This is a genomic window from Spartinivicinus poritis, from assembly GCF_028858535.1.
GTDB classification, from domain to species: domain Bacteria; phylum Pseudomonadota; class Gammaproteobacteria; order Pseudomonadales; family Zooshikellaceae; genus Spartinivicinus; species Spartinivicinus poritis.
Window position 1 is genome coordinate 115,344 of record NZ_JAPMOU010000007.1, and the last position, 57,671, is coordinate 173,014.

General features: G+C 40.9%; 44 protein-coding genes (2 of these 44 cut by a window edge). 13 read left to right on the forward strand and 31 right to left on the reverse strand.

The features are described 5' to 3' along the window. From ORQ98_RS07975 to ORQ98_RS07985, 3 genes are all read left to right on the forward strand, one after another. Positions 1-267, forward strand: partial view of a response regulator gene (locus tag ORQ98_RS07975; RefSeq protein WP_274688267.1) — the 3' portion only. Its footprint begins 168 nt before the window's first position; only the last 267 of its 435 coding nucleotides appear in the window; the start codon falls outside the window, past its left edge; the stop codon is at positions 265-267. A 42-nt stretch (positions 268-309) separates the two neighbouring features. Then, on the forward strand, positions 310-1,008 hold the full coding sequence (locus ORQ98_RS07980) for a sensor histidine kinase (RefSeq protein WP_274688268.1): 699 nt from the start codon (positions 310-312) through the stop codon (positions 1,006-1,008). An 895-nt stretch (positions 1,009-1,903) separates the two neighbouring features. Beyond that, positions 1,904-2,665 (forward strand): PEP-CTERM sorting domain-containing protein, encoded by a 762-nt coding sequence (locus ORQ98_RS07985; protein ID WP_274688269.1) that lies wholly within the window; start codon positions 1,904-1,906, stop codon positions 2,663-2,665. A 654-nt stretch (positions 2,666-3,319) separates the two neighbouring features. On the opposite strand, the gene ORQ98_RS07990 is transcribed toward ORQ98_RS07985, so the two are convergent. The 5 genes from ORQ98_RS07990 to ORQ98_RS08010 all read right to left on the reverse strand — a co-directional run bounded on the left by ORQ98_RS07990 (position 3,320) and on the right by ORQ98_RS08010 (position 8,188). After that, the gene (locus ORQ98_RS07990) at positions 3,320-3,778 is read right to left on the reverse strand and encodes a hypothetical protein (RefSeq protein ID WP_274688270.1); all 459 of its coding nucleotides are present in this window, start codon (positions 3,776-3,778) and stop codon (positions 3,320-3,322) included. A gap of 172 nt (positions 3,779-3,950) precedes the next feature. Continuing rightward, the gene (parE, locus tag ORQ98_RS07995) at positions 3,951-5,834 is read right to left on the reverse strand and encodes a DNA topoisomerase IV subunit B (RefSeq protein ID WP_274688271.1); all 1,884 of its coding nucleotides are present in this window, start codon (positions 5,832-5,834) and stop codon (positions 3,951-3,953) included. A gap of 17 nt (positions 5,835-5,851) precedes the next feature. Then, positions 5,852-6,487, reverse strand: coding sequence for a YqiA/YcfP family alpha/beta fold hydrolase (locus tag ORQ98_RS08000; RefSeq protein WP_274688272.1), 636 nt, complete (start codon positions 6,485-6,487; stop codon positions 5,852-5,854). 172 nt (positions 6,488-6,659) lie between these two features. Continuing rightward, positions 6,660-7,469 (reverse strand): 3',5'-cyclic-AMP phosphodiesterase, encoded by an 810-nt coding sequence (cpdA, locus tag ORQ98_RS08005; RefSeq protein ID WP_274688273.1) that lies wholly within the window; start codon positions 7,467-7,469, stop codon positions 6,660-6,662. Positions 7,470-7,744: 275 nt separating this feature from the next. Next, positions 7,745-8,188, reverse strand: a complete 444-nt coding sequence (locus tag ORQ98_RS08010) for a DUF1249 domain-containing protein (RefSeq protein ID WP_274688274.1) — start codon at positions 8,186-8,188, stop codon at positions 7,745-7,747. 719 nt (positions 8,189-8,907) lie between these two features. On the opposite strand from ORQ98_RS08010, the gene ORQ98_RS08015 reads away from it, so the two are divergent. Further along, positions 8,908-10,293, forward strand: coding sequence for a TolC family outer membrane protein (locus ORQ98_RS08015; RefSeq protein ID WP_274688275.1), 1,386 nt, complete (start codon positions 8,908-8,910; stop codon positions 10,291-10,293). Positions 10,294-10,327: 34 nt separating this feature from the next. On the opposite strand, the gene waaA is transcribed toward ORQ98_RS08015, so the two are convergent. After that, on the reverse strand, positions 10,328-11,608 hold the full coding sequence (waaA, locus tag ORQ98_RS08020; RefSeq protein WP_274688276.1) for a lipid IV(A) 3-deoxy-D-manno-octulosonic acid transferase: 1,281 nt from the start codon (positions 11,606-11,608) through the stop codon (positions 10,328-10,330). Between the two features lie 304 nt (positions 11,609-11,912). On the opposite strand from waaA, the gene ORQ98_RS08025 reads away from it, so the two are divergent. Genes ORQ98_RS08025 through ORQ98_RS08035 form a run of 3 tightly spaced genes read left to right on the forward strand, consistent with a single transcriptional unit; the run spans position 11,913 to position 14,803 of the window. Next, positions 11,913-13,124 carry an FAD-dependent oxidoreductase gene (locus tag ORQ98_RS08025; RefSeq protein ID WP_274688277.1) on the forward strand — a complete coding sequence of 404 codons (1,212 nt, stop codon included), beginning with the start codon at positions 11,913-11,915 and terminating at the stop codon, positions 13,122-13,124. Continuing rightward, complete coding sequence (locus tag ORQ98_RS08030; RefSeq protein ID WP_274688278.1) at positions 13,111-13,929, forward strand: aldo/keto reductase; 819 nt, start codon at positions 13,111-13,113, stop codon at positions 13,927-13,929. Before ORQ98_RS08025 ends, ORQ98_RS08030 begins: the two co-directional genes overlap by 14 nt. Next, positions 13,922-14,803: a hypothetical protein gene (locus ORQ98_RS08035; RefSeq protein WP_274688279.1), complete on the forward strand. Its 882-nt coding sequence runs from the start codon at positions 13,922-13,924 to the stop codon at positions 14,801-14,803. Before ORQ98_RS08030 ends, ORQ98_RS08035 begins: the two co-directional genes overlap by 8 nt. 167 nt (positions 14,804-14,970) lie before the next feature. Here ORQ98_RS08035 and hldE read toward each other — a convergent pair whose 3' ends face one another. After that, entirely contained in the window at positions 14,971-16,398 is a 1,428-nt protein-coding gene (gene hldE / locus ORQ98_RS08040) for a bifunctional D-glycero-beta-D-manno-heptose-7-phosphate kinase/D-glycero-beta-D-manno-heptose 1-phosphate adenylyltransferase HldE (protein WP_274688280.1), read from the reverse strand. 22 nt (positions 16,399-16,420) lie between these two features. Continuing rightward, positions 16,421-18,181: a lipid A export permease/ATP-binding protein MsbA gene (gene msbA, locus ORQ98_RS08045; protein ID WP_274688281.1), complete on the reverse strand. Its 1,761-nt coding sequence runs from the start codon at positions 18,179-18,181 to the stop codon at positions 16,421-16,423. Between the two features lie 236 nt (positions 18,182-18,417). Between msbA and ORQ98_RS08050 the strand changes: the two genes are divergently transcribed. The 4 genes from ORQ98_RS08050 to ORQ98_RS08065 are packed head-to-tail and all read left to right on the forward strand — an operon-like array spanning position 18,418 to position 21,968. Beyond that, positions 18,418-19,092 carry a BUD32 family EKC/KEOPS complex subunit gene (locus ORQ98_RS08050; RefSeq protein WP_274688282.1) on the forward strand — a complete coding sequence of 225 codons (675 nt, stop codon included), beginning with the start codon at positions 18,418-18,420 and terminating at the stop codon, positions 19,090-19,092. Next, on the forward strand, positions 19,092-20,204 hold the full coding sequence (locus ORQ98_RS08055) for a sugar nucleotide-binding protein (protein ID WP_274688283.1): 1,113 nt from the start codon (positions 19,092-19,094) through the stop codon (positions 20,202-20,204). Before ORQ98_RS08050 ends, ORQ98_RS08055 begins: the two co-directional genes overlap by 1 nt. Then, positions 20,197-21,075 (forward strand): glycosyltransferase family 2 protein, encoded by an 879-nt coding sequence (locus ORQ98_RS08060; protein WP_274688284.1) that lies wholly within the window; start codon positions 20,197-20,199, stop codon positions 21,073-21,075. Before ORQ98_RS08055 ends, ORQ98_RS08060 begins: the two co-directional genes overlap by 8 nt. Next, positions 21,072-21,968 (forward strand): DUF6625 family protein, encoded by an 897-nt coding sequence (locus ORQ98_RS08065; RefSeq protein ID WP_274688285.1) that lies wholly within the window; start codon positions 21,072-21,074, stop codon positions 21,966-21,968. Before ORQ98_RS08060 ends, ORQ98_RS08065 begins: the two co-directional genes overlap by 4 nt. Before the next feature lie 6 nt (positions 21,969-21,974). Here ORQ98_RS08065 and ORQ98_RS08070 read toward each other — a convergent pair whose 3' ends face one another. The 15 genes from ORQ98_RS08070 to glnE all read right to left on the reverse strand — a co-directional run bounded on the left by ORQ98_RS08070 (position 21,975) and on the right by glnE (position 41,033). Further along, on the reverse strand, positions 21,975-23,063 hold the full coding sequence (locus tag ORQ98_RS08070; protein ID WP_274688286.1) for a hypothetical protein: 1,089 nt from the start codon (positions 23,061-23,063) through the stop codon (positions 21,975-21,977). 52 nt (positions 23,064-23,115) lie between these two features. Further along, positions 23,116-24,231, reverse strand: coding sequence for a glycosyltransferase (locus ORQ98_RS08075; RefSeq protein WP_274688287.1), 1,116 nt, complete (start codon positions 24,229-24,231; stop codon positions 23,116-23,118). Next, positions 24,228-25,415, reverse strand: a complete 1,188-nt coding sequence (locus tag ORQ98_RS08080) for an O-antigen ligase family protein (protein ID WP_274688288.1) — start codon at positions 25,413-25,415, stop codon at positions 24,228-24,230. Before ORQ98_RS08080 ends, ORQ98_RS08075 begins: the two co-directional genes overlap by 4 nt. A gap of 26 nt (positions 25,416-25,441) precedes the next feature. Continuing rightward, entirely contained in the window at positions 25,442-26,869 is a 1,428-nt protein-coding gene (locus tag ORQ98_RS08085; protein ID WP_274688289.1) for a PIG-L deacetylase family protein, read from the reverse strand. Between the two features lie 8 nt (positions 26,870-26,877). Beyond that, on the reverse strand, positions 26,878-27,777 hold the full coding sequence (locus ORQ98_RS08090) for a GNAT family N-acetyltransferase (RefSeq protein WP_274688290.1): 900 nt from the start codon (positions 27,775-27,777) through the stop codon (positions 26,878-26,880). Beyond that, positions 27,774-28,901, reverse strand: coding sequence for a glycosyltransferase (locus tag ORQ98_RS08095; protein WP_274688291.1), 1,128 nt, complete (start codon positions 28,899-28,901; stop codon positions 27,774-27,776). Before ORQ98_RS08095 ends, ORQ98_RS08090 begins: the two co-directional genes overlap by 4 nt. 5 nt (positions 28,902-28,906) lie before the next feature. Continuing rightward, entirely contained in the window at positions 28,907-30,655 is a 1,749-nt protein-coding gene (locus ORQ98_RS08100) for a carbamoyltransferase family protein (protein WP_274688292.1), read from the reverse strand. A gap of 89 nt (positions 30,656-30,744) precedes the next feature. Then, on the reverse strand, positions 30,745-32,199 hold the full coding sequence (locus tag ORQ98_RS08105) for a lipopolysaccharide kinase InaA family protein (RefSeq protein WP_274688293.1): 1,455 nt from the start codon (positions 32,197-32,199) through the stop codon (positions 30,745-30,747). Next, entirely contained in the window at positions 32,200-33,036 is an 837-nt protein-coding gene (locus ORQ98_RS08110) for a lipopolysaccharide kinase InaA family protein (protein WP_274688294.1), read from the reverse strand. Beyond that, complete coding sequence (rfaP, locus tag ORQ98_RS08115; RefSeq protein WP_274688295.1) at positions 33,002-33,805, reverse strand: lipopolysaccharide core heptose(I) kinase RfaP; 804 nt, start codon at positions 33,803-33,805, stop codon at positions 33,002-33,004. The genes ORQ98_RS08110 and rfaP overlap by 35 nt, the downstream gene beginning before the upstream one ends. Next, positions 33,802-34,929 (reverse strand): glycosyltransferase family 4 protein, encoded by a 1,128-nt coding sequence (locus ORQ98_RS08120; protein WP_274688296.1) that lies wholly within the window; start codon positions 34,927-34,929, stop codon positions 33,802-33,804. Before ORQ98_RS08120 ends, rfaP begins: the two co-directional genes overlap by 4 nt. A gap of 3 nt (positions 34,930-34,932) precedes the next feature. Then, positions 34,933-35,964, reverse strand: coding sequence for a lipopolysaccharide heptosyltransferase I (gene waaC, locus ORQ98_RS08125; protein WP_274688297.1), 1,032 nt, complete (start codon positions 35,962-35,964; stop codon positions 34,933-34,935). Then, the gene (waaF, locus tag ORQ98_RS08130) at positions 35,961-37,016 is read right to left on the reverse strand and encodes a lipopolysaccharide heptosyltransferase II (RefSeq protein ID WP_274688298.1); all 1,056 of its coding nucleotides are present in this window, start codon (positions 37,014-37,016) and stop codon (positions 35,961-35,963) included. The genes waaC and waaF overlap by 4 nt, the downstream gene beginning before the upstream one ends. 94 nt (positions 37,017-37,110) lie before the next feature. Next, complete coding sequence (locus tag ORQ98_RS08135) at positions 37,111-38,034, reverse strand: branched-chain amino acid transaminase (RefSeq protein ID WP_274688299.1); 924 nt, start codon at positions 38,032-38,034, stop codon at positions 37,111-37,113. 53 nt (positions 38,035-38,087) lie between these two features. Next, positions 38,088-41,033 (reverse strand): bifunctional [glutamate--ammonia ligase]-adenylyl-L-tyrosine phosphorylase/[glutamate--ammonia-ligase] adenylyltransferase, encoded by a 2,946-nt coding sequence (gene glnE / locus ORQ98_RS08140; protein WP_274688300.1) that lies wholly within the window; start codon positions 41,031-41,033, stop codon positions 38,088-38,090. A 673-nt stretch (positions 41,034-41,706) separates the two neighbouring features. On the opposite strand from glnE, the gene aceE reads away from it, so the two are divergent. Beyond that, complete coding sequence (gene aceE / locus ORQ98_RS08145; RefSeq protein WP_274688301.1) at positions 41,707-44,361, forward strand: pyruvate dehydrogenase (acetyl-transferring), homodimeric type; 2,655 nt, start codon at positions 41,707-41,709, stop codon at positions 44,359-44,361. 32 nt (positions 44,362-44,393) lie between these two features. Continuing rightward, positions 44,394-45,986, forward strand: coding sequence for a dihydrolipoyllysine-residue acetyltransferase (gene aceF / locus ORQ98_RS08150; protein ID WP_274688302.1), 1,593 nt, complete (start codon positions 44,394-44,396; stop codon positions 45,984-45,986). 113 nt (positions 45,987-46,099) lie between these two features. On the opposite strand, the gene ORQ98_RS08155 is transcribed toward aceF, so the two are convergent. From ORQ98_RS08155 to bamI (ORQ98_RS08190), 8 genes are all read right to left on the reverse strand, one after another. Further along, a complete protein-coding gene (locus ORQ98_RS08155; protein ID WP_274688303.1) occupies positions 46,100-47,695 on the reverse strand; it encodes a M20/M25/M40 family metallo-hydrolase in 1,596 nt (531 codons plus the stop codon). A 166-nt stretch (positions 47,696-47,861) separates the two neighbouring features. After that, entirely contained in the window at positions 47,862-49,760 is a 1,899-nt protein-coding gene (locus ORQ98_RS08160) for a M4 family metallopeptidase (RefSeq protein WP_274688304.1), read from the reverse strand. 199 nt (positions 49,761-49,959) lie between these two features. Continuing rightward, entirely contained in the window at positions 49,960-51,825 is a 1,866-nt protein-coding gene (gene mep72, locus ORQ98_RS08165) for a biofilm-associated metzincin protease Mep72 (protein ID WP_274688305.1), read from the reverse strand. Positions 51,826-51,869: 44 nt separating this feature from the next. After that, on the reverse strand, positions 51,870-52,538 hold the full coding sequence (bamI, locus tag ORQ98_RS08170; protein ID WP_274688306.1) for a biofilm-associated metzincin protease inhibitor BamI: 669 nt from the start codon (positions 52,536-52,538) through the stop codon (positions 51,870-51,872). A gap of 366 nt (positions 52,539-52,904) precedes the next feature. Beyond that, the gene (locus ORQ98_RS08175; RefSeq protein ID WP_274688307.1) at positions 52,905-53,693 is read right to left on the reverse strand and encodes a PleD family two-component system response regulator; all 789 of its coding nucleotides are present in this window, start codon (positions 53,691-53,693) and stop codon (positions 52,905-52,907) included. Between the two features lie 749 nt (positions 53,694-54,442). Further along, complete coding sequence (locus ORQ98_RS08180) at positions 54,443-54,601, reverse strand: hypothetical protein (protein WP_274688308.1); 159 nt, start codon at positions 54,599-54,601, stop codon at positions 54,443-54,445. A 274-nt stretch (positions 54,602-54,875) separates the two neighbouring features. After that, positions 54,876-57,017, reverse strand: a complete 2,142-nt coding sequence (locus tag ORQ98_RS08185; protein WP_274688309.1) for a carbohydrate binding domain-containing protein — start codon at positions 57,015-57,017, stop codon at positions 54,876-54,878. 49 nt (positions 57,018-57,066) lie between these two features. Beyond that, positions 57,067-57,671: the 3' portion of a biofilm-associated metzincin protease inhibitor BamI gene (bamI, locus tag ORQ98_RS08190; RefSeq protein ID WP_274688310.1), read on the reverse strand. The gene runs 112 nt beyond the window's last position; only the last 605 of its 717 coding nucleotides appear in the window; the start codon falls outside the window, past its right edge; it ends in the stop codon at positions 57,067-57,069.

Sequence of the window (57,671 nt, forward strand, 5' to 3'; positions counted from 1 at the left end):
CCAGATATTATTTTACTTGATCTCAACCTGCCAAAAGTCAGTGGCCGAGAAGTATTACAGGTTATTAAAAAATGTCCTGAACGTAGTCGCATTCCAGTTATTGTTCTTTCTAGCTCAGAGGCTGCCCGAGATATTCAAGAAAGTTATTGCCTACATGCTAACTGTTTTGTTACCAAACCAGTTAAGTTTGAAGAATTTCTAAAGGTGGTGCAAATGATAGAGTCGTTTTGGATAGATATCGTTAAATTACCCAGCCAATGTGTATAAGTAGAGTAGCGAATAATAAGAAAATTGGATGACATTTAGACAATGATAGAAGAACAAGAACTAGATGATCTAGCATATGGTATCTCTCACGATATAGGTGGCTGCCTACGAGGTATTATTAGTTTTTCAGAAATGTTACATAAGCGGCTTGCCTACAAATTAGATGACAAAGAGAATTATTGGTTTCAATTATTGCAAGACAATAATAATAAAGCTCAATTAATGATAAACTCATTATTGATTTACTCACGTTTACATCAGTCTAAGTCTCAAACAAACATTAATTTATCAAGATTAATTCAACAAATTTTTAAAGAAGTAAAGCAAAAATATCAAGGTGACATATACAAAAACATGGAAATATCAATGCCAACACACTTCCCTGTATTTACTGGCATTGAGGAACATTGGCGGCTTTATTATACCTATATAATTGATAATGCATTTTTGTATCAGCCCAAAAATAGTCCAGGGCATACTCCTAAAATATGGGTTCATTGTTCTGAACAGCCAGAGAGTAAATTCAAAATAACAGTTGAAGATAATGGTATAGGCGTATCAGATCAACAGCTAGGCAAACTAATTCGTCCATTTATGAGAGAACAAAGCGAGAAAGACTACCCAGGTATTGGTATGGGGCTAACATTGTGTGCCCGGATAGTACAATTAAACAAAGGGGTAATAGAGCTAGACCACTCCTCAACAGGCGGGCTGGCAGTTTCTTGTACTCTTACCATGTAGTACTTAATATGCAAATAAAGCAACAAGTTTACGTATGTATCCATCAATAGCTGCTCCTACAAAAATACAGTAGTCTTATTTGACACATATCGTTTTTTAAAAAAAGCTCCAAATCTATATCCCTTATACAATTCTTGTTTCACTTCACAAGTTATATACAGAAAAAATAAGATTTTATTTAGAGGTCATCAATCCTGAGTGGGGCAACTTGCTTAATTTATTGTCGCACTAGTGAAAGCTCACTCAATTAGCTTGTAAAGATATTACTTTCCCTCTATTTTAGGTGTTACTTTTAATCAAAACAATTATAATACCAACAAGCGCAAGTAATTACTTTTATATTTACCACCAGAAATTCCTATTTAACCACTGACAGAGCTTTTAGAGTTTAAAACTGGTTGCAACTTTTTTCGAAAATAAGATTCCATTTTGCTTGAAAGCTCCTAACCATACTGAGGTATGGAGTAAATACTAAAACCAACGTTTACCTCTTACTCAAATACCTGTTTTGCAGTGGCAAACTTTCCCCATTAACCCTATTTTTAATATCTATTGATTTAGCACAATACTTTTTTATAGTTTTACAACCGAATTAAGGAACATATTAATAAGCTGCTTATTGAGAGTAGGTTATGTAGTATCAATCCAAATAAAAGCGATAAAAATCACAGTCCCCGCTTAAACAAGTTATCAATTTTTACTTATATTTGATCATTGTCACAAATACTTTTTTTACAAGACTCTTTCATTTAGTCCTTATCAATTAGCAACCTACTGTTTAGCCTAAGTTATTTTTTTCTGGCATATATTGTGCTCATGAGCAGCAGCCTCAAATGACAGTTTTATTACTTTAATATCAAGTTTTTACTTAATACACTTTAGGAGTAATCTCCCAATGAATAAATCAGCTTTGATTGGTGCTGCCATAAGCTTTGCTATATCCACTCAAGCAATGGCTTTATATATACCAGGCAGTAAAGACATTACAATTAATGATGGCAACTATAGAAACCTATCTTGGGATGGCACCAAATTTTCAAAAAATGGCTGGTATGGTCCTCAAGAAGATAACGAAGTAGAGCCAGGTGCAAGTTCTGGTCCCTCTATTCAAGCTTGGGACCTAGAAGCTTTCTATCAGAAAGGCAATCAACTAAGCCTTGCTTCAGGTTTTGACTTAGTCAATGGCGCCTACGATCCAGTCCACAGACGTACATTCAAGTCCGGCGATATCTTTTTGAGCACTTCTGGCTCAAAAAACAACTTCGACTATGTTCTGGATATTAATTGGAATAATTTAAGTTACGATGTCGTCAAGCTAACGGCAAATAGTCAGCTAGCTAACTCTTCTATTTTCGCATCCTCTGGGCCTTGGACTTATCTTTCTGGTGGCACCCAAATTGAGTCTGGTACGTTTAACTTACTAGACTCACTTACTGATGCTGAAACAGGCTTAAGAGGAGGTAAACATTTTTTAGCAACAGGTTTCGATTTGAGCTTCTTAGGTGAAGATATTGATTTCATTGCTTCATATACAATGCAGTGTGGTAATGACCATATCTTAGGAGAGGGTAAAACCACTGTAACCCAAGTACCACTACCAGGCACTTTATCCTTATTAGGTGTAGCTGCACTTGGTTTATTCTGTAGACGTAAATAATAAACTTCATCTAGTATTTACTTCTAACACTCGTTGCTGGCTAGTTTAAAGCTTTAATCTAACCAGTAACGTCAAAAGTATTCACTTCCCTAAATACTCATATCTCTCAATACCTAGCATACCTTTTATAATACAACCTATTCATATAATGTACGACATATTATTGTATTGCGTTTCAAATTATATTGACCAAAAAACATACTCCAGTTACCAACATAATTTCACTTCGCGAGCCAGAAAACTGTGGAATAGTGTTGCAATAAACCTATAACCAAATCCCGAATCTGATAGACACAATAAATTTACTCATGTAGCAAAAATTAAATGTGACACAAAATACATTTCAATTTATTAAACGCTCTAAAATACCTACAAGGATATTTAGTAGGGGGTTATCAACATGCATCAAAACGATTCAGAAACAAAGTGCCCAAAATGCTTTTCAATGGTGAACACACTGACATTCAATCGCAGTGGATGTCCAAACTGTGATTATGATCATAGGAACTTTGTGAACATTAAAGCACCTGATTGGGGGTTAGTTCCCAAAGAAGATCACTATAACGCAGGCCAGATATTCAAGAGATAACTGGTAATAAGGAACAAATAAATGGCCTTCAGGCATTACTTTAAGGCCATTTATTTTCTTGCCAATTATTTAGTCAACTTTACAAACCATAACTCAAAAACTGAGTTACTGGTTTCTTCATTAAAACCACAAGTCCCAGAAATCAACACAGGCGTTTTGCTAGGAACTAAAATATTGGTAGATGTTTTTATAGAAGCCCCGGTTTCACGTAATACTACTAGCGCTACTTGCAACACTTTATGCTGAAAGTTACCTGTTTGGGACTTAAGCCTCCCTTTTAAACTAATTTCAGCTCCCTTGATGCTTCGAACAAAATGAAATTCATCAGCATCATCAGCTGTGATATTGATAACACCTGCCGATACAACTTGTATTTTTTCATTAGGAATTGAATTTGAAGAAAGTACCTCTTTGCAAATCTCAGGTTCAGTGGTTGTTATTTGCAATAGTTCTAACTGTTCTGCAAATGTCACACCTGGTACCAGCATACAAACAGCAATTAAAAGCTTCCTAATTTTTTTCATAAAACGATGACCCACTAACTCTAGCAATACAAAATACAATCATCAGTTATACTTTTTTAGTTACAAAAAGTCTCTCATCTTTACACTGACAATAATTTTATTAATAAAAAAAGGGGCCAAAAGCCCCTATACACTATTACACATCTAATGCATTATTTCCTGATAAAAACGACTAAACCTCAGCCAAATTTCCAAACCGCTCTAACCATTGCTTCCTATCACTTGAACGCTTTTTCGCGAGCAACATATCCATAGTTTCAAAAGTGGCTTCGTCATCTTCTAAAGTCAATTGCACTAAACGACGAGTGTCGAGTGCCATAGTGGTTTCCCGTAACTGCATGGGGTTCATTTCACCTAGCCCCTTAAATCGCTGCACATTGACTTTGCCTTTTTTCTTTTCGGCACTGATACGGTCTAAAATACCTTGTTTCTCAGCTTCATCCAAAGCGTAATACACTTCTTTGCCAATATCGATACGATACAGCGGTGGCATAGCTACAAAAACATGGCCTGCTTCCACTAAAGGCTTAAAGTGACGTACAAATAATGCACACAATAATGTGGCTATATGCAAGCCGTCAGAGTCTGCATCAGCTAGGATACAAATTTTGCCATACCTTAAGCCACTTAAATCACTGCTAGCTGGGTCGATACCGAGAGCAACGGAAATATCGTGAATTTCTTGTGATGCTAAAATATCACCAGACTCTACTTCCCAAGAGTTCAGGATTTTCCCCCGCAACGGCATAATTGCCTGAAACTCTCGATCACGCGCTTGTTTTGCAGAGCCACCAGCCGAGTCACCCTCTACTAAAAATAACTCAGTACGTTCAGGATCCTGACTGGAGCAATCAGCTAATTTGCCTGGCAAGGCGGGGCCTGCTGTGACTTTTTTCCGCGCTACTTTTTTACTGGCTTTTAACCGCCTTTGGGCATTATTGATACATAACTCTGCCAGCTGCTCAGCTTCTGCCGTATGCTGGTTTAGCCATAAACTAAAGGCATCTTTCACTACACCAGAAACAAATGCAGCACATTCACGGGAAGACAAACGCTCTTTAGTCTGCCCCGAAAACTGCGGATCTTGTAGCTTAGCAGAAAGTACATAGCTACAGCGCTCCCAAATATCATCCGGGCTTAACTTGACTCCCCTAGGTAATAAATTACGAAACTCACAGAATTCACGCATAGCTTCCAATAAGCCAGTACGTAGCCCATTGACATGAGTACCACCCTGTGCCGTAGGAATCAGGTTGACATAGCTCTCAGCAATTAAGTCTCCACCTTCTGGCAGCCATTGCACTGCCCAGTCTACTGCTTCGGTATTACCTGCCATCGAACCAATAAAAGGGGTTGGGGGCAAGGTTTCAAATGCTTCTGTAGCCTGCTTTAAGTAGTCTTGCAAACCATCTTCGTAATACCAGTGCTCAGTTTCATTAGCGGCCTGGTCATTGAAAATAATTTCCAGTCCTGGGCAAAGCACAGCTTTCGCTCTTAAGACATGTTTAAGTCGAACCACTGAAAACTTATGGGAGTCGAAATATTTAGGGTCAGGCAAAAAACGCACAGTCGTTCCCGTATCTCGCTTTTTGCACTCAGCAGCTGCTTTCAGGTCACTGGCTTTTTCTCCACCTAAAAAGCCCATTCGATAAACCTGGCCACCCCGTTTAATAGTCACTTCTAAGTGACTGGATAGGGCATTAACTACAGACACCCCTACCCCATGTAAACCACCAGAAAACTGATAGTTTTTATTGGAAAACTTACCACCTGCGTGAAGTCGAGTCAGAATTAGCTCAACCCCGCTAATACCCTCTTCTGGATGTATATCAACTGGCATCCCACGGCCATTATCCGTCACTAACAGTGAGTTATCCTTATTCAGGGTTACCACTATTTGGCTAGCAAAGCCTGCCAGCGCTTCATCAACACTGTTATCAATGACCTCTTGAGCCAAGTGGTTAGGACGCGTGGTGTCTGTGTACATCCCCGGCCTTTTCCGAACCGGGTCCAGGCCACTTAGTACTTCTATGGATTCAGCGTTATATTTACTCATTACACTCTATACAGTAGTTAAAGTAGACCGAAAAACTTATAAATTTGCGGCAAATATTCTGCAAACCCTTCAAAACCATGGTTTCCTCCAGGGATAATCTGGGTTGGGCTTGCTTGATAATAGTCAACAGCTTTTCGGTAGTCTAAAGTCTCATCACCTGTTTGTACCAGCAATAGACAATTGTCTGGATTAGTAATAGCCGAAACCTGTAACGCCTTTAGCTGATTAACATGCTCTTGAGTCAGGATATACTGTTCACCAGTATAATAGTTATTATGCTCGCCTAAGTAATCTGCCATCATTTCATAAGGACGAACAGCTGGGTTAATCAAGACCAGTTTTGCTTCATAAACACTTTTACTTTTTTGATACTGCTGGCTTAGCTGCTGATAAAGCCAGGTACCATAGTAGCCCCCTAAAGAACTGCCAATTAAATAAACAGGCTTTTGCTGACTTTCTTGTTGAAGGCGAGGCCACAATAAATCAATGGCCTGTTCAGGCCCGAAAGGCAAGGTAGGTACCCATACTTGATGTAAAAATGGCTGTGTCTTCAGTGATTCAACCAACAATCGGGCTTTAGTTGAAGCCGGCGAGCAGCAAAAGCCATGAATATACACAATCAAAGGTCTGGCTAACGCACTTTCATTTATCATTAATCTCGTCTTCTTACCTAGATAAATTACTGCACACTCACCCTTGCACATACCTTTACAGATATAGCCAAAAAGTCGAAGTAAGTCTGCTGCGATAAGGCTTTACAGGATAAAGCGAATGATTCTAGCAGCTAATTGGCTTAGCTGTTTAGGTAAACACTGAGATTAGCGCCTAATACCCACTGGCATTCTCATCAATTTGAAAGTTAAACTGCTCCGCTCGGTGAACGCTGGTTACAATATCGCCATTTTTCATCAAGTTAATTAAACGGAATCCAGGGGCTAAGTTATCTAGTTTGAACTCAGAGCTTTGCCTGGCAAACTGTACACAAGTGGAAGGAGAGCCCAGATAGCGGGCATGATAGTCTTGGCGATCAAACTCTTGGTGAATGTGACCACACAACACCAGCTTAACCTGATCATATTGATCAATTAATTGGTTAAATTTATCTGCATTTCGAAGACCAATATTATCTAACCATACACAACCTACAGACAGTGTATGGTGATGCAAACAAATCATTGTATATTTTGCAGTTGGATTATCTAATTGTTGTTTAAGATAGCTCAACTCTTCATCAGTCAACTCACCATAAACCTTACCTGGCACATTAGAGTTCAACATAAGCACCTGCCAGTCATGTGCTACAAAAGCCTTATTTAAACAGGGGTTATTTTTATACAACTGCTGCATTAAAAGATATTCATCATGATTACCAGCAATCCAGCGCTGGGGCATTTTAAAAGAAGCTGTACAATCAACAAATCGTTGGTAAGACTCCGGACTACCATCTTGCGATATGTCACCAGTCACTAACATTAAATCAACTTCCTGCTGTAACTGAGAAAATGCGACAAGAACTGCCTTTAAGCTATCCTGAGTATTCACTCCCAGGAGTTGTCCCTGTTGGCTTGCATAAAGGTGGCTATCGGTTACTTGTAAAATTCGTAATGCCACCTGAGATGCTGTATTTACTGACAAAGGTTAAGTCCTGCTTGCTCTTCAATAAAACTGATAAATAGGTTGCCAGATTAGCAACGTCATTAGGCACAACATCTAAAAAATATGTTGCTGAAATTACCAGATTTAATATTGGTAACTATCGATTTAGTGACTCTCGATATTTAGTCGCTATCACTATTGAGTAACTATAGCAGCGCGTACTTTGATATATCAGACCCCATGCTATTTTTTAAAACCAGATCACATTTAACCCATTAGAACTACATATAAAGCTTTCAATCAGGGAGTCATCATTAAGATGACAAACTCACAGGTTCATATGAATGCCCTTGCTCTAAGCAAAAGGCCAGCCAATCTGCTAAAAAACGGTTTAGTTGTGCTTTTTCATCGGGATGGAACATTTGCGGGTTAGGATAGCTATACTTTGCAGCAAAGTGGCGCTTCTGTTGAGCACTGATGACTTCTGCCATTTGTACATCATGATAAACTCGAACACTCATCAGAGGAGTGATAGCCCACTCCCCCCATTCAGCATCATGAATCAGGCTTATAACCGAAGTGTATTTACAGCGCTCCACAACCTTGAGGGTCAAAATGCCCTTATAGCTACCGTGAGAGATGGCTATTCGCCTTAGATCTTCATCATTACCTGGCAATAGCTTACACAGCCTAAAGTAATTGGCCTCACAGACTGCCTGTTGCTTGACCAAGTCTACTTTATAGCCAGCTTTCCTCATGCCAAACACCTTCCCACGACGTTACTTAAGACCTTAGACTAACTTACATTACACTTGATTCAACCTATTGGCAAAATAACTGACGCTCCTTCTTTGTGAAAGGGCCAATAGAGTCTGCTAGTCAAATGCTTGAAATGGGATACAAGCCGATTTAACTCAGATACTCCATCAAACCACAGGAAGCTTCCATATAGCCTAATCCCCTTGATATACGATGAAATATCCAGATTAAGCGTTTCTTGATACCAGAAATAGTCGCTTTTTTTTAAAGTAAACAGTTACTATGTAATTTTGATTTACTTGTTAACAAAGCAAGCAAATAACACAGATAACAAAACCAGTAGGATTAATAAGCGTAAGGTAGGCTTAAGTATTATTGACGACAAAATATCTGTAAAATTATCACAACACTAGGTAGTATAAAGTGTGTAAATTATAACTTAAAATATCGACATCTAATTCAAAAACTCACCCATTTATAAATTTGTTTTGTTACACTAAGCACCATATTTTTAAAAACCGGCTCAAGTATTAGGTGTCACTAAACTTATAAATCTCACTTTTATAAAGGCTATTTAGCCGTACAACAACTGATTTAAAAGTGTGGTTTACTTTTGGTTAATGCTAGCTTGAATATGATGCCCAGTTTAAAAAAACACTATGAAAATAAATGTAATGCGTATCCAGGTTATAGATACCTCACTCAAGGGATTCGATTTATGGCATTGAAACCTTTTACTACTACCCTGCTAGTTTCCCTGTTTGCCAGCCCTTTAGCGATGGCTGAAAAGGCAGACTTGCTGACCATTTACCAACAGGCATTAGAAAGTGATGCCCAGTTCGCTGCGGCTCGCCAGCAATTTAATGCTAGCCAAGAAGCAGATAATCAAGGGCTAGCTGGTTTGCTTCCTCAAGTAAACCTGTCAGCTAGTACCTCGAACAGCAAAACAGTACAACTGCAAAATGGTATTTCCAACCGCACCAGTGGCGGCAATACCCATGGCTGGAGTGCCTCTTTGGAGCAGCCGGTTTTTCAACTGCAAAGTTGGTTTACTTACACTAAATCCAAAAAGGAAGTCAGTCAGGCAGAAAAGCAGCTTAGTTTAGAAGCACAGTCGCTGATTTTACGGGTAGCAGAAGCCTATTTTAATGCCTTACGGGCTGAAGATAGTCTTGAAACTGCAAAAGCCCGTGAAACTGCTTTTAAACGCCAATATGAGCAGGCACAACAGCGTTTTGAAGTTGGCTTAATTGCAAAAACAGATGTACTTGAAGCCAAGGCCGTTTATGACAATGCCCGAGTCACCCGAATCACTGCAGAAAATGATGTAGAAGTGAGCTACGAGGCCATCCGCACCATAACTAATCAGTTGCCAGGTAATTTAGGCAAGCTTGATAAAAATATGCCAGTAAAGGCCCCTACCCCATCCAAAATAGAAAGCTGGGTCAAAACTGCGCTTAAAAGCAACCTAGCCGTTCAGGTAGCTAACGAAGCTGTCAAAGTAGCAGAAGAAGAAGTTAAGCGACAAAAGGCTGGCCATGCCCCAACAGTCAATGCTTCAGCGCAATACGGCCACACAGCAGGACCTAGCAGTCGCACAGCCTTTACTGATAGTAATGGCAAATCAAATACCACCACTTATAGCTTGAACTTTAACTTCCCTATTTACAGTGGTGGCCTGACTAGCTCACGGTCTCGTGCAGCCTCATCTTTGCTTTCAAAAGCCATGCACGACAAAGACTTTCAAGTAAGAACCACATATCAGCAAACGCGCAACTTCTTTAATACTGTCAACTCTGATGTACAACGGGTAGATGCCAGATGGCAAAGCACAGTTTCATCTGCCAGTGCTTTAGAAGCGACTGAAAGCGGCTATGAAGTGGGTACGCGGAATATTATTGACGTATTAGAGGCCCAATCAAACCTCTATAACTCTCAACAAGACTACCTGAATGCTCGCTATGATTTCATTATTAACACACTGAAGTTGAAGCAGCAGGCTGGTACGTTAAGCCCAGACGATTTAACTGAGTTGAACAAGTGGATTAGCAAAGCAGAAAATACTGAGTTGTTACCAGCAATTAAGGACAGCGAAAAGCTTTAACATTACATGATGCGCTAGCTTCGTAAGGCTAGCGCTAATGCGTTATATTTTGGCTAATTAACTCTAACAAGTGCTGTAACGCCCCTCGATTTTCTTCAACCACTTGTAATGCATTGCTACCTACGGCTCTGCTTTGATTTTCATCAGTTAGTAACTTTATTAGCTGTTCAGCTATCTCATTAGTATTACTGACTAGTTTCATCCCTCTAGCATTCACTAGTTTGTCAGTGATTTCCTGAAAGTTAATAACATAAGGCCCAGACAATAGAGGTTTACCCCATACTGCCGCTTCCAACATGTTATGCCCGCCCCCCCCTTCGAGCAAACTTCCACCAATAAATGCTACATCTGCTGCAACATATAACGCTTTAAGCTCTCCCATAGTGTCTCCCAAAATTACTTGGGTATCCGAAGGCACTTGCTGTTTATCACTACGCCGAGCATAAGACAGTTGCTGCTGCTCAATCAGCTTGGCTACTTCATCAAATCGCTCTGGATGACGAGGCACCAGTACTAATAATGCACTTGGGAGTGTGCTGAGTAATTGTTGATGAGCCGTTAAAATAATTTCATCTTCTCCTTGATGGGTACTGGCAGCAACCCAAACAGAACGAGAGCCATCAGCTAGCCACGACTGGCGTAGAGCCTCCCCTTTTTCTTGATCAGCAGGGTCAGAGTCAATATCAAACTTAATACTTCCTGTTACCTTCAGCTGACTTTGGCTCAACCCCAAGGATAAAAAACGATCAGCGGTTGCCTGATCCTGTGCAGCTAACTGAGTAATTTCAGTCAACATGGGTTGCACCAGTTTTTTGAAGCGCTCATAACCTTTAGCAGAACGTGCTGATAACCGAGCATTAGCTACCACCACTGGTACATTTTTGTTAGCACAGCCATGAATCAAGTTTGGCCATAACTCTGTTTCCATAATGACAGCTAAGCAGGGATTTATTTTTTCTAAAAATCGACTGACAGAACCTGGCAAATCATAGGGCGCATACACATGGAACACCTGATCACCCAGCAATGCTATTACTCGTTCTGAGCCAGTTGGGGTCATGGTGGTCACGACCAGTGGACATTCAGGATATTGCTGCTGGATTTGCTTAATCAAAGGGATTGCCGCAATGGTTTCCCCCACAGAAACCGCATGAACCCAAATTGGTTGCTCTGATAATTGTGGCTTTGTAAAAAAGCCAAACCGTTCACCCCAACGTTTACGATAAGCCGGTGCTTGTAGCCCTCGATAGGAGAGTCTTAGCAAAACAAAAGGGAGCAAACAATAAAAAAGCAACGTATACCAAAGTCGGTTCATAACAGCCAAAATGATGTAGTTTTTGGAGAGGCCGCATCATAGCATAGTCAATTGAAGTGATCCCTATCCTCAGAGCCTCACAGATCTGCCTAATAATCAACCAACCGATATTGAGCATAACTTTATGAAATATTCAGGGTATACTGATGGCATTTACTTTTTTGTTAAGAGGCTGGATAAACGATAGAAAACCGTATGAGGCAAGGATGCCGATTCGAGCATACAGGGAAGTACTTGCTGCGTGTTTTATATCGTTTGTGCAGTCTCATACTGCCTAAAATTTCGGCAACATTATTGATTATATATGATTGACTCAATCAAAACAGACATTGTAATTGTTGGTGGTGGTATTGCTGGCCTGTGGTTAGCTAATCGCTTGCAGCAACTAGGTTATAACTGCCTTATTTTAGAAAAAGGCAGTTTTGGTGGTGGCCAAACAGTTAAGTCTCAGGGGATTATCCATGGCGGCACTAAATACACACTCACTGGCACCCTAACTAAATCCGCTGAAGCCATTTCACAAATGCCCAGCCGGTGGCGACAGTGTCTTGCCGGTGAAGGCGAAATTGATCTCACCAGCGTTAAAGTATTGTCCCAACACCATTACATGTGGTCCACCCAAGGGCTAGGCTCTAAATTAACCACTTTTTTTGCCAGTAAAGCCTTACGTGGACGAGTCAATAAGCTCAGTAAAAAAGAGTATCCAACAGTCTTTCAAAACCCTGCCTTTAAAGGCGATTTATATCAGCTGGATGAAGTGGTGCTGGATGTACCCTCTGTTATTCAGGCATTAGTTAAACCAATTCAACAATCTGCTGTTCAATTAACCGATAATGCCGAGATTGACTGGCAAGTGAATGAACAGGGCACTTTAAACAAAGTTGTTATCAATGATCAAAATCAGCGATTAACAGTTTCTGCCCAACACTTCGTATTAACCACAGGGGAAGGCACCCAAGATATTCTAAATCAATTAAATTTCGCTACCCCTCAAATGCAACTGCGCCCACTGCATATGGTGATGATTAAACACCCTCATCCCCACCCCATCTATGCTCACTGCATCGGTGCTCAGGCTTTACCCAAAATGACCATCACTAGCCACCCTACCACTGATGGCCAATGGGTATGGTATTTAGGTGGTGCGATTGCAGAAAATGGTTTGGATAAGTCAACAGAAGAGCAGATTGCTACAGCCAAACAGCAAATACAACAGTTATTGCCTTGGGTAGATTTTAGTCAAACACAATGGGCGACTTTTAGAGTCAATAGGGCTGAGCCAAAGCAAAATAGCCTAGTTCGACCAGATGCAGCTTATTGCCAAACCCAAAACAACGTTTCTGTTTGCTGGCCGACCAAGTTAGCTTTAGCACCAGATCTTGCTGATCAGATAATTAAACAGCTTTCTCAGCTTAATATTCAACCGAACACTACACAAGCTGTATTACCGGATTGGCTAAATCCACCTATTGTTAGTGCTCCATTCTGGCAGGAGTATTTTGATGAGCAAATCTGAATTATTAATAAAAAATAAACTGGCAAATACAGATATCAGTGTTTCAGCTATTGGCTTGGGCACCGTTAAACTGGGGAGAAACCAAGGGGTTAAGTATCCTACCACCTTTAAAATACCCAGCGACCAAGAAGCAAAAAAACTACTACAACATGCAAAAAATCTGGGTATTAATTTAATTGATACAGCCCCTGCTTACGGCAATAGTGAGGAGCGTTTAGGCCCTTTACTAAAAGGCCAGCGCCATGACTGGGTAATTTGCACTAAAACTGGTGAAGAATTTATCGATGGACAGTCCAGTTTTAATTTTACCCCAGAGCACACTATCAAAAGCATTGAACGAAGTTTACAGCGACTAAATACCGATTATTTAGATATTGTCCTGGTCCATTCTGATGGGAATGATTTAACCATTATTGAGCAATATGGCACCTTAGAGGTACTAGCTGACCTGAAAAAACAAGGCAAAATCAAAGCCTCAGGTATGTCCACTAAAACCGTTGAAGGCGGACTTGCTACACTAAAACAAGCTGATGCAGTCATGGCAACCCATAACCTGTCGTATTCTGACGAAATTGAAGTGTTGGATTATGCGGCAGAGTACAACAAAGCTATCTTCATAAAAAAAGCCTTGGCCAGTGGCCATATCTGCTCAGAAACCTATGAAGACCCAGTGCAAGCCAGCATGGATTTTATTTTTGCTCATCCTGGTGTAACCAGTATTATTTTAGGCACTATCAATCCAGAGCATATGAGCCATAATATTAAGTGCGCCCAACAAGCGCTGCTGAGAAGCCGTAATGAATAAACAGCTATTGAAGTTCCACCCTGCTGATCATATTCAATTCAACCCTTACCAGGTGATGAGCCATTTCAACACTTATAATCGACAGTGGCAGTTGCAAATATTACCGATAGACGCTCCTTGTTCTTTTGAGGAGCTACAAGTTAAACGTAATAATTCGCTACTGATGACCGGCTCCAGCTCTGAAATCAATCTTACGGTAAATAACTTAGGTGTGTCAGCCCACCTTATTTGTCAGATTAATGGGGTTGATTACTTAGTATTGGTCGAGCAGAAAAGACATGATTTTAAAGATAAAGTGCTAAAGCTGGTTTCTGGTTATGTTTCCTCTGAATATAGCTATTATCCAGAACAGGTAATCGCAGAGGAAATCAGCCAAGAGTGCTTAATGATTTATGGTAATCAGCTGGCCAACTGGCAAAACTGTACAGGTCAAAGCCTTCCTGATCCTGAATACCAAGGCCTGACCATTAACAGAAATAAAAACCTTACCTTAGTTCCTGATTTAGTGGCTACCCCCCAACAAATTACACTTGGTGCTGCCCAGTGCGAGCCTCATGTAACCAGTTATATTCATGTGCCCACCAATTCACTCCAACTGGTTTACCACTGGCGCACCACTATTCGAGATTTAAGTGAGTTGAGCTGTTATTTTGTAGACGAGATTTATAACCCAGAAACTCAGTGCTTGGAAACTACCTGGGATAAATCAGATAAGTGCTACCTTGCTGAACTGCACTTTAATCAATTAACAGGAACATTTTTTCAGCTTGAGGCAGGTCAGTTAAAAGCTGTAGATTTAAAAAACCCGCTTTTCTCAGAGTATTTTTGCCAGCGGAAGGGGATTATGGTTTTTGATAATCACACTGTCTTATAAGGGCATCGCAAAGCTCCCTCTCCCTCTGGGAGAGGGGTGGGGTGAGGGTATATTTACTCTAAATCCACCGGTGGCCCCCTCATCCTAACCTTCTCCCCGCAGGGGAGAAGGAACTTAGTTTTGAGTACTTTCGTGACACCTCTAAATGAAGAAAGTCAGCAGCTTGGTCACTGTTCTTTAATTTTTTCTACAATCGCTGTGGTAGAGCAGTTATCTAAAAAATCTAATACAGCAACTTCACCACCATAACTTTGTACGATAGGCGCACCAACTACTTGCTTAACAGAGTAATCTCCCCCTTTAACTAGCACATCAGGTTTTACTAGCTCTAATAAGGCTTCGGGAGTATCTTCAGTAAAAGAAACCACCCAATCTACCGCCTCTAGTCCAGCTAACACAGTCATCCGGCGATCAACTGGATTAACCGGCCTACCTTCACCCTTCAAGCGATGCACAGATTCATCACTATTCACTGCAACAATTAGCCTATTCCCATGAGCGCGGGCTTGCTCAAGGTAACCAACATGGCCAGCATGGAGAATATCAAAACAGCCATTAGTGAAAACGATTTTTTCACCTTGGGCTTTGGCATCTTCAATCGCAATCAATAATTGACTCGCTGTCATGACACCTCGCCCTGCACCTTGCTCTACTGAAATAGCACGACGCAGTTCAGGCGCACTAATCGCTGCAGTACCCAGTTTGCCAACCACAATGCCTGCAGCTAAGTTAGCCAATGCGACTGCTATTGGTAGCTCCTCTCCTGCAGCTAACGAAGCCGCCAGTACAGAAATAACTGTATCGCCCGCTCCTGTGACATCAAATACCTCTCTAGCTCTAGCGGGTAAGTGAAGCTCAGGCTGAGCTGGCCTCAATAGTGTCATTCCATGCTCACCACGGGTGATCAATAATGCTTCCAGTTCAAGCTCTTTTAGTAATTGCTGGCCTTTAGCGACAAGCTCAGCTTCATCCTTGCAGGCGCCCATCACCGTTTCAAACTCGTTTAAGTTAGGAGTAATTAAAGTAGCACCACGGTATTGAATGAAATCAGAACCTTTAGGGTCAACTAAAACCGGCTTTCCTTTTGCCTTGGCAAGTTGGATTAGTTGCTGAGGATCTTTTAAAGCGCCTTTTTTATAATCAGATAATACGACAACTTCAGCTTGATCAATAATAGCTTCGACTTCTTGCACAAGTTGGCCAGGCTCAAGTGAATTAAATGCTTTCTCAAAATCTAATCTAATAAGCTGCTGGTGCTGGCTAATCACCCGCAGCTTAGTAATAGTAGGTTCGTCATTGACTCGAGTAAAAGCACAATGCACCCCAGCAGCAGTTAACCGCTTGGTTAATATATCAGCAGACTCATCATCTCCCGTTGGACCTGCCAGAAAAGCTGCTCCACCAAGCGAGGCAATATTGAGAGCAACGTTACCTGCTCCACCCGGCCGGTCTTCAATTTGACCAACCTTAACAACAGGCACTGGAGCCTCTGGTGAAATACGTGAGGTAGCACCATGCCAGTAGCGATCCAGCATAATGTCGCCAATTACCAATACTTTAGCTTGATCAAATCGTGGGGTTGTTAGCAGCTTCATTATGTTTTGCCATCCAATAAAATTAAGCCGATAAAGGTTGTTCTTCTTTAAATTGAAGCCGGTGTAGGCGTGCATACTGTCCTTGTTTTGCCAATAATTCCTGATGACTACCTACTTCAACAATTTCCCCTTCATCCATCACAACAATTTTGTCAGCATTTTCGATGGTGGATAAACGATGCGCAATGACTAAGGTTGTCCTTCCTTTCATCACCTCATCAAGTGCTGCTTGAATATTGCGTTCTGCTTGAGTATCTAAGGCTGAAGTTGCTTCATCCAGGATCAAAATAGGTGCATCTTTTAAAATCGCTCGCGCGATAGCAAGCCGCTGACGTTGGCCACCTGAAAGCTTCACTCCATTTTCACCAACAATGGTGTTAAATCCATTCTCTAGTCCAGCAATAAAGTCGAAGGCGTAAGCAGCTTGAGCAGCAAGGTGAATGTCATCTTCAGTTTTAGTTTGCAACGCCCCATAAGCAATATTATTTGCAACAGTGTCATTAAATAGAGTGACTTGCTGGTTCACCAACGCAATTTGCTGGCGTAAGTTAGTAAGTTTGTAATCTTCTAGTGGCAATCCATCCAGCAGAATCTCACCTTGTTCATGGCAGTAAAATCGAGGAATTAAACTCACCAGTGTTGATTTACCACTTCCAGAGCGTCCAACAAAAGCCACTGTTTCACCAGGCTCTACCACAAGGTTAATATCTTTTAATACTGGGTTTTCAGCACCTGGATATTGAAAAGTTAACTGACGAACTTCCAGCTTGCCTGAAACACGCTCTACCTCATGTGAGCCTGAATCCTGCTCTTGCACTTCATCAAGCTGTTCAAAGATATTTTCTGCAGCAGCAATACCTTTTTGGATATTGCCATAAACTTCACTCAACTGACGGATTGGCTTTGGCAACATACCTGCTGCTACTACATAAGCAATCAACTCAGCCACAGTTGAGGTGTCGCGCATATAAAGCACTAAAAACATGATGACTGCCATTGCCAGAATCACCAGCAACTGCAACACAGGCGTATTGATAGCGGAAACTCTGACTAACTTGAGCGACTGTTTCAGGTTCTGCTTACTAGCATCTAAAAAGCGGTTACGTTCATAGGCTTCTCCACCAAAACTACGAACCACCCGGTAGCCATTAATGGTTTCAGAGGCCACATGAGTAACATCACCCATTGCATCCTGAATCTTGTGGCTGAGCTTTCTTAACTTGCGCCCCACATAACTCACCAACCCTGCAATAATAGGTGCAATCAAGATGAAAATAATAGTGAGCTTCCAATTAGTCCAAAGCAGCAAGCCTAGTAAGAAAATGACCGTAAAACCCTCACGAATCACTACTTTCAATGCATCAGTAGCAGCACCCGTGACAAGAGTCACATTATAGGTAATCCGAGAAATCAGGTGGCCAGAGTTGTGGTTATCGAAGTAACTGTTTGGCAGGGTAACTAGCTTATTAAATAAGTCACAGCGTAAAGCATGCACAACATTATTAGCCACTCTGGCAATGTAGTAATTACCAATAAACGAGCCTAAACCCCGTAATACGGCAATTGTTACAGCAGCAATGGGAACAAAATAGATAAGCTGATCAGACTCTCCCTCCAACCCCTGCACAAAATACTTCATCAACCAAGCAAACCCTGGCTGAGTCAAAGCGAACAAAATATAACCAAAAATACTGATAGCAAATAGCGCCCAGTAGGTTTTTACATAACCCAAGAGGCGGAGGTAAGCTTTGATACCACTCTTAGAGCCCTTTTCTTTACTCATTTCAGCCCTACTGTCACAAAACGAAAAGGCAGTGATAATAACACACTTAAGCTTTAAAGGGGTAAGTAGCAACATTCTTCGATCTAGGCTCGCTTGCTTTCTATCAGCACATCCGTAAAATATTGGGGCGATTATATTACTTCGATGCTCTACCAATACATGGCACCTCAAAAACTGAGCCCGACATTCCAATATTGAGCATTGAGATGCAGTTGTTCTAAAACATCAGTGGTGTAATGAAAATACTTTCTCAAGAAGAGTTTGATCAACTAACAAAAGGTGCCACCATTGTTGAACAGGATGGCTGTGGTGTAAAAGTGCTCACACTGACAGATGGTACGTTTCTTAAACTATTTCGTAACAAAAGATTTATTTCTTCTGCCAGAATTTATCCATATGCTCGACGCTTTGCTAACAATGCGAATAGTTTGAAAAAAGCAGGTATCACAACTGTCACTGTTATTGAAACGTATAAAATAAACCTCCCTCCACGCAGTATTGTAAGATATCAACCATTATCAGGTAATACAGTCAGAGAAGTTGCAAGGAGTAATTTGGATACTCTCAAGCAAGGCCAGATAAAGAAAATTGCTCAATTCATTGCTATTTTACACAACAAAGGAATTTATTTCAGGTCTTTACACCTAGGTAACATCCTAGTTACTGAAGATGGAAATTTAGGCTTAATTGACATATCTGATATGAAGTTTTACAGCAAGCCTCTTTCTGTAGGTAAACGTATACGTAACTTTCGTCACCTCATGCGTTATAAAAATGATGCTAAGCTTCTGTTCCAGTATGAGCCTTCATCCTTTATTGATAGCTATCTAAACGCCAATCACAGAGCTCTTTCCACAAAAGATCAGCTAAAAATTGTCAATTCATTATGTCCAAAAAGCAGGTACAAGTAATGAAAATTCTAGTTACGGGTAGCACTGGTTTTATTGGCTCTGCATTAGTAAAAAACATTCTTAAAAATACTGGACATACTGTCATAAATATCGTTCTACAGACAATCAAAATTCTTTACTATAGATCTTGCTTAATACTTGGTGGCAGTTATTTTAGGGAAGGTTTGGATACACAAATGACTCAAGCTTATACGAAAAATGGAGCTACAGTTCTTGCTTATCCAGTTAAGAATTCAGGGCGTTATGATGCTATTACATTAAACTCAGAAAAAAAAACAATATTTATTGAAAAAAAACCTGTAAATACCAGTTCAAAGCTAGGTATTACCGGTCACAATCAGTTAACTAATACTCACAAGAAATATAGACCCAGCTATTTAGTTAATGTGTATGCCTATACTAATGCAGGTAAAGCTGAGTTAAATAACAGCTTAGTAACTTTAAGAAATAGTACTGCTTTAGAAAATCTGACACCCGCATGTAAAAAAATAGTCATTACTCTACTTCACACATCCACTGAATACGTATTTTCTAGAGACCAATCAACTCCATACAATCCTAATGACACTTGTAATCCTATTAATATATATGGAAAGAGCAAGTTTATTGATAATAAGCCAACACTGAAGACAAAGCCTTGTTCTTTCATTACAAAAACAAGCTGGGTTTTTAGCGAATTCAAAAATAACTTCGTAAAGATTATACTAAAACTTGCAAATGAAAAAAACAGCATATCCGTCGTAGATGATCAAATTGGCCGTCCAACTTATGCTAGTAGTAACTTGGCTAAATTCATTCTTAACTTCACCATCAATTACAAAACTATTGATATAAAAAACAACATTATTCATTTTGCTAATTCAGAAAACTGTTGCTGGTTCAATTTTTCACAAAAAGTTATTGAGTATGGTCATAAGCTAAAGCTTATTCACAATATTCCCTCGTTACAACAAACAAAAACGCACCACCTAAATTTAAAAGCTCAACATCCACCATACTGTGTATTAAACATAGCCAACACAGAAAAAGTGCTCAATATAAAGATTAGAAACTGGGAAAGTGCTTTATATGAAATGTTGAACATATTAGCAGATAAGTACCACCATGCATAATTCATATCCATTAGTTTCAGTTATTATCTCCTGCTATAACCATGATAAGTATATTACTGACTGTATATTAAGCGTTGTTAAGCAAACTTATAATAATATAGAGCTAATTGTAATTGATGACGGTTCTTCAGATGAAAGCCCTAGAATTCTACATGAGCTAAGCCAACAACATGGATTCTACTTTAAAGCCAGAGATAACAAAGGACTTTCTGCTAGTCTTAATGAGGCTATTAGTCTCAGTAAAGGTAAGTACATCTGCCCTCTAGGGTCTGATGATATTATTTTGCTTGATAAAATCGAAAAGCAGGTAAAGTTTTTAGAAAACAGACCAGACATTGCCGTCTGTGGAGGAAATATAATCTGCATTGATGATTATAATAATGTAAAGGAGAAACAGAGGCTAAAACCCTATCGTGAAGTAGGCTTTAAAAAAATGCTGACTCAACCGAAAGAAGGGCCTGCAGCACCGACAGTCATGATCCACTCTTCAGCACTAAAAGAAGTTAATGGATTTAATACAGATATAAAACTCGAAGACTTAAATCTATGGTTAAAATTAACTTACAAAGGCTTTAAGATCGCTGTTCTCAGTGACATTCTTGCATACTATCGAGAGCATGATAACAATACTTACAAAAACCATAGGATGATGACAGAAGAAATTATTAAAACATATAACAACTATAGAAATGAACCAGAATACCCATTTGTGATTAATCAATTTCTCACCAGCATGTTTTTAAAAGTATCAAAATACGATCCTAAATATGCTATTCAAATCCTTAGGCAAATAGATAGAAAATACTATAGTTTCAAGCTCTTTAAAGGCATGACCTATCTCATTACATCATGGATAAAAAGTAAGAAATGAATAACAAGTCAATTGCTATCATCATTCCCTATTTTGGGCAATGGCCAGAATGGATAGACCTGTATATCGAAAGCTGTAAATACAACCCTACAATTGACTGGATTTTTTTCAGTGACTGCGGCCCACCTCAAAATAAAGCAGATAATATCACTATCCACCATATGAGTTTTAACGACTATAAGCAATATATTTCCAAAAAACTGGAAATTAATTTTTCCTGTTGTCAACCCTATAAACTGTGTGACCTTAAGCCAAGCTATGGTTACATACATGAAAATATATTAACTAACTATGACTACTACGGATTTGGAGATATTGATGTAATATATGGAGATATTAGAAAGTTCTATACCGAAAAAGTACTGACGCATAATTGTATATCAACTCACTGGGATAGGATATCTGGGCATCTCGCTTTATTCAAAAATACGGCGCTCAATAGAAATGCTTTTAAAAAAATAAAAAACTGGCAACAGCTAATGGAAAATGAAAGTCACTTTGGAATTGATGAATCAAAATTATCAAAAATATACCTCCGACATAAAAAATACCCAGACTGGTTAAGAAAAGCTTATGGTTTTTTTAGTCCATATCAAAAAAACTGTTATTTTAAAGAACAATATAGCACTATTTTATCAGACTCCCCATGGATTAATGGAAGCTCAGAGCATCCTGAGCTATGGTTTTGGAAAAAAGGAAAATTGACTAACAACAAAGACACTGACAGAGAGTTTCTTTACCTGCACTTCATGAATTGGAAATCTTCAAAATGGTTACCTGAAAGATACGGTAACAAAGCAGCATGGGAGAAATTAAACTCAATTAATAACGTTCCATTTAGCCAAATTAATAATGGTTGGAGCATATCTCCACAAGGTTTTTTACCTTTATAATACGTGTTAATAGAATCGCTGACAAAGCTCTAACCACCTTGTTTTGTCAGCTTGTGATAACTTATTAGAACTCACCAGCTTTTTAATGGCTTTGACTAAACATTTTTTCCCATTTAATCCAAACCGGCTAATTTCACCACTTGAAACAGAAGCCAGGTTAGTATAGGCATTTAGCAGCCAATTTTTTTGATCAGAGATATCATAGAGATTAGACTCATCTAACAGGTATAATTCTATACCCTGCAGAGCTCTCATTACATCTTTTGAAAAACCCTGCCGCTTTGAATGAATCTTTATTAAAAAAAGTTTTATAACTTTTTTCCTGTATCTAACAAAATGGAAGTCAACTAATGCATTTATCTTTTGGCTTATAGACAGCTTTTCAACTAAATTCAGGTAAATACCAACCTTATCATTTATAAAGTTAATTTCAGCCCCGTAATAGTGAGCAAGTATATCATCACAACCAGATAACTTAGTATTTCTACTTAGCACTTCACCTATAGCTAATTGCTCAGTAACGTACTCCTTGGTAATATCATAAACTTGATCAAGAACATAAAGTGCTTCATCTAAAAGATGTCGATCGTCATAAGACAGCCCTACAACGCCTGAGTTCCACAGCTGCCCATCTTTAGCTATATCTAAAATATTACCATTCTGGCTTACAATATTATTCTCAACTATCCTTTCACAAAGAGTAGGAAGGGCTTGTTGAATATACTTCTCAAACTGGAACATTAAAGAAAACCCTGGACTAACTCTTTGAAAAAGTAACTCCGGATTTTTTTTGTACCATGTATCTGTATCAACAAGTATAGTCTTATTTTTGTATTTATCCATCCAAAACTTCATTGCTACATTTTTTAGCCTATGATTATATTGAGCTTTTCCTTGCCATAACTTTATCTGATCATCTGTTAGTTTTTCTGCAACTATAGGTAAATCAGAGAAATAGTCTGGATTTTCAGTAAACACACATACTCTTGTTGACTTGCTTTCACCTAAAAACTTTAATGCTGTCAAGATACTAAAATAGCCTTGCTGGTAATATATTTTATTTTGGCCATATACCAGATAAAGCAAATCATTCATTTTTTCACACATTTTAATTAAGCTCAAAAAAAAAGAAGCAACCAACTATTTATTACTTCTCTCTTGATATAACTTCTCTATATTCTGCTCTATATTTCTCTACAGAGTGACAGTTTTTAACATACTCATAAGCTTTTAAACACATATTACTTATGTCTACTTTATTCATAGAGAGCTGCTGTGCTAGGGCAGTTTCCAGTTGGTTAGTTGAAGTTGGATCAATTAAAATCCCATAACCATCTAACACATCAGGTATTCCACCAACCTTCGTAGCGATAATTGGTAGCTTAGCTATCATCGCCTCAAAAATTACTAAGGGCATCCCCTCCTCTAAGGAGGGGAGAACAAAGTAGTCAAATGCTTTTAAATAACGAAAAGCGTTATATACTTCTCCAGGAAAAACTACTTGATCCTTAATGCCTAAAGCAACTGCTTGCTCCTTTAATGAATGTTCTAACTGCCCTCCTCCAATAATGACAAGCCTCGCATTATCATACTTATTAGTAATTTTTTTGAAAGCTTTGATCAAATAAGATTGTCCTTTTACTTTAACTAATCTTCCTATAGTTCCTATCACAATTTGATCATCTGCAAGCCTTAGCTCTTGACGCGCTTCAGCTCTTGTTAAAAACCGACTCTCAATATAATTAAGATCAATTGCATTAGTGATTACCTTTACATCTTCTTCACTTAGGCAGCTACAACTACCAAGCAGATATTCCTTTACTGAATTAGACACAGCTATTATAGTCCACCTTTTATCAAAAAAAAGATTCGTCATCCACCTTCTAAAAGGGCGATCAAAATCACCAATTCCATGCACAACTGAAATACAGTTTGGTATTTTTAGAAGTTTATTTGCAATTAGCATTACATCAAATGGTTTAAAACGGTGAACAACTAAACTATCAAATGCCTTCTTTCTACAATACTTCCAAATACTATAAATAGCTTTAAGTCTAAAGCCTCTCATCTGTTTTTTTGTAAGCCCAAAGTATTTAACATGTTCACTTACTGATAACATATCACCATGTTTTGGCTTTCCCGAAAAATAGGCAGAAGTAACTTCAAACTTATCTTTGGGCAACCCTTTAACAATCTCCTCATGCAGGTCAGATGTTCTAATATAATATTTTGGTTGCAACTGGAGAATTTTATGTCGTGTCATATTGATTGCTTCTCAGCTTTTTTATTTTGAATAGAGCAACTTATAAACGCGATAGCCAGGGAAATGGGAACCCACGATATATACCAAACCTCCTTCGGCCTACTCACAATATTTCCACCTTCTGATATACCACCAAGAACACCATAGACAAGCAGAGGTAATACAATAAATATTAAAATATCATTATTTTGCTTATACGATTTTATAGCAATCAAAAACAGAGTTAATACCCAACCTATAAATCCAACGACACCAAAATGATATAAGACTCCCAGATGGATATTATGCGGATCATAAAATGACTGCTTGATACTCTTCAGATATATCTCAAACTCAGTCCCTACCCCATAACCAAACCATAGTTTATCAAGTATTAATTTTATTGCTTCACCCCATATTTCAGGTCTATGAGATACTCCTCTGACAGCAATATCTTCCCACGCCACTATTACAGCCACTAAAAGAGTCACTAAAATAAAAAACACTGTCTTTAGTGCAGTTTTTTTCTTATAATAAAAATTAACAACCAATAAAGTTAAAACCACCCCAAAAAAACCTACCAAAGGAGTTCTAGACTTAGTTAAAAAAGCACATAGAAAAAATACAACCACACACAGAAAGAGTATAATTTTTTTAAAAGATTTTTTAGAAGCCAGGAGCAGTCCTAATGAAAACACACATAAAAAACCAAAATAATGAGAACTTAGTAAGGGGTTACTCAATACCCCTAACCCAACAAATCTCCCCCCAAAAGAAAAGTCAGTCTCCACACCATAACTATAGATACTATAGAGAGAAATCAAAGCAGCTAAACCAACAGCAATCATTATTATACGCCAAATATCAATCACCTTTAATACTAAATAATAAACAGCATAAGCAAAAAGAAAAACCATCAATGATTTCTTGATTTCACCAAACGACAGTCCCTCACTACCCCATGCAGATGAAAGTGCAAAATAGCAAAGAAGAACAGTAAATAGCTTTACAGATTGCTCTTTGAAGAAGTTAAAAAACAAATTGGATTCTAAAAAAACTAGCAATACAATAGGTAGGTACAAAAAAATATATAGCTGTGTATGCCACTTACTATCTGTCGGAAAAAGTTGAACACCGACAAAAAAAATTAACATACCAAATATTAACATATATGTTAATATTTGTGTTACTAGGTTACCCTTCATTTTTTTTACTTCACAGTTACATCGACTCATTTTATTACAAACAACTCATTACTTTTAATACATTTGAAAAAATAGCTATCTTCTCCATACTTGCACATACTTCTATTAACAAAAATATTTTGCAAACCTCCTCTAAAATATTTTTTTAGTTTTGTTTTTCGTTTCAAATCATGCATCATTTCCAAGGCATACACTTTATCTTTCTGCTGCTTTTCTGATAAAGGAATAGACAATACCCCTGGCGTTTTAACCTCTGCATTAAGGTTGGGTGCTAATGATGCTATTGCATGGGGTGGCCCAAATGGATGCATATCCGTGTGAACGTAGTGGTTTGCGTAGTACAGCCAGTGCTTTATGCCAGAGTAACTCACCTCACTCACTGCTTGGTGAATAAATTGAGTTGCATAATAGTGATCTTGGTGAGGATCCAACTCTAAATGTGGTGTGACTATAACTTCCGGCTGGTATTTTTCTATTAAGAAATGAAGGTCTTTTAACAGATTTTCACCTGTAGCTTTATTATCACCATCAGTAGGTAGCGGAAAGCTATTAAACTCTCTAAATACAGTTGTAGTATCAACACCTGCAGTTTTAGAGCTAACTAGTCTAGTTTGCTCTTCGTACATGTCCTTGAGGCGTAGACAAAAGTAGCCAAGGTTAACAACCTGTGCTTTTGGAACACCACCCCAAGCAGGTACTGCAATACTATCAAATGCTCTCAAACGGCCCTTTAATATAGATGCCTGTTGAGGATCTGGATAGACATGTTGAAAATCCTTCTGCTCTACTTCGCCAGCCGTTAAAGTAATAATGCTAACTTCTTCCGCCTGGCTATAAAGACCAAAGGCAGCCAGCTCCGCATCATCAGCATGGGGAGCAATAATCATTATTCGTTTGTTGATGATGTCTGGGTTAGCAAAACCAAATAGGGCTGATTTACTGTTGTTATCAACAATTGGCTGACAGTGCTTGAAGTTGAGGGTTAAATACTCACCAGTTAACAGCGTTTTTAACCAATCACTTATATTCAAATAGCGCAATCCATTTGCAGAGCGTTCAAAATACTGTCTATTTGTAGTATTACCATCGCTTATTTCGACATAAGGATCAAAAATACTACCCAGCCAATTAGCTTTAATTTTGATAATAACCAATCCTGTATCCAGCGATAATTCACTGTCAGGCTTTTCTACACAACGCAGTTGATTATTTTCTATAGTTAACGGCAGCTCTACCGCATTTTCAAACTGGTATTGGTAATCTGACTTGGGGTCATAAAAAATATGATCAGACCACAACACTTCATGGGCAATATAAAAAATGACTGCAAAGAGTAAAGTTTGCCAGTACCAACCCATCAAAAGCCCAAGAAGTGCCAAACAAATAAAAACTAACGCTTTTATTTGGTTTGTCATCTTCTTCTTTTTTAAATATGGGTTATCTTTTGTTTTCATAATACTTACTACGTTGAGTACACTGACACTCTATTACACCAGCGGTCTTTATACTCGTTATCAGCTAAACCAAATGAATAACGCATCTGCTTATTTTGCTTATCAGCCATCTCCTGAGCTTCCTGCACATTCAAAAAGCTAAGCACACTACCAGGGCTAAACTCTTTTACAGAGGGATCAACCCCACCATTGATATACTCTACAGACAGCCATTTTTCTGATTCAGCCTGATATACCAGCTGAATCGCAACTGGCCGTTTATCAAAATACAGCACTGAGCCAACTAAATATTTTTGTAGTCTACTCAGTAATTCTCCCATCAAGGATGCACCTTTGGCTGCAAAGCCCCACCTTAACTCAAATAATGTCAAATAAAACTCACATATCTGATCTGCAGATAACTCACTGATAGGATGCAACTCACCACCCGCTTCTTGAAACAGTCTTAATTCACGACGGTGATTGTATTTGAACTTTTTAGAATAGCCCCCAAGTTGAAAGCCTTTAGCTAAACACAACTGTTTATCTTTATCCTTCAGATTGGTCAGCTGGGATTCATGCAAATTCGAAATTAATTCTGCTTTATAAGGCAATTCAAGTTGGGCATTTTCAGCAATGGGCAATATAATTTCCGCATTACCTGTATCCACTAAGCCTCGTTTACCGAGTTTTTTTAAAGCTTGCTTACTGCCCGCGACATAGTTTTCCCACACCGGAATCGCAGCAATAAGCTGGTCATCTTGATAGCGGCCACTAAACTCCAGTGGGGTATCTAATAATGACGAAACCACGCCAATCACTTCTGGGTGAGTTATAAAACTACCGCCCCACTGTTGGTAAGCCTCTTCATATTGGCCTGCAGTTAAAGGTTGCCAATGACGGGTTTGCCATTTCGCGAGTAAACTCATGCAACCCCCATTTTCATGGCGTAAGGCTTGATAAAAGGCAGCTGCCAAAAGTGGTCTTTAACGACTGAGTAGCTAAAATTTTCAGTGACTTTAGCATCCATTTTATCTGCCAGAACAGTTTTGTCTTGGCTAGAAAGGCCGTAAATTTGGGTCATATGTGAAGCCAGCTGTTGTGCATCCCCTAATGGAAACAACTGGCCACAACCCTCAACCACCTCTTTACCACCACCACAGTCAGTAGCAATGACCGGCAAACCAGCAGCCATAGCCTCCAGTAATACCATACCAAAAGGCTCATGATCAGACGTTAAAATAAAACTATCAAAGGCTTTATAGTATTGAGCAGCCTCGGGTACCATTCCTAAAAACAACACTTGCTTTGCAATACCAAGAGACTGGGCTAACTGCTTTAATTCACTCTCTAGCCTGCCTTGACCTAAAATTGCTAATACTGCATTCGGCAGCTGTCCTGCAATTAAAGCAAATGCTTTTAATAAGGTTGCCTGGTCTTTATCTGGGTGTAATCGCCCTACATTAGCAAAAACATACTGATCTTGTGTTAAACCTAAAAATTTTCGGGCAGCTTCGCGTTCAACCAAATTAGCTTTTAGTTGCTCATAATCAACCCGATTATACAGGGTTTGAATACGGTCCGACGACCAATGAGGTAAGCAATGGCGAATATCATCTCTCACCGCATTGGACACACCAAGCAAAGCTAAACGTTGCTGGCGACGGTTAACAAACCAACGTCTAGTTTTTCGCTGATAATCACCAAAAGCATGATGAACACCAACGGTAAATAAATCTGGGATATGAGAGCAGATATATAAAGGCTTAAACCGGTGGGCAATGGCAAAGCTAAACTGTCTTTGCTCACATATACGCTGTAACTGTTTAATTTGCTTGCGCTTCAAGCCTCGCACATCTCTTGAAGTGTTTTCCAGAAAAAATACTTCATCAGAAGCCGACTCATTTGCCACTTGATCAGAGAACTCGCCTGTTAAATAAACGGTTGTCACTTTATAAGGCGTATCAGCAAACAGCCCTGCATATTGTCGAGCCACATCTAAAAAAGGTGGCTCATATCCGTGACAGAGCTGTAGTACATGGGGTTGATTCATTGTTATCAGCAACCCTCAGGAAAGTCGCCTTTCACGACTAAAATATCTTCCATAATTAAATATTGTAAGTCTGAGCCAAAAAACATATTCAATGCATCAGTAGGCGTACATACAACTGGCTCACCACGGCGGTTTAATGAAGTATTCAACACTACGCCATTGCCAGTGAACTTTTCCATTTCCAGCATTAAATCATAGTAACGAGGGTTTACTTCCCGTTTAACAGCCTGCGCCCTGGCAGTACCATCTTCATGTACTACCTCCGGGACGCGCTCTTTCCATTCCTCTTTGACTTCAAAGGTAAAGGTCATAAAAGGCGCTGGGTGGTCCACTTTAAACATTTCTGGTGCCACACGATCCAGCATACTAGGACAGAACGGACGCCAACGCTCGCGGAATTTAATTTGCTCATTAATTCGGTCAGCAACTCCTTTCACACTGGGACAACCTAAAATACTACGCCGACCTAATGCTCGAGGACCAAACTCCATCCGCCCTTGAAACCAGGCAACCGGGTTCCCATCGGCAAGCACTTTAGCAATACGCTCTGGAACTTGACCGATTTGTTTGAATTTAGGTTTATCTGGGTGCTGCTGACAGGCTTCGATAACCTGTTCATTAGTAAATGAAGGGCCTAGATAAACATGCTCCATTTTTTCAACAGACACACCACGTTTTTCTGAAGCAAACGAAGCTGCACCAATGGCGGTTCCGGCATCTCCTGAAGCAGGCTGGACAAATAATTCTTTTAATTCTGAGCGAGCGACAATTTTCTGGTTAAGTTTTACGTTTAACGCTCCACCACCAGAAAACGCTAATAAGCCAGTTTCTTTGATAATATCACCCAAATAATAATCCATTAATTTCAGGGCAACTGTCTCATATAATTGCTGAATGCTTGCAGCATAGTGAATATAAGGATCATCTGCCACATCACCTTTCCGGCGAGGACCCAGCCACTCAATTAATTTCTTGGTAAAATAAAAGCCTTTGCCATTTTCTTTATAACGACGTAGTCCAACTACATTAATGTAGTCAGTATTAACTCGAAATTCTTTTCCATCAAAATCAATTAATCTTGATAAGTCGTATTTACTGGGGTCACCATAGGGCGCCATGCCCATTACTTTATACTCGCCATCAAGCATCTCAAAACCGAGATATTCAGTGATGGCACCATATAAACCACCAAGCGAGTCTGGGTCATAAAATTCTTTGATTTTATGAATTTTGCCATTTTCGCCATAACCAAAAAATGTTGTGGCGTACTCACCTTTCCCATCAATCCCCATGATGGCAGTTTTTTCTTTAAAACCACTCAGGTGATAAGCACTGGAAGCATGGGCTAAGTGATGTTCAACCGGTTCAAACTCGACCTTCTGCCAATCAAAGCCGATTGACTCAAGCATTTCACGGATCTGCCCTACATAACGACGATAACGGCGATTACCATTAAACAACACATCTAATGCACGGTCAGGGGCATACCAATACCGCTTCGCATAATGCCAGCGGGCTGGACTGGATAGGCTAATGGGTGCAAAAGGCACAGCAATGACATCAACATCTTTAGCAGAGATGCCTGCCTGCTTTAAACAAAATTTAGTAGCCTCTAGCGGCATTTTATTTTTGGCGTGTTTATCCCGAAGAAAGCGCTCCTCTTCAGCAGCAGCAACCAACTTGCCATCTATATACAATGCTGCTGAAGGATCATGGCTCAATGCGCCAGATAAACCTAAAATTGTTAATGCCACTTAACACCTCTTCTTTTCAGCTACAACTGTTGCTTATACCAAAGGCTTATTGCAACAGCCCCAGAAAACAGTGAGATTGTATCTTTATATCAACTAAACCGACTTACTAACTGCTCGAATACTTGCTTTATATTCGGCGACGCATTTAGCCAGTTTTTATTAAAACGCTGCAAATCCCGTTGAAATGCAACCTGAAATGAACCTGGGCGATCATGCTGTTGCATAGCATCCAGGTCAATCATTTGCAGCCCAGACTCTGCCAAAAGCAGGTTATTGGCTTTTAAATCACCATGAGAAATTTGATATTTCTCCATGGTTTCAAATAACTGGCTAAACGCTGGCAACCAGCGCTCAACCTCAGACGAGTCAGTTGCCGCTAAAAAATGCGATAAACAGTCTGGCCCAGCAACATACTCTAAAATCAAAAATGCTCTACCACGCAACGGCCCGCAGCGCTCTTCAATTAATGCTATCGGTTGCGGCGTTTGAATACCCAACAAGCCCAGCCGATGGGCATTCAACCAGGATACCCAAGCCCGGCTTGGTCGCCAGCAACGAGATAACCGGTGCTGGACGCTCTTAATGTTATACCGCTTAATCACCAGTGGCTGGCCATTATACTGAGCCATTCCTACGGTTGCGGTATTTCCGCTTTTTAGCCGGTTTGAATTATCTACCAAACAATAGTCAAGGTTTTGTAAAAAGCCGTGCCATTCATCGCAACCCCACTCTCTTCGATAAATTTCTAAGCGAGACCAGCTTTTATTCACTACAAACTCACTACAGTCGCGAGTCACTTTTCGTAAGTAATTCGCTACTCGCCACTTTCGCCAACGGACTGTTAAAGCCTGTAGTTCCACTTCAGTCATTGGCTGCATTTCAAGTTGGCGGGCATTATAGTCTGCAACGACTTGTGATACAAAGCGATCATAATAAGGAGGCAACTGAGCCAAATAAATCGCCAAGTTATCCAAAATATCCTGTCTGGGCAGTAGGCTACCCTGGAGAGAGCCATCTACCCCATCGCCATCAATAGCCAGCATGTTACCCTGATAAACTAAAAAATTATTCAGATGAATATCATCTTGCTTCAAGCCAGCCTTATGCATCTGGGCTAGCAGGCCAAAGGAAGGCAAAAACAACTGTAGTCGCTGCTCATCACTACTGGCTTGTTGCCAGAGCTCTGCCAAGCTTTGGGTATTGTCCAGCCACTTAAAAAGTACCACATGACCTTGCTGTTCAAAGGTATCTGACGCTACTAGCTGCTGAGTAGCTACGCCAGCATCCTCTAACCAGCGGGTACCTTTTAATTCTCGCTGGGCATGCCACTTTGCTTTATTCGGGGCAACAAACAGTTTGGCTAATACTGGCTGGCCTTGATATTCGCCATAACCAACCACCCGCTTACCTGGCAATACACGAAGGGTTTTATGTACGACAAGTTCGACTTGTTCATTATCAAGCAACAGACTAAACGGCGTGGTAACCTCTCGGCCTTGACTACGCAATCCTGCCAAAGTGGCTTGTGGAATAGCTACCGCCACTTACTCACGCCCCTCGAAAAAGCCCAGCACTTGCCTGATTTGCTGTTTGTCTTTGCTCGTAAGCCGATGAGTAAGACTATTGCCTCGATACAGCTTGTAAAAGCGCATCCGCATCGTGCGCGATAAATGGTATTTTCCCAGTTTATCCAAGCAAGCCAGATCTTTAACAATGCGATATTGCAGCATCGGGCCAAACCACCTGAAACCACCAGGGCAGTCAATCAGAAATATCTGCGGATTGGCTTTATCCCGAGAAACCAGGATATTTCGCCACTTTAAATCGTTATGAACAAACCGGTAAGCATGCAATACCCGAGTAGCCCAAGCCACTTGATCAATCACTGACAATAACCAGTTTCGATCAGTTAAATAATTGGGGTACTCTTCTATTACCTCAGATAAATCTATGGTATTTTCCAGCCCTTCAGTAATTAAAGCGCCTTTCAGCATCATGCTAAACAGCTTTTGTTCTCCATACGCAACTAAATTGGCAGTTGGTAATCCCAAACGACGGAATAACAGCAGGTTTTTCCATTCTGCACGGACTCGACTACGACCAATATAACGACGCAAGCCTTTACCACCACCCGTATAGCGCTTTACATAAAAAACCTTACCAGCAGCTGTGACTTTATAAACTTTACTCAAAGGATCACTGGTAATCTGTTCACCTGGTAACTTGAATACTTTATCCAAGCTACCAAACACATCAGCAACAGGGGTATGTTGGTAGGGCTGAGTGACAGTCCAAAAACCCGATTTAGGCCAAACAGCAGACTTCAAAAAACTGAGCATATTCACCTTAAATTGCGTCACCTTTGCGTTGCTTGCGAGCATATAGTTTTTCTGCTTTTTTCGCCAACATACGCCAAGTGCTGGCTTTCTCTTTAAGTGCTTGTTTTAAAGGCTTGCCTGTGTATATCTTGATGAAGCGGAATAAATCATTACGGCACAGTCCTATATCCATCACCGAAAAATACAACGCAGCTAAATCTTTATTTAGCCAACGATGTGGTGTGTGGTTACGCACCTGAGCACGATGTAAGTCAATCAACCATAGATCAGGGTTTAAATCGGCAGGTAGCTTAGGCGATAAAAGAAAATGACAAATATAATAATCGCGATGATTTAACCCGTTTTCATGAATGGTTCGGGTTATCTTCGCAACCTGAGCAATTAAATTACGTTTTAGCTTTAATGGTGGTGGAGATTGCTGCCAATTTAATGATAAATCCTCAAGACTTATCATATCGTGCAGCTCTTCAGTGATAATAAACGACTGTTGTGTTGCAGGATTACAGCCTTTAATACCAAAAGCAACTGGAGTCATTGTTTTCACCCCAAGCTGCTGTAAGCGTTTAATTGCTTGCCACTCGTTAGTCGCACCTAATACTGGCCAGCGAAACCGAATTAAATTATCGACAATATCTCGCCAACCAACACCAAAATGCAGCTTGGCAAAAAAGCCTTTACCATTATGCTCAAAACGCAATGTACGACGAGCTTCCAGCTCTCGAAATATTTCTCCTTGCAACTGGCGCACTTGAGCAAAAGGGTCTTTGCCCTGCCACCAGCTGGCAAAGTCTTCACGCAGATTTAATTTCACGACAGTTGCCCCGCTAGCTGCTCAATTTGCTCTGCAGCCCGTTCAGGCATACTATAAATATCAGCCTGCTCAGCAAAACTAAGTCCATTGGCTTGCCACTCTGAATGCTTATCAGACAGCAACATTTCTAACAACATTTGATTAAACTGCTGCTGATTAAAAGGGCTTGTTACTAGCAGACCAGCTTCAGCCTGTTGTATATAGCGGGCATAACCACACACATCGGTTACTAATACTGGTAAACCAGCAACAACTGCTTCAAGTAAGACAGTACCAGTATTTTCGTGATAAGCAGGGTGAATTAACAAGTCAGCACCCAATAAAAATCGGGAAATATCATCACGCCCTGCAAAAAAGCGAACCTGATTACTTACACCAAGCTTATTAGCCATCCGCTCAAATGGTTTAAAATTATCCTGACCAATCACAAATAGCTTCGTTGTTTGCCTTTGTTCAGCAGGTAATGCCTGTAGTGCTAATAAAGCTCTGTCTAAGCCTTTGGTTTTAAAGCCAGAACCTACCATTAACAACAGTTTATCCTGATCAGCCAGGCCAAACTCTTGGCGAAGCGCTGCACGAATGGAATCTGCATTAGCGGGCCGTTTTCGGTCTTTTGCGATACCAGGGGGTAGCAGATGAAAGCGATTTTGCGGGGTTTGATAATACTGCTGATAAATTGCAATTTGTCGCTCAGCAATCATTAAAATATGGGTGTGACTTTGCGCGCTAAACACCGCAGACTCAAAATGATTAAAATGTTTGTAACGAGCCCCTTGCCGATACAACCAACCTCTAGAGTTTTGGGCTTTTTCTTCATAGCAAGGATCAGCAGCATAATAAACATCCAGCCCTGGCATTTTATTAAAGCCCACCACTAAATCGACCGGGTTTTCCTTAATATCAGCCATCGCCGCTTGCTGAAAAGCTTGGTCACGTTTATGAGCAGATAATGCTTTGTTTCTAATTAATCGAACATCAAATTCAGCAGGTTGATCTCCTTGCCAACCCATAGTGTAAACACGAATTTGATGGCCACGGGCTAAACAGGCTAAAGCAATTCGTAAAAAGTCTCGCTGCAAGCCACCAAATGGGAAATATTTAAAAAGGATAAACGCCAACGTCATAAATTACTGGGCCACTTCTAGCTGCTGAGTTAACGACTGCCACACCACATCAGGCGTAAGCCCCTTAAAAATTGCTGGCTCGATAGTTTGCTCAGCCCTATCAGTTAACTGCTCAAGATCACTGGCACATAAGTGCACTTGGTTGGCACCATAGGCCCCGACTAATTTGGGAGAAGTAGGGCCATATAAAGAAACCGCGGGCACTTCTAAAGCTGAAGTTAAATGCCCTAAACCGGTATCAACTGCTACTACCGCCGTTGCATCAGCAATGACACCTGCTAACTCAGCCAGCTTCATTTTGGGCAAGACTTTTATGCCACTACCTGTTGATTTATCAGTCACTGACGCTGCAATCGTTTCCGCCCGCTGTTTTTCTACAGCATTGCCCCAAGGCAATAGCACCTGAAAACCTGCTTGCACCACCTGATCTGCCAGAGCTTGCCAGTAAGGCACAGGATAGTGCTTAGTGGGCCAGGTGGTACCATGAATAAATACTACATAGGGCTGGTCAGTGCATTGCTGTTTCGGAAACCGAGTTTTATCTAAACTGAAGTGGCCCATTGTACTGGGAGCTGAATAGCCTAGCGCTTGAGCAAACAGCTGGCGTACTCGCTCAACTGCATGCTGGTCTTTAGCTACTGCGACTGGGCTGTCGTAAAATCGAGCACTAATCGGCTCGCGAGCAGACTGCTTGTCTAAGCCAAATTTAGAGCCGTTCGCCAACTGAGCTAACCAAGCACTTTTTAGCAACCCTTGAGCATCAATCACACAGTCATAATGCTCAGCTTTTAACTGTTGCTTAAACTGTTTCCACTCACCACTTTTCCAGGTTTGCCAAAGTTGCTTACGCCAACGGCGAATGGCAACAGGAATCACCTTATTAACAGCTTTATGCCAGTGGGGGATTTCTGCGAAAGCTTCTTCCACCACCCAATCAAACTGAATATTAGGAATCTGTGCTTGGGCATCGGTCAGTGCAGGTAAGGTATGAATTACATCCCCCATCGAAGAGGTTTTAATCACCAGTACTTTCATGGAGTAACCACCTCAACTGGCACTGCCTGGCTTTTTTCTATCACTAGATTAAGCGCTTGACTTACCTGGTCAGGCATTAGCTCTTTAAGGCAATTAAGATGCTCTAATGGGCATTCACGCTTGAAACAGGGGCTACAAGAAAGCCCTAACCGCACAATTTCTTTCTGCTTATTTAATGGTGGCGTAAAGTCAGGTGAAGTAGAACCATATACAACAACTAGTGGGCGCTCTAGCGCGGCGGCAATATGCATCAAACCAGAGTCATTACTGACAACTGCGCTGGCCAGAGATAACAAATCAACGGCATCCGCTAAGCTGGTATTGCCTGCCAGGCTAACCACTTGATCTTGGTGCTCCGCAGGCACTGCTTGTTTGATTAGTTCTGCCACAGGCTGATCTTTTGCAGAACCAAACAACCACACTTGCCAGCCTTTCGCTAACCACTCGCTGGCAACTGCCGCATAGTGTTGTTCAGGCCAACGTTTAGCAGGTCCAAACTCTGCACCTGGGCACAATGCTAATACTGGCTTATCAGTATTGAGCTGATAGCGCTCTAAAGATGCCGTGACATTGGCTTGATTGACAACCAGTTTAGGGGCAGGCAGGTTTTCAGGTAGTGGGCTGTTTTTAGGTAGGCCTAACGCGACAAAACGTTCTACCATCAGGGGGTAACGTTGTTTATCTAGTACACGCAGATCATTAAGCAAGCCATAACGCATTTCACCACGCCAGCCAGTTCGTAACGGAATTTTTGCCCAAGCAGGGACTAGTGCAGACTTAAAGGAGTTGGGTAAAACGATGGCTTGATTGTAATTCTCAGCCCGAAGAGAAAGGCCTAACTGCTTACGGCTTTTTAGATTTAGGGAACCGTGCCCTACAGGCATAACAATTTCGTTTCTGACTTCAGGCATTCGCTCCAGCAGCGGCCGACTCCAGTCCGGTGCTAGCACATCGATATCTGCTGAGGGATAGTGTTGCTTAATGGTCATAAACAATGGCTGCGCCATGACCATATCACCTACCCAAGAAGGCCCAACTACCAGTACTTTCACTACGAAACGTCACCCCAATCTAATCACGAACAAAGGCAGCAAGTACTTCTTACTACCTTTGTTTGGTAAGAGTCAAAAGGGGAGGGATTTTACCTTACAGCACAGGAGTTAGCCACTCGGGATAATCCTTACTTTGACCGGTCACTTGATCAAAATACATTTGCTGGAGCTTTTCAGTCACTGGACCACGACGACCACTACCAATCTTACGGCCATCATGCTCACGAATCGGCAATACTTCAGCTGCCGTACCAGTGAAAAAGGCTTCATCCGCAACGTATACTTCATCACGGGTAATCCGTTTTTCAACCACTTGATAGCCAAGCTGAGTAGCGAACTGAATAATCGTGTCGCGGGTAATCCCTTTTAAGCAGGAGGTCAACTCAGGGGTATAGATAACTCCATCAGTGACGATAAAGATATTTTCACCACTCCCTTCTGCAACATAACCTTCGTTATCCAGTAACAATGCTTCTTCACAACCACAGTCCAGCGCTTCTTTTAACGCCAGCATAGAGTTAATGTAATTACCATTGGCTTTCGCCTTACACATGGTAATGTTGACATGATGGCGAGTATAAGAAGAAGTACGAATCTTGATGCCTAACTCTTTTGCTTCTGGCGCCATATAAGAAGGCCATTCCCAGGCAGCAACAATCACATGGGTTTGTAACGAATCAGCTCGCAGCCCCATTCCTTCAGAACCATAAAAGCACATCGGGCGTAGATAAGCGCTATCCAGCTTATTTTCACGTACTACTGCACGCTGAGCTTCATTAAGTTGTTCTTTACTGAAAGGGACATGCATATTAAGAATGTGAGCACTATTAAATAGCCGGTCGGTGTGTTCTTTTAGCCGGAAAATACAAGGGCCATTAGGCGTGCTATAAGCACGGACACCTTCAAACACCCCCATCCCATAATGCAGGGTATGAGTAAGCACGTGGGTTTTGGCCTCCCGCCAGGGTACCATTTCCCCATCAAACCAAATCAATCCATCACGATCGGCCATAGACATTAGAGACTCCTTCAACTTTCAGTTATTCGTTGATTTTTACGCTTAGAAAAAGCCTATTCGCTTGCCAGCAGTGGGCTTTCTAGCCACTGCTGCCAAACCTCAATCACTCCTCGACGATACTCATGAAAGGTATCACCGCTGACTACACCCGCGTGCTTTTGCAGGGCTAAACGGTGAGCGGCAGCCCGGTAAGCCTTGTAGGCTTCACGGAAAAGACCGGCAGTTTCAGGTGTCATTAAGCCGGTTTGCTCAAGTTTTTCTAGCACCCGAATATTATCGGTATACGTAAGTAGCTCCGGGTACTGGTGTGACCAGGCTAGAACTCCATATTGGACCACAAATTCAATGTCAACGATACCGCCATAGTCATGCTTGAGATCAAACGGTTGCTCAGCCTCCCAGGCGTTATCAGCCATGCCTCCCTGAGTGGTTTTAGTGGCTAAGCTATCCCGCATTTTCTGGCGCATTTCGATAATTTCTTGCCTTAGCTTGGTTAGCTCTCTTGGCTCACCCAGCACCTTGGCTCTAATGGCCGAAAAGTCTTTTGCCAGTCTTTTACTGCCCGCGAGTGACCTGGCCCGTACCAGAGCCTGGTGTTCCCAGGTCCAAGCTTGATTTAATTGATACTGCTCAAAAGCACTTAAAGAAGAAACCAGTAACCCAGATGCCCCTGACGGCCGCAAGCGCATATCTACTTCATAAAGCTGGCCTGATGGGGTTTGAGTGGAAAAAATATGAATGATTCGCTGCCCAAGCCGGGTGTAAAACATACTACTTTGAATAGGTTTGGGGCCATCAGTCATGCTATTTGGCGGCGCATCATAAATAAAGACCAAATCCAGGTCTGAGCTATGGCCCAACTCAATGCCGCCCACCTTACCATAGCCAAGAATAGTAAAAGCTGCTTTCTTGTCAGGATAACCCTCAGGCAAACCATGCTTGGCAATTAGATACTGATAAGCAATATGCAACACCTGATCCAGCACTACTTCAGCAATCCAAGTCAAGTAATCACTCACTTTCATGAGCGGTAAAGTTTCTGCAACTTCAGAAGCAGCTACTTGCAACACATGAGCAAGTTTGAAGTACCGCAGGGTTTCCATTTGCTGCTCAATATCTTCCTCAGGGATTCGCATCAACTGCTGTCTAAGCTCATCTGCTAGCTCCTCTTTATTTGGTGGTGAATACAAAGTCCCTACATCCAACAACTCATCCAGCAACATAGGATACTTTGCAATGGTTTCAGCAATCCAAGGGCTAGCCACACAAAGCTTGAGCAACTGCTCTAAGGCATGAGGGTTTTCTATCAGTAGCACCAAATAAGCGGTTCGCCGCAAAACACTTTCAATAAAAGGCAGCACATTGAGCAAACAGTCATCTGGCGATTCTTGCTCAGCAGCCATCGACAACATAAAAGGCATAAATTGATCGATGCGATCTTTTCCTGTGCGCTGAGCCTGTTTCATCGACTGACTATTTTGCAAAGCACGCAGTCGCCGGTCAGCCTCTTCAGGCTGCTGAAAACCCTGTTTAGTAAATAATTCGTGCGCTTCTTCCTGGTCGACACTGCCTATCCAATAAGCTTTCCAGCTTTCCTGACCAGAAAGTTGGCTTGAGGTGGGCTTGTGAGGATCTGCCACCATTTGCTGAAAATGGTAATTCACTCGCTGGCGATGATGTGCCAGCTGTTTATTCAGCTCCTTCCAATGCTGATAGCACATCGCTAAAGCCAGTTGCTGCTGCTTGACTGACGAGCTTGGTAAAGTCTGACTTTGCTGATCAGCCTGAGCTTGAATAAAGTGCTCTAGTCGGCGGAGAAATTGGTAAGCCGCCCTGAGCTCAGTAACCACCTGCACTGGCAAATAGCCTTCACCTTCTATAACATCTAACACCTTTAGTAGCGCATGTTGCTGAAGGGCTCGGTCTCGCCCCCCATGAATCAACTGGAACGCCTGGGCAATAAACTCAATCTCTCGTATTCCTCCTGGGCCCAGCTTGATATTTGTCTCCATGCCTTTGCGGCGCACCTGCCGTTGAATTAGCTGTTTCATATCGCGCAACGCATCGACCGCACTAAAATCAAGATAGCGGCGATAAACAAATGGCTTTAGTCTCTCTAGCAGGTTACGACCTTGACGTGGGTCGCCGCCAACGACTCGGGCTTTAATCAGCGCATAACGCTCCCAATCTCGCCCCTGGTCTTCGTAGTATTGCTCCATTGCTCCAAAACTAAGGGCTAAGGCGCCACTTTGCCCATAAGGCCTAAGTCGCATATCCACTCGAAACACAAAGCCATCTGCTGTCACAGTATCCAGCGCTTTAATCAGCCGCTGGCCAAGCCGAACAAAAAACTCCTGATTGCTAATCGAGCGACGCCCACCCTGGGTATCCCCCTGGGTAGGATAAGCAAATATCAAATCGATATCTGAAGAGAGATTAAGCTCACAAGCACCGAGTTTACCCATCCCTAGCACGACCATATGCTGTGACTTATTATCTTTTTTGCCCGTAGGCACTCCCAGTCCTTGGGTAAGATCTTGATACAGCCAACGATAAGCTCTGTCGATACACACATCTGCCAGAGCACTCAGGTGATACATGGTTTCAGTTAAGGAGGCTTGACCAGTGACATCCCGCCAAACAATGGTAACCATCTCCTGATGCCGAAACTGCCTAAGCGTGCAGAGTAAGTCAGCTTCACTTGAAACCTGTTCAAAACGTTGAGCAAGTGATAACGCTAACTGCTTTTTACTGATGGGGCTCGCAAAGCGGTTATTCTCGATTAATTCAAACAGCAGCTTAGGGTTACAGCAGTTTTGTTGCGCTACATAGTCACTAACAGCCCAAACTTGGCAAAGCTGCTCCATAATAGCTTGATCAAATAAAGTAAACTTCTGCTCAAGCTGGTGAGCCGTCGCTGTTTCTTTAAAGCGCTCCCAATAGCCTTGCACGGTATTTTGCAGTATGCTTGGGAGCCCTGATAATGCTGCTAAGTCCATGATTTCCAATTAATAAAAATTTTATAAAGGCGACTTTGGTATGAATCAGATAGTTGGCAACATTTTTTGTTCGTTACTATTTAGGGCCTGCCACACTGACACATATCAATACAATGAAAGCTAAACCATAACTGATAGTTATTATTTAATGCTAGCTTTCTTTAAAATCCGTTAATACGAGAAAAATCAAGGCTTAACAGCAAAACTAAACATTGACTTTCAAACGCTTTTTGTAGCTTTACTACATTTCTAACGGAAAAACTCAGGTAAAACCGTTAATCTGTGTAGTATTACTACATATAAACAATTACAATAGCCACCCGTTAGGGCCTGTTGACATCTGTCTGAATGCGCTCTGTTGTGACTAAAAAAGCCTCAATCAAGGCGCGAGGAGTGCAGTTTGGTTGCTCCAAATAAATGACGAGCAACACAGAGTGAGGCTTTTTTTAGCCACAACCCGGAGGGCTGGGGCTATTATTCTGCTTTGCAGCGTTGTCAGTTACTTATGTAGCTTACTACACCACGCGCCTTCCGCCTTATAGCCGCCAGCAGAGCCCTTCAGACAGATGTCAACAGGCCCTATTAATGCTTATTTAAAATGGCACTAAAAGGGTAGCGGCTATAATCATTATACGCCTAATCTCAAGGCCCTTCTGACCTGGAGCAAATGAATATGCAGAATGATGTTGATCCAATAGAAACCCAAGAGTGGCTTGAGGCACTGGATTCAGTGCTAGAAAAAGAAGGGGAAGACCGGGCCCACTATTTACTGACTCGTTTGGCCCGTTATGCCAGCCGGGCTGGTACCCAACTGCCCTATTCCATCACTACGCCTTACCGCAATAGTATCCCTTCTTCTCGTGAAGCGAGAATGCCAGGCGATTTATTTATGGAGCGCCGGATTCGCTCTATTGTTCGTTGGAATGCCATGGCAATGGTGATGCGTGCTAACAAAAGTGATGCTGACCTAGGTGGTCATATTTCCAGCTTCCAGTCTAGCGCCACTCTTTATGACATTGGCTTCAACTACTTTTTTAAAGGCCCAACGGAAGACTCCGAAGGGGATTTAGTTTACTTCCAGGGCCACACTGCACCAGGCATCTACAGTCGTGCATTCTTAGAAGGTCGCTTAACTGAAGACCAGTTAGACAACTTCCGCCAAGAAGTCGATGGCAAAGGTTTATCCTCTTATCCTCACCCATGGTTAATGCCTGACTTCTGGCAATTCCCAACCGTATCAATGGGCTTAGGACCACTACAAGCCATCTATCAAGCGCACTTTATGAAATACCTTGATAACCGTGGTATGGCTCCTGCTAACAACCGTAAAGTTTGGGCTTTCCTTGGCGATGGTGAGATGGACGAGCCAGAATCAATGGGCGCCATTGGCCTGGCTGGTCGAGAAAAGCTCGACAACCTAATTTTCGTAGTGAACTGTAACTTGCAACGCCTTGATGGACCTGTCCGTGGTAACGGCAAAATCATTCAAGAACTAGAAGGTCAGTTCCGTGGTGCTGGCTGGAATGTTATTAAAGTAGTTTGGGGCCGTCACTGGGACCCACTATTTGCTGAAGATAAAGATGGGTTGATGCAACAACGGATGGATGAATGCGTTGATGGTGACTACCAAAACTACAAAGCCAAGGGCGGTGCTTATACACGCGAGCACTTCTTTGGTAAGCACCCAGAACTATTGGATATGGTTCAGCACCTTTCTGACGACGACATTTATAAGTTAAACCGCGGTGGTCATGACCCATATAAAGTCTATGCAGCTTATCATGCTGCGGTAAATCACACTGGCCAGCCAACAGTGATCTTAGCCAAAACCGTTAAAGGTTATGCTACCGGTTCATCAGCTTCTGCCAACATTACTCACTCAGTTAAGAAGCTAGCATTAGAAGACCTGAAGTTATTCCGAGATCGCTTTGATATCCCTGTTAAAGATGATGACTTGGAAAAAGTGCCTTACTACCGCCCAGACGCAGACAGCCCGGAAATGGTTTACATGCGCAAGCGCCGTGAGTCTTTAGGCGGTTATGTACCTCAACGCAGAACACGCTCTACGTCATTAGCTGCACCTGATTTAAAAGCGTTCGAAGCAGTAACCAAAGGCAGCGGTGAACGTGAAATTTCCACCACCATGGCTTTCGTCAGAATTTTAGGTGCTCTGGTTAAGGATAAAAACTTCGGTAAAAACGTTGTACCGATTGTACCTGATGAAGCCCGTACCTTTGGTATGGAAGGTATGTTCCGTCAGCTAGGTATCTACTCATCTAAGGGCCAGCTGTATACACCAATGGATTCTGACCAAGTGATGTTCTACAAAGAGGACAAAAAAGGTCAGATCCTTCAGGAAGGTATCAACGAAGCCGGCTCTCATGCCGCCTGGATTGCAGCAGGTACCTCTTATAGCTTCAACAATACACCGATGATTCCTTTCTACGCCTTCTACTCAATGTTCGGCTTCCAGCGAACTGGCGATTTAGCTTGGGCATCAGGTGATATTCAAGCTCGCGGTTTTTTAATTGGCGCTACCGCTGGTAGAACCACCCTCAATGGTGAAGGTCTACAGCACCAGGATGGTCACAGTCATATCCTGGCTTCCACTATTCCAAACTGTGTCAGCTACGACCCAACTTATGGCTATGAACTAGCTGTCATCATTCAAGACGGCTTACGCCGGATGTATGAAGAACAAGAAAGTGTGTTCTATTACATCACTACTATGAATGAAAATTACAAGCAGCCAGCCCTACCTGAAGGCGAAGAAGTTATTCAAGGTATTATCAAGGGTCTATATTGCTTTGAGCAAAACTCTAAGAAAGCCAAGCTTAAGGTTCAGTTAGTTGGCTGCGGCACTATTCTAGAAGAAGTACGCGCTGCTGCTGATATTTTACGTAAAGAATATAAAGTGGAATCTGATATCTGGAGCGCCACTAGCTTCAATGAACTACGTCGCGAAGGACTGGATGCTAAGCGCTGGAACATGCTAAACCCTGATGCAGAACAAAGAGTGCCCTATGTCACTGAGTGTTTTACTAATCGCCAGGGTCCTGTCATTGCTGCAACGGACTACATGAAGTTGTATGCAGATCAGATTCGTGACTTTGTTCCAACTACTTATATCACCCTTGGCACCGACGGTTTTGGTCGCAGTGACTCTAGACAAAAACTGCGTGAATTCTTCGAGGTTGACCGTTACTACATCACTGTTGCTGCCTTACATGCCTTAAAAGAAGAAGGCAAAGTCGATAGCAAAGTGTTAATTGATGCAATGAAGAAGTTCAACATCGATCCAACCAAAACCAATCCACTGTATTGCTAACCAATAGGTGTCAGTAGATTAAAGGGTAAACTATGTCAGAAGAAATCATTAAAGTCCCCGATATTGGTGGTAGCGAAGACGTTGAAATTATCGAAGTATGCGTCCAAGCTGGCGATACAGTTGCAGAAGAAGACTCACTAATTGTGCTTGAGTCTGACAAAGCCACCATGGAAATTCCCTGCCCCAAAGCAGGAACAATCCAAAAGCTATTAGTGCAAGTAGGTGACAAAGTCTCTGAAGGCAGTGAAATTGTGGCCCTGGCCGCAGAAGGTGCTACTGAAGCACCAGCGGAACCTGCTCCTGCTGCAGAAGAAACCGCTACAGCAGAGCCAGCCCCAACACAGCAACCTGCTGCTCAAGCACCAACTGCTTCAGCCATTGAGCCAATTACCGTGCCTGATATTGGCAGTGAAAACGTGCCTGTCATCGAAGTATGCGTAAAAGAAGGTGATGAGATTGCTGAAGAAGACTCAATCATCGTGCTTGAGTCTGATAAAGCCACCATGGAATTTCCTGCTCCTAAAGCAGGTATCGTCAAAAGCCTGAAAGTGAAAGAAGGCGATACGGTTTCCATGGGCGACCTAATCTTAGAGCTGGAAACCACGTCTGCAGCACCACCAGTGGCAGAGCAATCCGCTGCGCCTGCGCCAACAGCTGCGCCAGCTCAAGCACCACAAGCAGCTGCACCACAACCACAAAAATCTGCGACATTAGATAAGCCAAGCCAAAATGTTCATGCTGGTCCAGCCGTTAGAAAACTGGCCCGTGAATTTGGAGTGGATTTGTCACTGGTTAAAGGCTCTGGCCCACGTAGCCGAATTCTTAAAGAAGATGTGCAAGCCTACGTTAGCGAGCAGCTGAAAAAAGCGAAAGCCCAACCTACTGGTGCTACTGGTGGTGCCGGTATTCCTGAAGTGCCAGCCGTTGACTTCTCACAGTTTGGGCCTGTTCGTGAAGAGCCAATGTCACGGCTGCGCAAAGTGGGTGGATTCAACCTGCATCGTGCTTGGTTAAACGTACCTCATGTTACCCAATTTGACGAAGCTGACATCAGCGAACTGGAAGCCTTTAGGCAAGCACAAAAGGCGAAGGGAGTAAAAATGACGCCCCTTCCCTTCTTAGTAAAAGCTTGCGCCCAAGCACTAAGAGCATTACCAAACTTTAATGCGTCACTAAACGCTACTGGTGATGGGCTGGTTTATAAAGACTATGTACATATTGGTATAGCAGTTGATACCCCAGATGGCTTATTAGTACCAGTCATTCGCGATGCTGATAAAAAAGGCTTAGTTGAACTTGCTAAAGAAACCATCGAATTGGCAGGCAAAGCTAAAGAGAAAAAACTATCGCCCGCAGAAATGCAAGGCGCTTGTTTTACAATTTCCAGCTTAGGTAGTATCGGCGGCACCGCCTTTACCCCAATCGTTAATACACCAGAAGTGGGTATTTTAGGGGTTTCCAAATCGTCCATGAAACCGGTTTGGAATGGTAAAGAGTTTGAGCCACGCCTAATGTTGCCTTTATGTTTGTCATACGACCACAGGGCAATCAATGGTGCCGACGCAGCACGCTTTACAGCCATCTTAAGCGATTTATTAGGCGATATACGGCAGTTATTGCTGTAAGCTTGCGAAACGCTTACCCTACAAAAAAGCCCCAACTTTGGGGCTTTTTTAATTTAAAGACAAAATATACACACCCAACAATATAATCTACATACCCACAGCGAAGGATATATTTATTTCCAATCCCAACTTTGAATAGGATGCCCAAACAGTGAACTCCAGACCCCTACTTTAACTCCTGCACTACGCCCCCATGCAGTTAATAATAAGTTATCACCAGCTTCGCTAACTACCCGCTGACCTTCGATTTTCCATTTTTGCCCTTTACCACTATCACAGCTTTTTAATACAGCACGATCACCCCGACTCGCTATATCACTTACCGCTAAACAGTTGCCTGATTTATGCTTTAACCGACCTTGGTCATCATGTTGCCATAGTTGCTTTTTATTAGTGGCACAGTTAGCCAGCTCTGCCTGGTTAGATGTATTAACAGACAAACAATAACCTGTGACTGATTTTAATTGTTTAAAGTCACCTGGATCGGGGTCAGGATCAGAGCCTGCGGTTTTGGCCATTTCCACAGCAAATGATGTAGCCATTTTGGCAAACTTATAAGCATGGTTCGCATTGTTACCAGATTTACTAATGGTATCACCTGTAGTATGTAATGCTTGGTTATGCTTACCAAAAGGTGCTTCTGATGGCATGGTAGCTGGGAAGCCTTGGTTATGCCAAGAGGCATGATCAGAGCAAGCATAGCCACATTGAGTAGTACCAATATTTAATTCAGGTGCATAATAATTTGCGACCTCTTTGAAAAAGTTATTCTGTGCACTATTGGTATAATCAGTAATAATTGCCGCATCAACCGCATCTCCCTGATAGTTGGTCATATCCAATTGCAGCACACCAACCACATTTTTCCCTTGGTTTTTATGAGCTTTAGCAATTTCTTGAGACCCCTTCAAACCTACTTCTTCTGCCGCATACCCCATAAATTTTAAGGTTCTACTAGGCTTGTAGTCATTATTCATTAAAACTCGAATCACTTCTGTAATCGTAGAGATACCTGATGCATTATCGTCAGCCCCTGGTGCACGGGCATTAATTCGATCACTACTGTATTGATTAATTGAGTCTAAGTGCCCACCGACTACAACGATTTCGTCAGCTAATTCATTCCCTTGTATTGTCATCACGACAGAGTCCTGATTCCAACTGTTGTGATTATACAGCTCAACTGATACATCGGATCGGCCCGCACTTAACTCAGCCCATTTGTCACGAATACGTTTTGCAGCATTGACACCAGTACTGCTACGATAATAACGGTTATTATATTCAGACAGTTCGATAATAAAGCTTCTAATTTCAGACTCTTTAATTTGAGGTAATAAAGGATTAATAATACTTTGCTGGTCAATCTTATAATCAATCAATGCTTGAGGCCTATTATCCATAAATGCTTGGATAGAAGCATAAGCCGCTTGCTCATTCTCATGCACCATATAACCACCACACCGCCTAAATTGCTTGTGCATATACATACTTAATAGTGGTAAATGTTTTTCCTGCACTTTAACCAAGCTTACCTTATCATTAGCTAAGTCAAATGATTTTTCATCTTGCATTAAACCTGGCATTTGCTGCTTTAACAAGTCATAACCATCTTTTCCAATAGTTACCCATACCTTTTCATTTGCTTGTGCAAAGCTAGCAAGTGCTAAGGCACTAGCTAAGCCTGTTAGCAATAAAAACTTTTTCATTGGTTCACCTTCCATGTGAAATAGAGTTGATAAAAAGTTAACTGCAATTTTTTATAATTATTATTAAACAAAAGCAACTTACTGATTACACCAGCAAGTCGCTTTGCATAACTAAAATTAAGTGTAGCTGGTTATGCCATTCACGAGAGCTTTTTAGAGATCCCCTTTACTTTTTCCAACTCCATTGCTGGATTGGATGATTGTTAAGAGAAGTCCAAACTCCTACCCTTGCGCCACTACGTGCCCCCCAACTCGTAAGTCGTAAACTTGAATCCTTCGCATTTTGAATAACATTACCATTGAACTGCCAACGCTGATAATCTTGTGAATTACACGAGCTTAAAACTGTTCGGCTCCCACGCTTGGGATTAGCACCTACAGATAGGCATGAATTATTGTCTGATTTAACTTTTAAGTACCCTTTATCATCCAATAACCATTGTTGATTATTTCCATTTTTACAGGATGATACAGTGATTGAGCCTCCTGCTGCAGTCAAACAATAGCCCGTACCCACCTGTAGACTCTTATATTTCCCGGTAGGATCAGGTGGGTCAACCTTACAACTATCACCCAAGCCAACTACTTTAAACGCTGTTTTTACATCAGCAACAGAATACCCTTTTTGCTTTGCTGCTTTCATTACATCACAAGCACCTTGTTCAAAAGTAGAATTTTTCTGCCAAAAAACCTGATTGGCTAATACCATTACATCAAAAGCCTTGCGAACGCCCCAGCCTTTCACTTCTGCTAGTTGATAAAAAGCTTTATTAAAAATACCACTAGAGTGATGCACATCCATTCCACTACGATAATCTTTAATATGCTCAATCGAACCACGATGCTTGCTAGGATTAGGGAAGTTTCGAATTCCTTTACCACTTTTAGTAATATCTGCTCCAACAATCCAGTCTACCTTTCCTCTCATAAAAAACTCAGCAGCTTCACCAGCCATATCAGAAAAAGCTTCGTTCATACCGCCAGATTGATTACGATAAACCAAATTAGAATTAAACTGAGTAAAGCCATGGCTAACCTCATGGGAAACAACATCCAATCCAGTTAAAGGGTAAAAGGTATTACGACCATCACCAAAGGTCATCGAACTGCCATTCCAGAATGCATTCTCATAATTTCTACTGTAATGCACTCTTAATGTTAATTTTGTTTTTAACGGTTTAACTCCATACCAATCGTTATATAGCTTAAATACAACCCCGCCAAAATAATGCGCATCGTTCAGCGGTGAATATGCACCATTAATTTCCTTTACCGTATTTTCAGGGCAGTTAAATCGATGAACAGAGCCACCACTGGTTGCATGATTAAGGTTAATGGTTTTTACGTTAGTATTTTCCATTCGACATTGATCATCGACATCCAAGTGATCAAAATCCTTACCATAATAGTATTTACCTGTATTTCTATTACCGCCTGGTCCTGTTGCTTTTTTTCCATGAGCCAAACCTTCCCAGTGATCAATAACTTCTCCCGTGTGAGCATCAATTATAAAAAAAGGCCGGGATGGAAAGCCTAAAGCATCTGTATAGTATGAAACCTCATAAACCAACTTAGGCTCATCATCTTCAAGATAGATAAATAATGCCTGTTGTTGATTTTCAAGCTTTAATGCTGATAAATGGCTGACTCCCATATACTGCTTTGCAATAAACTTTATTTGAGATTCATCTAAGTTGGGACGTAAGCTTAACGATAGGTCATCCAGGCCTATCACTTGAAAACCAGAAAAACGCTCATAAGCTCCATTTGCAGAACGAATTAATGTAAGGGTTAGCCCCCAAATTGGAATGTTATGATATTGTTGTTGGAAACGACTAATCGACTTTCCTGATTTAAGTAAAACCTGATTTACCAGCTCTACTCGTTCATTATTGGACATACCTAAAATAGTGGTAATCTGCTGACTTTGTGATAGGTTAATTGCTTTATTTAATTCGAAATTTGTTAAATCAACTTTTTCAATTGCAGCGTTTGCATTAGCTGCTAATACACTTATTGCGATAGTACTGATATGAAAAAACCTATAAAAACTCAAGCTATCCATATGTCACTCCTTAACATATTTTAGTTGACAGATAGTTTGAATTTTAGCCTGTCACTATAAAGTCACTGTCGCGATAGTTTTCCCATGAGACCACCCTCATAAAAAATACCAAACAGAAATCACAAAAAAACCCACCTTCATAATTTAGTCATAAAAAAAGCGGCTATTAGCCGCTTTTTTTATGCTATTAATACAACTTTTATTTCACAACTTTTATATTATCAATATTAAACTCTACACCTCGGTCTGGGCCAATAACCACCAGTTTAGCATCAACAAACTGGGAACCTTTGGCATTAAGCGTACCAGATAAAGTAAACCACTGACTATGAGTCACTACTTTACGAGCAATACGATGCCAGTAGTTACGACGAGGGTTGTTTTTGTCTGTATACAGCAGGTATAGAGAAACTGGTTGAGCTGTACCACGATAATTATCCAGCTTCACATCGGCTGACACTTGATAAGACTTGTTCGCTTCAACATGCCCCGTAACATCCACACCAGGTCCATAATACCAAGCATTACGATTATAACTTCTTAGGCTATAACGACCTTTAGATGCATGGTAGCTTGTTCTATAAAAGCCGCTATCTAAGCTAATTGCCTCATAATTCCAATTTTCAAAGCTTTCTTCAAATGCAATTGGATTATTGGGTGTTACTGGCTTGGTAACTTCTACCAGCTTAAATTCATCAATAATAAAGTCACGATTTGCTTGTGGACCGTAAGCAAATAATTTTAATTTCTCAACAACGGCCCTTGACGTTAATTTGAACTTTTTCTTTAGTGTGGTGAACTCTTTATTAGTAACAGAAGCATCCGCTAAATACTGAAAGCTCTGGCCACCATTAATTTCAAGGGTAATTTGTGCATCATCCCGAATGGTATATCGATCATCACCAACCAGTTTGATTTTTGCACTTACTTCATACTCATAGCCCTTTTTAACTTTATCAGTCACATCCTGCATAGGGCCCGAGTAAAAATATGGTCTATTTCTAACCTGTAGTCGATAATCTTGGCCACAGCTAGTTACTTTAGAAATTTGCTCTAGGTACCCCCCATGCCTAAACATAGACCAATCACTTATTTCGTTAAAATCTCCTTGCGATAATAAATTTTTCTCCATATGAGACTTTTTACAAAGTTCTGGAGTGGTTGGCTGAGCACCGCCCGTGCCAGTCTCACCATTACCAGAACCTGGGTTGGTTTCTGGGGTAGTTTCACCTGGATCAGTCTCTAATGGATGCTTTGTTGGCATAAACTCAGAAATTTGCTTAGCTAATTCATTTAGATTTTCTGAAGAGTCTGCACCATTGTATGACGTTTTTTCCACACCACATGCACGTCCATTACATTTATACAGGCTTGGGTTGGAAAATTGCTGCAGGCCAGTTGCTCTAAATACATAAGGATACGCCATAACTGTAGTGAAGTTACCCTGTTCACCATAGCCACGCCCCCACTTATATACACCACCCACACTCTTTTGTTTTAATGAATGGCCTAGCCCCATATTATGACCCAACTCATGGACAAAGGTATTATAACCACAGTCAACACCTACTAAGTTATAAGCTTGGGAGCTAGCACCATAATAGAATTTTCCTTCTGAGTTATATCGAGAAACATAACCTTGTGGCACATAGCCTATCCCACAAGTTATATAACCATCATTAGTGCGCTCTGCTAAATTAACTAATGTAACTATATCAGCACCGTGCTCTTTTCTTAACTTTTGTACATAGCTATCTGCACGAAACCCATCTAAATTATAGCCATTTACAGTTTGATAATAATTAGTTTTGAGTTTCTCAGAATGCACCAAACGCAATTGTAGATTAACATTACTATTGGCATATGCTTTATTCGCGTACGATATATAAGACGTAATTCGTGCATCAATATCACGCCCTTTATAAGTTTTAGTTGCAGCATCAGTATATAAAACCATTACATCAACTACAGTTTTTTGAGTATTTGCATATGCTGCATTTATAGACATAACAGCTGCAGTTAATAAGCTACTGCTAGCAAGGACAAATTTACCAAATGCTTTCATCAGGTGACTCTCCCTTGTATGAGGTGTAAAGTGTTGTCTATTAATTAACGCTCTTGCGGCGCTTGTAATTTCCCGCTAGATGCTACTGGAGGCTCATCAACAGCAGCTTTAATATTATTTTCATTTATTATTTGAGTTTCGCCTGAGCCATTATCCACAACGGCAGAATAAATGCCTTCACGAGTGGAAATAGTTATGTGAGTTTGAACCTTCCCTCTAGTCACAATGACGTTTTCTGTAGGATCTCCATCCACGATAACGCCTGTCCACACATGAACACCATTGAACGAATTTGCTGTATCAGTCAGTTTGGTAATAAATGATTTATTTAACTCTGGAATAGGAAACTCAAGTACCTGACCGACCTGAATCTGTTCAATATAAGATGGATCGACTTGTAGGTGATCAACAGGAATGTCGAATTTATCAACCGATTGTTGCTGCCCAGTTTCTTGCCAAAATACTACAGGTGTTCCATCTAGTTTCGGCAGTTGTGGCTTTTTCTTTGGTACAGGCAAGTTACTTGACTCAACCAATTCTTCTGATTTAGCAGTATTTTCAGCTTTATCAAGATTTTTGCTTAAGCCTTGCTGACTAATATTATTACTGACTTGATCAGCGGTGACTTGCTGGTCATTATTTTGAGTAACCCATAAGCCAACAGCAATACCTGCAACAGCACATAATGAGCCTGCAGCAAGCTTCCAAGACATCAAATTCAGTCTCCCCATGGTTATAAGTAATAGAATATGTTGCTAAGTGCTGGTTTTCTTGTGCTTTTTTGATAAACAACAAGAGTTGCTATATTTTTTCTCCCTTTACTAATAATCGCGTTAAAGGAAGTCACTAGTGGTACATACTAACTAGGTTATACAACAACTAACGTGTGGCGAATTATAATGTCGAGATTGATTTGAAAAAGAGACCCAGCTCACAAAAAATCGATTTAAAGGATCGCGAAACAAGAATAATTCAACAACTCAATAACCATAAAATGACTAGTCAGTTTCAGAATTAAAGAGGACGAAAGTGCGATAAGCCCAAAGAGATAAGTGCCCAAATAAATAACAAAAAAAGGGCTAATTTAATAAAGCAGAGAGTTTATTTTTTATTCTAGTTTCCCATCTACTTATCTTCAATAGGTCAACACGGGAGAGAGTAATATTTTTCTCAGGAGGATGGTCAAGCCCTGCTAACACAGGTACTGGCAATGTGTCAATAATAGCATTAATATTGTCAAAATTATTATCACTTATAACATCTATAACCCAAGCAGATACTTTTTTGCTTTTTATCATATCAAGTGAGGTCGGTGTTTCTGATAGCCTAACTACCTCAACCTGATAACCAAGCTGATTAACCAAATTAGTAAGCACAGCCTGGCTTCTATCAGAATCAATTATCAACCCAACAACGGGGCCTAGTTCTACTTTTTCAATACACAGCACTTTCTGAATAGTAGTTACGAACTCACGACTAACAACAGGTACTGAAATACATGCTTGAGCCCCCAAGCTGATTGCCATTTTCCCTAAATAGCGGTCATTCCACTCATTAATCACTATGATGGGTATACTTGAAGCAACAGGGTCACTTCTTAACAGCTGTATAAGTGATAAACAAGTAATACCCTGCAAGTCAGCACTGATTAAAATAACATTTGGCAAAAAGCGCTTTACCATCACAGCAGCCATTAACGGCTCATTACAAACCAGCGCATCCATGGCAAGACGGCAAACCATATTATCAAGCAGTTTCGATGTATTTCCTGAATGCCCAATTAATAATCCTTTAAGTGCAATATTAGAACTCCAATGTTGCTTAGTTGAGCAAAGTGTTAGCTCGCCATGGTCAGCATTAGCGTTCATACATAGTAAACCTTAAACTGCAGGATATTAACGTTTGGAGTAAATAGTTAGTAGACAAGCAAACGTGGTTTAATTTGTAGATATATATTTTCAAGAAAAATATATAAGCACTTACTTTTATACTATGCAGAAGAGTCTGTTAATTATGACATCCATAATTTAGTTATAAACTAATGCCATTATCTACCAGACATGCCATAGTCATTCTTACCAAAGTAATCTATCTTACCAGCTATCTATTCGGCCAATTAGTTACTTGGCCAGTAAATTTAACTACTTACATTGCCTTTGTGAGTTAGCATTAGACTACATAATTCTTACTATTAAAATCTGCTAATCTGCATTCTTAGACTCTGATCAATAATTTAGAGCCGACCAATTATTTATTGATCACTAAAAATAAAAAGTGACTCGCACTCCCATAGCCAAAGCGAGTAGCTTTTAGAGTCACCCCCTAAGAAGCGAGCTAAATAATGCTCTCTCTTATATTCAGCAAGCGTTACAACAGCAAGCTTCGAAGAGCTTAGAAAATATATAGGGAGCAGAGCTGAGGCTGGGTGAAATAGTAGTTATCGAATTATTCACGAAGTGTATAGGTGGGAAAGTTAAGCAAACACAGTTATATCTATTTACAGCAACTTAACTACAAGATATTTTTTAATGTTAAGCTCTAATCAGGTTAATGAAGTAAGACCTTAACTCTGAGTAATCAGAAGGCCTTCTCTCTAGCATATAACTAGAATGTAGGCCTAATCATGATTAACTGACAACTCTATAACATGCTGATCAGAGGGTTGAGCATTAGCCTTATAGTCGTCAGCATTCTCAGCATTAGTGCCCAAAATGAAGGCAGCGCATACAGCTGTCAGCATGATGGCACAGGCTTTCAATAGGTTTTTATCAAACATATTTGCCACCTCAATCAATATATAAATAAATATCTACCTTGTAACTGGGCTTGATTATAGAAGTCTACTTAATAAAAAAAAGAGAACCTACGCACAAGATTCAATCCCAGCTGTCAAAAAAATTATCACTTGTGGCCTTGGTCTCTTTGCTTTTTTGCGTGATTACACATTGTTACAAATAGGTAATAACGCTTATCTATAGGTGTCTACTCACAACAAACTAGTACCAAACCCCACAACTATCAAAACTTAACAGGTGTATCACTATTTGACACTATTTTTTCTTTACACTGATGTCATCAATGAAGAAGTCATTACCTGGCTCAGGGCCAAACAGATACAGGTGAATAAATTTAACATTGCCTTTTGCCTGGAAGCTCAAATCCCCCGAGACCTTAGTCCACTGCTGACCAACTGGTAACTTAGCTGTTTTAACTCTATGCCAGTGGTAGCCCTCATCATCCACATAAAAAAGCTGGATATCAATCAGCTGCTCTTTTGCCTGATCAGCTGCCTGCCTGGCACTCAAGTTAAATTGGTATTGCTTACCACTTTCTAACAAGCCTTTTACATCCAAAGCAGGCCCTGAATACCAGTGACTTCTCCCTGACACTTTCAAGCTGTACTGACCAGTTTCAGCTACTTCTTTTGAGCGAGAGACCTGATCAACTCCAAAGAAAGGAATCCAGCCATGTAAACCTAGTTCAAAGTCATGATTGAACACGTCTGTATTTGGTTTAGGGGGCTCTCCACCGACTTGGGCCAGCTTAACTTCATCAACATTCAGCGCATACTCAGCTTTAGGACCAAACAATAACACCTGAACCTTTTTCAATTCACCTAATGCTTGAATTTTAAACTTATTTTTCACCAAGCTCATTTCATTACTGGTAATAGATTTATTGACTAAATACTGGTAATGAACACCCACTTCATCAGTTATTTTTAGAGCTATTCGGGCCATGCCTCTAATTTGCTGCTTGGAATCTATCTGCATTTTTGCTGATATTTCGTATTCAGTATCAAGCTTTACTTTTTCCGTAATATCTTGAATAACGCCATCATAAAATGCCTTACGATTTTTAATGGATAAAATATTATCTTTACCACAAGATTTTTGTTTCTCAACTTTTTCTAAGCTCACGTTACTGTTGTGGAAAGACTTCCAAGGATTGAGACTGTTAAAGTCACCTTCTACAATCAGGTTATTAGCCATATGAGGTTTCTTACAAAGATCTGTGTTTGGTTTATCATCATCACCTGGATCTGGGTTATCGTCTCCACCAGGACAATCTGGCCCACCAGAGCCACCATCAGGCTTATCATTAGATTTAATAATTGCAGACACAATATTTGAATAGTCAGAGTCGCCCATCTCATTAACAGCTTTTACTCGATAATCATAATGCTTATCCAATAACACTGCTGTATCTGTATATGAGGTAGTATTTGCTTCCAACTCAATCAAATTTGCCCAATCATTATTTTCCTTCAGTTTACGTTGCAGAATAAATTTTTCTTCGTTATTACTGTTATCCTTCCAGCTCAACATTATTGTTTTGTCATCTTTATCGCCCTTACCAAAAAGCTCTGTTGGCTTACTTGGCTTTTCTTTATCGTCATCAGGATTCGGTTTAACCGTCCCCACAAAACTAGCGACTTGACTCGCCACTACTTTTAGATTTTCAACCGCATCAGCCCCATTAGCACTATTTTTATCAACTCCACAGGGCTGATTCTTACATTTATTTTGCGTAGGACTGGAAAACTGTTGTACGTGCTTAGCTCCATTAAAGGTTTTTGGGTAAGCCATGATAGTTGTAAATAACCCATTTACCCCATGCCCTCTGGCCCAAGGAAAAATACCGCCAACACGACCAGAAGGATTCTCATTTTGAGCTGAATGCCCTAATCCCATGTTATGACCAAGCTGGTGCACATAAGCCAGCAATCCACATTCTGCGCCAATAACGTTGAAACCATAGCCACTAGCACTACGATTAAACTTACCTGTTTCTGCATTCCCTTTAGGTACCCAAGCCGTACCACAAATATCTTTCTCACGAAGAGTAATTAAGGTAACCAAGTCGGCGCCATATTGCTTACGTAAGCCTGCTATTTTTTGATCATCCGTAAATTTTTTAAGGGTACTGCTGGATACATTCCCCAATGCATCTTCTGTTTGGCCTGAGTAGACAACTCTCAGTTTTATGTCAACATCACTATTACGATAGCTTTGGTTTGCATACTCAACCAAGTTAGTAATATGAGCATTCATATCTTTAACTTTGCTTGCTGCTTCAGGGGTATATAACAGCATCACATCGACAGTCGTTGTTGCCAGTGCCTGCCCGGTAATTAATGATGACACAGCCAAACTCAAGCCAATCAACGCCTGTCTACTTTGTGAGTACATGCAACCAAACTCCTATTATTAGCAAAGCTTTTCTTTTTAAATAGCAGGATTAACTACGATCTTTTGGCGGCTCAACTGGTACTTCTGGTGCTGGGATTGCATCATTAAAATTAGTGATTGTTTTTGCAATATCATCTTCACTAATCATGGTGGCTTTACCCGAGGCATTATCAATGCGCACTGAATACACACCATCACCAGTAGATACAGTTACATAAGTTTCTACTTCACCACGAGTAACAATCACATTATCATTTTCAGAACCATTATTTATTTTGCCTTTAAATACATGCACATCATCCAACTGATTATGAGTAGTAGTAAGCTCTGCTTGATATGACTGATTTAATGCTGGCACTTCAAACTCAAGGGTTTGTCCCAATTGCAACGAGCTAATTAACTGTGGATTAACCTGCAAATGGGTTGTTGGAATGCCATTTTCATCAACTGTTTGTTCCTGTTCTGAGGCCTGCCACATACTGGTAACTTCATTAGGGTCTACTTCAGGTAAGGCTGGAGCTGGTTCTGGTAATGGTATTTCAGCTGGCTCTGAAGCAGCAACATCATTCACAACTTCTTCTGTCGCAGGGATTGCCGCTACCGCTTGAGTATTAGTTTGCACTGGCTCGTTGGTTTCACTACCTGCAGACTCAA

Bases quoted from the DNA above. Each gene is read 5' to 3' on its own strand.
- ORQ98_RS07980 (WP_274688268.1), top strand. From the start codon at position 310: ATGATAGAAGAACAAGAACTAGATGATCTAGCATATGGTATCTCTCAC.
- ORQ98_RS07985 (WP_274688269.1), top strand. From the start codon at position 1,904: ATGAATAAATCAGCTTTGATTGGTGCTGCCATAAGCTTTGCTATATCC.
- ORQ98_RS07990 (WP_274688270.1), bottom strand. From the start codon at position 3,778: ATGAAAAAAATTAGGAAGCTTTTAATTGCTGTTTGTATGCTGGTACCA.
- parE (WP_274688271.1), bottom strand. From the start codon at position 5,834: ATGAGTAAATATAACGCTGAATCCATAGAAGTACTAAGTGGCCTGGAC.
- ORQ98_RS08000 (WP_274688272.1), bottom strand. From the start codon at position 6,487: ATGATAAATGAAAGTGCGTTAGCCAGACCTTTGATTGTGTATATTCAT.
- ORQ98_RS08010 (WP_274688274.1), bottom strand. From the start codon at position 8,188: ATGAGGAAAGCTGGCTATAAAGTAGACTTGGTCAAGCAACAGGCAGTC.
- ORQ98_RS08015 (WP_274688275.1), top strand. From the start codon at position 8,908: ATGGCATTGAAACCTTTTACTACTACCCTGCTAGTTTCCCTGTTTGCC.
- waaA (WP_274688276.1), bottom strand. From the start codon at position 11,608: ATGAACCGACTTTGGTATACGTTGCTTTTTTATTGTTTGCTCCCTTTT.
- ORQ98_RS08025 (WP_274688277.1), top strand. From the start codon at position 11,913: ATGATTGACTCAATCAAAACAGACATTGTAATTGTTGGTGGTGGTATT.
- ORQ98_RS08030 (WP_274688278.1), top strand. From the start codon at position 13,111: ATGAGCAAATCTGAATTATTAATAAAAAATAAACTGGCAAATACAGAT.
- ORQ98_RS08035 (WP_274688279.1), top strand. From the start codon at position 13,922: ATGAATAAACAGCTATTGAAGTTCCACCCTGCTGATCATATTCAATTC.
- hldE (WP_274688280.1), bottom strand. From the start codon at position 16,398: ATGAAGCTGCTAACAACCCCACGATTTGATCAAGCTAAAGTATTGGTA.
- msbA (WP_274688281.1), bottom strand. From the start codon at position 18,181: ATGAGTAAAGAAAAGGGCTCTAAGAGTGGTATCAAAGCTTACCTCCGC.
- ORQ98_RS08050 (WP_274688282.1), top strand. From the start codon at position 18,418: ATGAAAATACTTTCTCAAGAAGAGTTTGATCAACTAACAAAAGGTGCC.
- ORQ98_RS08055 (WP_274688283.1), top strand. From the start codon at position 19,092: ATGAAAATTCTAGTTACGGGTAGCACTGGTTTTATTGGCTCTGCATTA.
- ORQ98_RS08060 (WP_274688284.1), top strand. From the start codon at position 20,197: ATGCATAATTCATATCCATTAGTTTCAGTTATTATCTCCTGCTATAAC.
- ORQ98_RS08065 (WP_274688285.1), top strand. From the start codon at position 21,072: ATGAATAACAAGTCAATTGCTATCATCATTCCCTATTTTGGGCAATGG.
- ORQ98_RS08070 (WP_274688286.1), bottom strand. From the start codon at position 23,063: ATGAATGATTTGCTTTATCTGGTATATGGCCAAAATAAAATATATTAC.
- ORQ98_RS08075 (WP_274688287.1), bottom strand. From the start codon at position 24,231: ATGACACGACATAAAATTCTCCAGTTGCAACCAAAATATTATATTAGA.
- ORQ98_RS08080 (WP_274688288.1), bottom strand. From the start codon at position 25,415: ATGAAGGGTAACCTAGTAACACAAATATTAACATATATGTTAATATTT.
- ORQ98_RS08085 (WP_274688289.1), bottom strand. From the start codon at position 26,869: ATGAAAACAAAAGATAACCCATATTTAAAAAAGAAGAAGATGACAAAC.
- ORQ98_RS08090 (WP_274688290.1), bottom strand. From the start codon at position 27,777: ATGAGTTTACTCGCGAAATGGCAAACCCGTCATTGGCAACCTTTAACT.
- ORQ98_RS08095 (WP_274688291.1), bottom strand. From the start codon at position 28,901: ATGAATCAACCCCATGTACTACAGCTCTGTCACGGATATGAGCCACCT.
- ORQ98_RS08110 (WP_274688294.1), bottom strand. From the start codon at position 33,036: ATGCTCGCAAGCAACGCAAAGGTGACGCAATTTAAGGTGAATATGCTC.
- ORQ98_RS08120 (WP_274688296.1), bottom strand. From the start codon at position 34,929: ATGACGTTGGCGTTTATCCTTTTTAAATATTTCCCATTTGGTGGCTTG.
- waaC (WP_274688297.1), bottom strand. From the start codon at position 35,964: ATGAAAGTACTGGTGATTAAAACCTCTTCGATGGGGGATGTAATTCAT.
- ORQ98_RS08135 (WP_274688299.1), bottom strand. From the start codon at position 38,034: ATGTCTATGGCCGATCGTGATGGATTGATTTGGTTTGATGGGGAAATG.
- glnE (WP_274688300.1), bottom strand. From the start codon at position 41,033: ATGGACTTAGCAGCATTATCAGGGCTCCCAAGCATACTGCAAAATACC.
- aceE (WP_274688301.1), top strand. From the start codon at position 41,707: ATGCAGAATGATGTTGATCCAATAGAAACCCAAGAGTGGCTTGAGGCA.
- aceF (WP_274688302.1), top strand. From the start codon at position 44,394: ATGTCAGAAGAAATCATTAAAGTCCCCGATATTGGTGGTAGCGAAGAC.
- ORQ98_RS08155 (WP_274688303.1), bottom strand. From the start codon at position 47,695: ATGAAAAAGTTTTTATTGCTAACAGGCTTAGCTAGTGCCTTAGCACTT.
- ORQ98_RS08160 (WP_274688304.1), bottom strand. From the start codon at position 49,760: ATGGATAGCTTGAGTTTTTATAGGTTTTTTCATATCAGTACTATCGCA.
- mep72 (WP_274688305.1), bottom strand. From the start codon at position 51,825: ATGAAAGCATTTGGTAAATTTGTCCTTGCTAGCAGTAGCTTATTAACT.
- bamI (WP_274688306.1), bottom strand. From the start codon at position 52,538: ATGTCTTGGAAGCTTGCTGCAGGCTCATTATGTGCTGTTGCAGGTATT.
- ORQ98_RS08175 (WP_274688307.1), bottom strand. From the start codon at position 53,693: ATGAACGCTAATGCTGACCATGGCGAGCTAACACTTTGCTCAACTAAG.
- ORQ98_RS08180 (WP_274688308.1), bottom strand. From the start codon at position 54,601: ATGTTTGATAAAAACCTATTGAAAGCCTGTGCCATCATGCTGACAGCT.
- ORQ98_RS08185 (WP_274688309.1), bottom strand. From the start codon at position 57,017: ATGTACTCACAAAGTAGACAGGCGTTGATTGGCTTGAGTTTGGCTGTG.